Annotated in this window: 43 protein-coding genes and 2 pseudogenes (1 of these 45 running past the window's edge); 10 read left to right on the top strand and 35 right to left on the bottom strand. The window is 40.7% G+C overall.

Annotation, left to right across the window (positions count from 1 at the left end):
- Together V7K40_RS29190 and V7K40_RS29185 are read left to right on the top strand one after the other, a co-directional pair.
- On the top strand, window positions 1-312 hold the final stretch of the coding sequence (locus V7K40_RS29190) for an MFS transporter (RefSeq protein WP_334965977.1). Its footprint begins 873 nt before the window's first position; only the last 312 of its 1,185 coding nucleotides appear in the window; the start codon falls outside the window, past its left edge; it ends in the stop codon at window positions 310-312.
- A gap of 345 nt (window positions 313-657) precedes the next feature.
- Window positions 658-873, top strand: a pseudogene (locus V7K40_RS29185) (hypothetical protein); the annotation flags it as partial.
- On the opposite strand, the gene V7K40_RS29180 reads toward V7K40_RS29185, so the two are convergent.
- The 26 genes from V7K40_RS29180 to V7K40_RS29055 all read right to left on the bottom strand — a co-directional run bounded on the left by V7K40_RS29180 (window position 838) and on the right by V7K40_RS29055 (window position 37,209).
- Window positions 838-2,499 (bottom strand): HEAT repeat domain-containing protein, encoded by a 1,662-nt coding sequence (locus V7K40_RS29180; RefSeq protein WP_334965975.1) that lies wholly within the window; start codon window positions 2,497-2,499, stop codon window positions 838-840. The pseudogene V7K40_RS29185 and the gene V7K40_RS29180 sit on opposite strands and share 36 nt — an antisense overlap.
- Before the next feature lie 212 nt (window positions 2,500-2,711).
- Window positions 2,712-3,185, bottom strand: coding sequence for a helix-turn-helix domain-containing protein (locus V7K40_RS29175; protein WP_334965973.1), 474 nt, complete (start codon window positions 3,183-3,185; stop codon window positions 2,712-2,714).
- Between the two features lie 352 nt (window positions 3,186-3,537).
- Window positions 3,538-5,187, bottom strand: a complete 1,650-nt coding sequence (locus tag V7K40_RS29170; RefSeq protein ID WP_334965971.1) for a GMC family oxidoreductase — start codon at window positions 5,185-5,187, stop codon at window positions 3,538-3,540.
- A gap of 121 nt (window positions 5,188-5,308) precedes the next feature.
- Complete coding sequence (locus V7K40_RS29165; RefSeq protein ID WP_334965969.1) at window positions 5,309-6,430, bottom strand: glycosyltransferase; 1,122 nt, start codon at window positions 6,428-6,430, stop codon at window positions 5,309-5,311.
- A 181-nt stretch (window positions 6,431-6,611) separates the two neighbouring features.
- A complete protein-coding gene (locus tag V7K40_RS29160; RefSeq protein WP_334965967.1) occupies window positions 6,612-8,078 on the bottom strand; it encodes an O-antigen ligase domain-containing protein in 1,467 nt (488 codons plus the stop codon).
- Between the two features lie 173 nt (window positions 8,079-8,251).
- Entirely contained in the window at window positions 8,252-9,181 is a 930-nt protein-coding gene (locus tag V7K40_RS29155) for a glycosyltransferase family 2 protein (RefSeq protein WP_334965965.1), read from the bottom strand.
- Entirely contained in the window at window positions 9,099-10,322 is a 1,224-nt protein-coding gene (locus tag V7K40_RS29150) for a glycosyltransferase family 4 protein (protein WP_334965963.1), read from the bottom strand. Before V7K40_RS29150 ends, V7K40_RS29155 begins: the two co-directional genes overlap by 83 nt.
- A 140-nt stretch (window positions 10,323-10,462) precedes the next feature.
- The gene (locus tag V7K40_RS29145; RefSeq protein ID WP_334966002.1) at window positions 10,463-11,458 is read right to left on the bottom strand and encodes a glycosyltransferase family 2 protein; all 996 of its coding nucleotides are present in this window, start codon (window positions 11,456-11,458) and stop codon (window positions 10,463-10,465) included.
- A gap of 68 nt (window positions 11,459-11,526) precedes the next feature.
- Window positions 11,527-12,687 carry a glycosyltransferase family 4 protein gene (locus tag V7K40_RS29140; protein WP_334965962.1) on the bottom strand — a complete coding sequence of 387 codons (1,161 nt, stop codon included), beginning with the start codon at window positions 12,685-12,687 and terminating at the stop codon, window positions 11,527-11,529.
- A gap of 204 nt (window positions 12,688-12,891) precedes the next feature.
- The gene (hepA, locus tag V7K40_RS29135; RefSeq protein WP_334965960.1) at window positions 12,892-14,742 is read right to left on the bottom strand and encodes a heterocyst formation ABC transporter subunit HepA; all 1,851 of its coding nucleotides are present in this window, start codon (window positions 14,740-14,742) and stop codon (window positions 12,892-12,894) included.
- 153 nt (window positions 14,743-14,895) lie between these two features.
- Window positions 14,896-15,615 (bottom strand): heterocyst development glycosyltransferase HepC, encoded by a 720-nt coding sequence (hepC, locus tag V7K40_RS29130; protein WP_334965957.1) that lies wholly within the window; start codon window positions 15,613-15,615, stop codon window positions 14,896-14,898.
- A 643-nt stretch (window positions 15,616-16,258) separates the two neighbouring features.
- On the bottom strand, window positions 16,259-18,487 hold the full coding sequence (locus V7K40_RS29125) for a polysaccharide biosynthesis tyrosine autokinase (protein ID WP_334965955.1): 2,229 nt from the start codon (window positions 18,485-18,487) through the stop codon (window positions 16,259-16,261).
- 127 nt (window positions 18,488-18,614) lie between these two features.
- On the bottom strand, window positions 18,615-19,715 hold the full coding sequence (locus V7K40_RS29120) for a glycosyltransferase (protein ID WP_334965953.1): 1,101 nt from the start codon (window positions 19,713-19,715) through the stop codon (window positions 18,615-18,617).
- Window positions 19,716-20,156: 441 nt separating this feature from the next.
- Complete coding sequence (locus V7K40_RS29115; protein WP_334965951.1) at window positions 20,157-21,470, bottom strand: Gfo/Idh/MocA family oxidoreductase; 1,314 nt, start codon at window positions 21,468-21,470, stop codon at window positions 20,157-20,159.
- Between the two features lie 258 nt (window positions 21,471-21,728).
- Window positions 21,729-22,967 (bottom strand): glycosyltransferase, encoded by a 1,239-nt coding sequence (locus V7K40_RS29110; protein ID WP_334965949.1) that lies wholly within the window; start codon window positions 22,965-22,967, stop codon window positions 21,729-21,731.
- A 176-nt stretch (window positions 22,968-23,143) separates the two neighbouring features.
- A complete protein-coding gene (rfbC, locus tag V7K40_RS29105) occupies window positions 23,144-23,701 on the bottom strand; it encodes a dTDP-4-dehydrorhamnose 3,5-epimerase (RefSeq protein ID WP_334965947.1) in 558 nt (185 codons plus the stop codon).
- Between the two features lie 441 nt (window positions 23,702-24,142).
- Window positions 24,143-24,994, bottom strand: coding sequence for a phytanoyl-CoA dioxygenase (locus V7K40_RS29100; RefSeq protein ID WP_334965945.1), 852 nt, complete (start codon window positions 24,992-24,994; stop codon window positions 24,143-24,145).
- A 50-nt stretch (window positions 24,995-25,044) separates the two neighbouring features.
- Window positions 25,045-26,052 carry a glycosyltransferase family 2 protein gene (locus V7K40_RS29095; RefSeq protein WP_334965943.1) on the bottom strand — a complete coding sequence of 336 codons (1,008 nt, stop codon included), beginning with the start codon at window positions 26,050-26,052 and terminating at the stop codon, window positions 25,045-25,047.
- Window positions 26,053-26,232: 180 nt separating this feature from the next.
- On the bottom strand, window positions 26,233-27,204 hold the full coding sequence (locus tag V7K40_RS29090) for a glycosyltransferase family 2 protein (protein ID WP_334965941.1): 972 nt from the start codon (window positions 27,202-27,204) through the stop codon (window positions 26,233-26,235).
- A gap of 406 nt (window positions 27,205-27,610) precedes the next feature.
- Complete coding sequence (locus tag V7K40_RS29085) at window positions 27,611-28,879, bottom strand: class I SAM-dependent methyltransferase (protein WP_334965939.1); 1,269 nt, start codon at window positions 28,877-28,879, stop codon at window positions 27,611-27,613.
- 110 nt (window positions 28,880-28,989) lie between these two features.
- Window positions 28,990-30,018 carry an SDR family oxidoreductase gene (locus V7K40_RS29080; RefSeq protein WP_334965937.1) on the bottom strand — a complete coding sequence of 343 codons (1,029 nt, stop codon included), beginning with the start codon at window positions 30,016-30,018 and terminating at the stop codon, window positions 28,990-28,992.
- A gap of 366 nt (window positions 30,019-30,384) precedes the next feature.
- Window positions 30,385-31,599: an L-2-hydroxyglutarate oxidase gene (gene lhgO, locus V7K40_RS29075; protein WP_334965935.1), complete on the bottom strand. Its 1,215-nt coding sequence runs from the start codon at window positions 31,597-31,599 to the stop codon at window positions 30,385-30,387.
- Between the two features lie 169 nt (window positions 31,600-31,768).
- Window positions 31,769-32,542, bottom strand: coding sequence for a glucose-1-phosphate cytidylyltransferase (gene rfbF / locus V7K40_RS29070; RefSeq protein WP_334965933.1), 774 nt, complete (start codon window positions 32,540-32,542; stop codon window positions 31,769-31,771).
- A gap of 933 nt (window positions 32,543-33,475) precedes the next feature.
- On the bottom strand, window positions 33,476-35,644 hold the full coding sequence (locus tag V7K40_RS29065; RefSeq protein WP_334965931.1) for a tetratricopeptide repeat protein: 2,169 nt from the start codon (window positions 35,642-35,644) through the stop codon (window positions 33,476-33,478).
- A 57-nt stretch (window positions 35,645-35,701) separates the two neighbouring features.
- On the bottom strand, window positions 35,702-36,484 hold the full coding sequence (locus V7K40_RS29060; protein WP_334965929.1) for a PP2C family serine/threonine-protein phosphatase: 783 nt from the start codon (window positions 36,482-36,484) through the stop codon (window positions 35,702-35,704).
- 50 nt (window positions 36,485-36,534) lie between these two features.
- Window positions 36,535-37,209: a VWA domain-containing protein gene (locus tag V7K40_RS29055; protein ID WP_273765413.1), complete on the bottom strand. Its 675-nt coding sequence runs from the start codon at window positions 37,207-37,209 to the stop codon at window positions 36,535-36,537.
- A gap of 750 nt (window positions 37,210-37,959) precedes the next feature.
- Here V7K40_RS29055 and V7K40_RS29050 point away from each other — a divergent pair.
- Window positions 37,960-39,339: a response regulator gene (locus V7K40_RS29050; protein WP_334965927.1), complete on the top strand. Its 1,380-nt coding sequence runs from the start codon at window positions 37,960-37,962 to the stop codon at window positions 39,337-39,339.
- A 47-nt stretch (window positions 39,340-39,386) separates the two neighbouring features.
- Window positions 39,387-39,749, top strand: a complete 363-nt coding sequence (locus V7K40_RS29045) for a response regulator (protein ID WP_334965925.1) — start codon at window positions 39,387-39,389, stop codon at window positions 39,747-39,749.
- Between the two features lie 268 nt (window positions 39,750-40,017).
- On the opposite strand, the gene V7K40_RS29040 is transcribed toward V7K40_RS29045, so the two are convergent.
- Window positions 40,018-41,316, bottom strand: coding sequence for a hypothetical protein (locus V7K40_RS29040; RefSeq protein ID WP_334965923.1), 1,299 nt, complete (start codon window positions 41,314-41,316; stop codon window positions 40,018-40,020).
- Window positions 41,317-42,018: 702 nt separating this feature from the next.
- On the opposite strand from V7K40_RS29040, the gene pheT reads away from it, so the two are divergent.
- The 6 genes and pseudogenes from pheT (at window position 42,019) to V7K40_RS29010 (ending at window position 47,489) form a co-directional block, all read left to right on the top strand.
- On the top strand, window positions 42,019-44,481 hold the full coding sequence (pheT, locus tag V7K40_RS29035; protein WP_334965921.1) for a phenylalanine--tRNA ligase subunit beta: 2,463 nt from the start codon (window positions 42,019-42,021) through the stop codon (window positions 44,479-44,481).
- A 355-nt stretch (window positions 44,482-44,836) separates the two neighbouring features.
- Entirely contained in the window at window positions 44,837-45,106 is a 270-nt protein-coding gene (locus tag V7K40_RS29030) for a YciI family protein (protein ID WP_334965919.1), read from the top strand.
- A gap of 401 nt (window positions 45,107-45,507) precedes the next feature.
- Window positions 45,508-46,302, top strand: coding sequence for a Tab2/Atab2 family RNA-binding protein (locus V7K40_RS29025; protein ID WP_334966000.1), 795 nt, complete (start codon window positions 45,508-45,510; stop codon window positions 46,300-46,302).
- 190 nt (window positions 46,303-46,492) lie between these two features.
- Entirely contained in the window at window positions 46,493-46,723 is a 231-nt protein-coding gene (locus V7K40_RS29020) for a CopG family transcriptional regulator (RefSeq protein ID WP_334965917.1), read from the top strand.
- A pseudogene (locus tag V7K40_RS29015) lies at window positions 46,710-47,069 on the top strand (type II toxin-antitoxin system PemK/MazF family toxin). The gene V7K40_RS29020 and the pseudogene V7K40_RS29015 overlap by 14 nt, the downstream one beginning before the upstream one ends.
- A 171-nt stretch (window positions 47,070-47,240) precedes the next feature.
- A complete protein-coding gene (locus V7K40_RS29010; RefSeq protein WP_334965915.1) occupies window positions 47,241-47,489 on the top strand; it encodes a hypothetical protein in 249 nt (82 codons plus the stop codon).
- Here the strand turns inward: V7K40_RS29010 and V7K40_RS29005 are convergent.
- The 8 genes from V7K40_RS29005 to V7K40_RS28970 form a co-directional block, all read right to left on the bottom strand.
- Window positions 47,475-48,674, bottom strand: a complete 1,200-nt coding sequence (locus tag V7K40_RS29005) for a DUF4159 domain-containing protein (RefSeq protein ID WP_334965913.1) — start codon at window positions 48,672-48,674, stop codon at window positions 47,475-47,477. The genes V7K40_RS29010 and V7K40_RS29005 overlap by 15 nt on opposite strands.
- A gap of 276 nt (window positions 48,675-48,950) precedes the next feature.
- The gene (locus tag V7K40_RS29000) at window positions 48,951-49,982 is read right to left on the bottom strand and encodes a phage tail protein (RefSeq protein WP_334965911.1); all 1,032 of its coding nucleotides are present in this window, start codon (window positions 49,980-49,982) and stop codon (window positions 48,951-48,953) included.
- A 168-nt stretch (window positions 49,983-50,150) separates the two neighbouring features.
- Window positions 50,151-52,355 carry a putative baseplate assembly protein gene (locus tag V7K40_RS28995; RefSeq protein ID WP_334965909.1) on the bottom strand — a complete coding sequence of 735 codons (2,205 nt, stop codon included), beginning with the start codon at window positions 52,353-52,355 and terminating at the stop codon, window positions 50,151-50,153.
- The gene (locus V7K40_RS28990; RefSeq protein WP_334965907.1) at window positions 52,352-52,768 is read right to left on the bottom strand and encodes a GPW/gp25 family protein; all 417 of its coding nucleotides are present in this window, start codon (window positions 52,766-52,768) and stop codon (window positions 52,352-52,354) included. Before V7K40_RS28990 ends, V7K40_RS28995 begins: the two co-directional genes overlap by 4 nt.
- Before the next feature lie 533 nt (window positions 52,769-53,301).
- Window positions 53,302-53,580: a PAAR domain-containing protein gene (locus V7K40_RS28985; RefSeq protein WP_334965905.1), complete on the bottom strand. Its 279-nt coding sequence runs from the start codon at window positions 53,578-53,580 to the stop codon at window positions 53,302-53,304.
- A 389-nt stretch (window positions 53,581-53,969) separates the two neighbouring features.
- Entirely contained in the window at window positions 53,970-55,886 is a 1,917-nt protein-coding gene (locus V7K40_RS28980; RefSeq protein WP_334965903.1) for a VgrG-related protein, read from the bottom strand.
- 92 nt (window positions 55,887-55,978) lie between these two features.
- The gene (locus tag V7K40_RS28975) at window positions 55,979-56,536 is read right to left on the bottom strand and encodes a hypothetical protein (RefSeq protein ID WP_334965901.1); all 558 of its coding nucleotides are present in this window, start codon (window positions 56,534-56,536) and stop codon (window positions 55,979-55,981) included.
- A 38-nt stretch (window positions 56,537-56,574) separates the two neighbouring features.
- Window positions 56,575-57,671 (bottom strand): hypothetical protein (locus V7K40_RS28970; protein ID WP_334965899.1); only part of this gene is annotated, 1,097 nt, incomplete at its 5' end.

Genomic DNA, 57,671 nt, shown 5'->3' with positions numbered 1-57,671 from the left:
ATCATTGGATTGCTTGCTTGGTGGCAACTGCCAGATCAATGGATTAGCTTACCGTTGATTGGCTTTGGGTTGGCAGCCATCTTTCCTGCGACCATTTGGTTAATCCCTCAACGATTGCCTGACCCCCATGTTCCTGCGGCTGTTAGCATCGCCACTAGTGCCGCCAGTTTGGGTGCAGCGATCATACCCACTGGAGCAGGCTGGGTTGCAAGTTGGACAAATTTAGAAATCATCCCAATGTTGATGATGCCATTGGCACTGTTAATGGTGGGCTTACATTGCTTGCTGGTGCAACATTCGGTAAGAGTCTAGTACCGTAAGGCGGAGGGGTAAGCTTTTGGGCGGCGTTTTTGAACTCCTGCTTAACTTCTGCCAGGGCGATCGGTAGGGCGGCAGATCAAGCATTCAAAAAGGAATGATAAATAGACTTGTCCGAAAATTGGCAATCAAGTTTTTACAAGAATTTGAGAAAAATCCTTGTAGGCTTTTTGGCAACATGGTGATGAGGTTTTGAGATGGTTACTAATAGTTTAGGGCAGAAAAATACATAACTATTGATTCAGGCGATGCCCGCCGAAGAAGGCTTCGCCTACGCTATTTTTTCTCAAATTGAATCAAGCAATACTTCGGACAGTTTTTAATTGAGCCAATCGACAGATAAAGATACATTTTGCATCTCCTGAAAATCAATATTTGGTAATTGTTAAACAGCAGCCAAAACCGAACGTTAAGTTAATCGTTGCTGCCTTTCCTGATCAGAGCCTCGCTGCTGATCAGTTTTTCTTTCAAGCGTCTTCTAAAAGTCGCTTGACACTGCCTTACAGCCTTAACTTATTACTAATGCTTACGGACTGGTTCTCGACGGTAAAATGAATGCCAAGTTTCTCCTTGCGGAGGTGTATCCGAACTCAGAGTCCGCCTAAACACAAGGCGAATGCCGGGTTTCTTTTTCTCTTGATTTAGTAATTTTAGTTGGTCTTCTCTATGATTAATAACTACTTGTTTTCCAGAAAATTCTTCGTTTGGTGTCTTTTCTGAAGTAAAGTTTATCCTAATACTTTCTATATCAAATCCTATAGATTCTAATGCTTCCAATGAAGCTATAAAAACATTATTACTTTCATCTGTTATTCTATCCATTAGAGCAGGAATCGCACTTTCTGCATCTTTGCCCATACTTCCTAGAGCAAAGGCAGCATAAGCACGAATACCTGAATAAGGATCTTTTAGTCTTTCAATTAGAGCAGGAATAGCGTCTTTGGCTAGTATTCCCATTCTTCCTATTACAATAACAGCATACCAACGAACATTTCCTTCGGGGTCACTATCTTCTAGGGCACGAATAAGATTAGGAATTACTGCTTTTGCTTGTAAACCGATGTTTCCAAGTACACTAGCAGCTCGTCTTCTAATTTCGACTTTCTCTTCTTGAAGTAACTCGGCAACAGAAAGAACTGATTCTTGTCCAATTTTGTTTAATTGAGACTCTGCTAATGAATTAAGTTCTTGATTATCACTCTTAAGCATATCAATCAAATAAGGAACTATTACACTTGTCCCATCCCCTAACTCAATTAAATCGTCGATTGCTAAGTATTTATACTTATTTACTGTAGTACTACTGATTATAGATAGAAGAAATTCTACATGTTCCCTCCGTCTTACTTCATCTATATTTTTAATATCATTCAATACTTGTTCAGCAGTTTGGTAACGATTAGTTACATCCAGATTAAGAAGTTTTTTCAAGATAGACGCTGTTGATTTTTTAACTTTAATCTCTAGGTTACTCCAATACATTTCGCACCAATCATCTCCAAAGTTCCACTGTAAGTCTTCAGGTGAATCTCTGGTTAAAAGGTGAAAGCAAGTAGCACCAAGAGAATATAAATCACTTGCAGCAGATATAATACCATCAGGTGATTTATAGCCAGGTGTACCTAGTGTTGTGCTGTTATACTTCCTAGAGATTAAACTTCCGTCTGGTGGAGTACTAAGTTCTGAAATTTTCTTTGCAATCCCAAAATCAATCAACACTATTTTATGGTTGTTATCACTGCGAATGATATTATCAGGTTTAATATCACGATGAAAAATACCCTCTTTGTGTACTACTTGAAGTACTGGTAATATATCAGAAAGAAATTCTAGGACTTGCTGATCATCAAAGATTTGTTGTTCTAGCTCTTGTTTCAGAGTATTTCCGTGAATAATTTCTTGTACTATGCAGTCTTCATTCTCAAGGTAAGCTAATAAATTTGGAACTTGTTGATAGTTTTTTAAATCTAAAAGAATTCTTGCTTCCGTTTGAAACAATTCTTTTGCTTTTTGTCCTAATTCTGACTCCTCATCATAAGGTTGTATAAACTTTTTAACAAGACACTTTGTATTAAATTTCATAGAATCTTCAGCAACAAAGGTTTTGCCAAAGCCTCCTTCTTGTAATTCTTCAACAATTTTGTAGCGTCCACCAACGATATTTCCAACTTCTAGATCCATTTGATTTGGAATCAACTATAGAAATTTTATACTAAGTAAAATTTTGAGCTTTATTTATAGTTTTAATCGCATTAAAGTCAAAACTAAGTCAGTTGGTTACTAGAGGGCTTCCTGACTTAGTTTAACTTGATTATTAGATGTACTTTTATTTCTAGAGTTTCCTTTAGCAGAGCATCTGGCTAATCATGCGAAACTGTTATGTATCACAATTCTTATTCGTACCCCATATCTAGTTCTTGAGCTTGAGCAGTAAGCTCATCAAGAGCTTGCATTCGTAAAGTATCAATTTGATTTTTGTAATTGAGTAGATCCTGATAACGCACGCGTCGTCGTGTTCCTACTTTACGGTATGGCATCTCTCCAGATTCCAATAACCCTACCAAATAAGGACGAGAAACATTTAAAATATCAGCTGCTTCTTGTGTCGTGAGTTCTGCGTGTACGGGTATAAGAGTAACAGCATTACCTTTAGCCATTTGTCTCAGTATGTCAACAAGCAGATGAAAAGCCGCTGCTGGTATAGTAACCGTTTCACTTATAGCGTTATCTTCCACAACTTTGATAGTACGGTATGCATCATTATCCCGTACATAGGATGCCAAAGTTTGACTACTTTTTTTAGCTACCGTAGCATCTTCTTCTGTAGGTACACCAGTCCTACTAAATTGGTATGTACTGAGTGTCATAGATATCAGCCTCTCTTTGTCTAATATCGAATTGCACTCCACTTATCCATACGAAAATATGGATTGCAATTATCATTCATCTCATAATAGCTCTTATTCAAAATGAACGCAATGTACGAAATGAACGAAAAAAACTTTTACAGTAAATATCTCACCAAAAGTCCTTCAACCCCAGTTGAAGGACTTTTGGTGAAAGAAAAATCAATTTTTATCTTCTAATCCAGCAATAGACCAGTAAAAAGTCACTTTTCGCTGGCTGGAGGCAGTAGCAACAGGCTTGGCATCGGTGCAGGTAGGTGATGTGCCCTCAGGCGATCGCTACGTTTAAAAGTGATTTTACGCAAAGTTGTACTTAGTGACACAATTGTGCTTTCACATGGTCTGCCAATCGAATTGCCAAGGCAACAATGGTGAGCGTAGGATTAGCATAGCCTCCTGTAGGGAAAACAGAGCTACCTGCCAAGAATAAATTAGAGATGCCGTGAACTTGACAATTTGCATCTACTACTCCTTGTGTTGGGTCATGATGCATACGCGTTGTTCCCATATTGTGATGGGTACTCAGCGAAGCAACCGGACGATCTCCATCTAATTCAATCTGCAACTCACCCAGACCTGCACTAGCAAACTCTTCTGCAAATACTAGCTGCGATCGCTTCACACTGCAAATATCTATTTCGCTCCAATGATTAGTTAATTTTGCTTGAGGACAACCAAGCTTATCTAGTTGAGTACTAAGTGTCACCCGATTATCTGGATTTGGGGTTTGTTCAGTTTGGCTGAGAACTTCAAACTTTGTATATTTCTGTTCATTACCTTCATGGTCAGACCATCCACCGTGACTCAAATCAGGGAACAAATATTCTTTTTTGACATTATACTTATACCAATCAGCGACAAGATCATCAAGGTTTGTAATCACATTTTGCAAATGTTGAAGAACATTCTTAGGTAACTGCTTGTGCCGAACTGAAGAGAACAAAATTCTCGCAGAAGCCTTTGCGGCCGATCTAAACCTTTCATCTCTGGGATATAACAACGCGGTCATATTTAGTAATTTTTCGCGGCGCATAACTTCTTGCGTCAGGGCAAATTTTCCCATCACCGTGACATTATTCACCCGGCGTAAGTCATACAAAGCCATCGAATTGAAGATTTTGCGATTTTGCGGAACAAGCATACCACAACGGATGAAAGGATGATCCATAAAGAATCTACCGACTAAATCATGCTGATTGCCTAATCCATTTTTTTTAACTCGGTTTGATAGCAACAATAAACGTGCGTTTTCAATACCACCAGTGGCTAAAATAAATACTTTTGCAGCCACCCAAAATTTATTACCAGATAAACAAGCTACTTGCACACGTTTCACTGTTTGGGCTGTTTCATCTGCCTCAATTTCTACCACGTTGGCGTTGAGGAATGTGCTGATATTAGGAGATTGATTGATTTGGTGGCGATATTCATTGGTAAAAATATCACGGGGGCCAAACTGAAACATACTGGTAGTAACTCGGTCACTTGTGAAATGTGTCCGAGGAGATTGAGCATTTTCCCAAGCCTCAGCTTCATAAGCAAAAGAACCGAGTTTACAGACTGCTTGAGCACGCTCATAAAATGGATTCAGGTGAGATTTACTAAAAGGCCAGCCACTGTATGGCACCCAATCTCGTTTTTCAAAATCTATTTCGTCTAACGGCACATGTCTCAGACCAAGTTGATTTTTATTAATTTCAATATTCCAGACATTAGCTAGTCCACCAAATTGACGATGACGCATATCTTGCAGTGGTGGAAAAGGATCTCCAACAGTTTCACCCTGACCAAGAAATGCAGTCTCTTGATTAAATTCCAGATCACCGCTTTCTAGTAAGCAAACGCGAAAGTCTTGCCCAATTAATTCTCGTGCGAGTGTAATTCCGGCTGGGCCAGCACCAACGATACAAACTTCAGTATCAATAACTTCATCTATTGGCAATTTTTGGCTATCAATCAACATTAATTTAATTCCTTTTAATCTGATTTATTATTCTTAACCACAGATGCACATATATGATGTAAATCTGTGGTTTCATTTTCATAAAATTGACTTTTGCAATAAGTTGACCGTTTCATTCAGCCTATGAAACACTCGGTATCGCAGAACGAATTGCACTAATAAAGTTTTGGGCATAATTCTGCGTTGAGAAATCGAGGGCGCGTTGCCTGGCAGCTACTCCGGCACTCTGGGCAAATTCTTGCTCGTCAAGATAGCGGAGAATTGCGATCGCTAATTTATCCGCATCGCCGTAAGGTGTTAATAGTCCATTCATCCCATCGGTAATAATCTCTGTTGGCCCGCCTGCATTGCCAGCAATCACAGGTTTACCCAGCGCCATCGCCTCAATAATCACAATCCCAAATGGCTCCTTATCCGATGCATGAACGAATACATCCATTGCCTGCACCCACTCCGGGATATTACGCTGTAGCCCAGCCATAATTACTTGCTCTTTCAAGCCCAAGGCGGCAATTTCCGCTTTTAAGAAGTCCTCATAATCTGGTTCTAAATCGTGCTTACCGCCAATTACTACACAATGGGCATCAGGATACTTCTGTAAAATTCTTGGCATTGCTTGCACCAATACGTGCATTCCTTTCCATCGTTGCAATCGGCCAACAATTCCAATCAACGGCCCGTTTAAAGGTAAGCCCAGCTTCCGCCGTGCTTCTTCAGGAGAAGGCAAAGCATCAGGCTCGAATCGGTCTAGTGCGACACCAGGATAAACCAAGGGTGTTGGTCTGTGGGGCCAAATTTCTGCCTGTGCTTGCTTGCCATCTTGGGAGAGGGTGATAATTGCCTGGGCTGGGATTAAAGTAGCGATTCGCACCAACCAAGTCTTGTCACTAGGCACTTCTAGTTGATACCACACAGCAGGCAACCCCGCCAGTATTGCTGCCAAACCTCCAGATATATGCGTAATCCACATCCAATTGACAATTATATCAGCACGTTCGCGGCGGGCGATCGTAGCTATCCGCAAAACAGCGCCAATAAAACGGTGGATTTGGCGTAAACGTCCACTTTCTACAACTCGCGTATCAATACCGAGGGACTTTACTTCTTCTACCATTGGGCCATCTTGTAAAAATATTACTAGCCACTCGACACCGGCATTACGTCCCTGTTGCACTAAATCCCAAAGCATCATTTCACCACCGCCTCTTTGCTCGGCTAGTGGCATTACAATAATTGCTTTCATAATCTATAGCAGTCCTAAATCATTTGTAAAAATAAATTAACCGCAGAGGCAAGGCAGTGCGTTGGGCGGGTTCCCCGACTTGAAGCAACTGCCGCGCAGAGAACGCAGAGAGAGGAATCGGAGATTTTCACGACTCATTTAGGATTGCTATATATCAGTCCTATTTAAGTTGTAAAATTTATCAAATCCTCGACTTATTAGAGAAGTTGGGGATATTCGAGAGCATCTGAGGATTGCTATAGTACTTATGTCCTGCCATAGCCATAGCTAAAAATCCCCAAAGAATCATCCCTGCCACACTCAACATGCCGCTACCGATAACTAGCTGTGTAGCAGAACTAATACCAATGGCGCGGGCAGCACTGATAAAACTATCGAAACGACCTTCACCATAGCTGCTGACACTAATAATTAACAAGATTAATCCACCCATATAAAAGATGGCTCCAAACCAACCAAGGGTGAAAAACATATCTAAAATGCCACTATCAATCACCACTACTTCAATTTGACCGGTTTTTTCGTTAACCTTCCAGATATTTCCTAATCCGTTACCTAGACCATTAGAAAGAGCTAGACCAAGGTTTTTGTCATAAGTTCCCGATCTATCTTTAAAGCTGCCATCTTCTTGAAGATTAGAAAAAGTTTCCAAACGGGCTGCGACAACCCCAGAAATTGGCTCGATAGTTGTCAATGGCACAACACAAATTGCCATCACTAAAATTATGGTGACTAAGCGCATTTGAATCCGCGCCTTGACTGAACCCATAATCATAATTACTCCAAATAACCAGCCTCCCCAATTAGTACGAGCTTGTGTCAATAAAAAGGATAAATAACCAACAGCTGAAGCCGGAAAAATTAAATTTCCCGAACTTGTAAATAACAACAGTAAACCAGCTTGCATGACTGAACCAAAGGGACCGACTGAGTGCAATGTACTCCAGACACGCATCCCAAAAGGTACAGGATTTCCAGCACTCATGAATAGTTTTGATTCGATCAGCCAGTACCTGTCCCACTCCGGAGCTACCACAAACTGATATACGCCATAAGTTCCTAAAATCAACACACACCAGAGGAATGTTCGCTGAATGTTCTGGCGATAGCTGGGATAATCTCGCCAGTTAATAAATAAGTGAAAAGCAAAGATGATCGGACTGAGCCAATCCATCAATCCGCGTGCTACAGGGATAGGTGGATTGTAAATCAGACCGACTAGAAAGCCATAGAACACTCCGATAAAAGCTAAAACAAACGGCAAGCCCCCTTGACCAGAGGCGCGGGGAAAATGACGGAAGAATGTTGCTATAGTTATAAAAACCACTAAGTAGGGTGCTATGAGCATTTGCCGAGTAGAGTCCCAGCCCACCCGATAGTCAACTAAGCGGGTAGCTAAGGGCGTGAGAAACCAGATCCACCAGGTAAAGCTGATGTAGAGAATGGGATGCCGCAAGTATAAAAACACAGCTACTACTAAAGCTGTCACCGGATAAATTAGGCGCAATGCAGCAGTAGCACCAGCAAAATAGCAAACTACAGTCAGTAATACAAAACCTGCGATCGCCATCCAACCCTGTAGTGATCGTTCTTCGGGAGAATAGTTTTCTTGTAAAAAACTATTGAAAAGTATCTGCTTAGAATTCATTCAATTTTAGATGTAAACATAAATAAATTTGGCAGATCAACTCGTTCCCTGGCTCCAGCCTGGGAATGCAGTCACTGGAGGCTTTGCCTCTTGTACTGGCTCTCTGGAAGCAGCACTAATTACCAGGTAGAAGCTGGCAACTAGAGCTAAGAAGAAATAGAATTCATTTTGAATTACGAATTATGAATTACAAATTGTTTATATCCTTGCCAACGCCCACGCCAGGATGCAAGCAATTTTTTACCCGCCAACTGCCCTTGGCTGGGTAAAAATCTCAGCCATTGGACGAAACCTAAACTATCGCACGTACCCACGAATACTGCCCAAAACAAAAATACAATCCGGCGGATAAATGGCAGATGCTCTAGTAAAACTAAGGTTTCATTATGGACTAAATTAATAAAGGCAATTTCATTAAAGTTGTTTCGCTGATCTTCATCAAAACGTTGTGCTGGATAGTGATCTACAGCAACGTTAGGATCATAAATTATCTTCCAACCAGCCCGCTTTAATGCCAGAGTGAATGCCATTTCAAAGTGTACTTGCGCTCCTGTACCGCGCATCCGCTCGTCAAAGCGCAATTGTCCGATTGCCTCTTTACGAAAACTCATGTTTACGCCCTTGAGAACATCGACTTCACGGGGTTCTCCCACTCCCAGATGATGGTTGCCAATCACTCGCCCAAACCACTGCAACTGTCCTACTACTAAGCGGGATTCGTTTTCTAGTTTGCTGCCGTGGTGTATCCAATCACGCCCTCCTAGACCGCCGAGGCGACTATCACAGGTAAAGTAAGTGGCGATGCGCTCTAACCAATCTGGATGGGGTGCAGCATCATCATCAGTAATGGAAACAATATCGCCCTCCACTACTGCTAGTCCGGCGTTGAGGGCTGCTACTACCCCCGATTGTGTCACTTTCACAGTATGCAGTGGCAAGTTGTCCGCTTTGTATTGGGCAAGGAATTGCCAAGTTTCTACATCCGTATCGCGGACAACCACTATCACCTGATCAACGGGTTTAATTTGCTCCTGTAGCGCCAAAAGGCAGCGTGAGAGGTCTTGTGGACGGCGATAAGTCGGTATGAGAACGGTGTTCCGCATTCTTGCTTAACTCCTCGAATAGATCCACATAAGTTTGTGCCATAGTAGTCCAGCTATGTTGTTCTGCCACAGAGCGAGCAGCTTTGCCCATCTGCTGTATAAGGGCGCGATTGCTCACCAAGGACATCAACGCCACAGCCAAAGCATCAATATCATCTGAATCGGATAAGACGATGCCGCATTCTGGTGTTACTAACTCTCCGCCCCCGGTGGCTGTGGCAGTAATTACTGGCAGTCCTGAAGAAAGTGCTTCTAACAATACGAGGCTGCAAGCTTCATATCGGGAAGGAAAAACAAATAAATCTACTGCTCGCATAATTTCAGGGATATCACGGCGATATCCCGCAAAATGCACGCGTTCATTTAACCCCAAAGAGGCTGCTAACTGTGGGAAAGGGCTACCTTCGGTGTGTCCCACCACCGCCAGATGTAAATCGGGAACTTTTACCAAGGCGTGCAGTATTGTATCTAAGTTCTTTCTGGGTGTGCGGATATCTCCAGCGAACAGTGCTAGGACGACATTCTCCGGTAAACCTAACTTTTGGCGATGCCTACAACGGGCTACGCCTACGCTTTGGCCTGGGGCAAATTCTTCTAAGTCAACGCCATTGACAATTACGCGAATCCGAGAACGGGGCACACCAATGTTGACTAATTCCTGAGCTACCTTTTGTGATACAGCTACAACAACCTGCGCTTTTTGGAAAGCCTGTTTTTCCCAACGAGCATTAAAAGCCGTAAACAGCCATTGGTAAAAACCATATAAATCTCGGCGATTGCGGGAAATATGAACAGGCGATCGCAACCATGAACTGTGGACAAAATGTACAGCATTTACATCAGCCGCAGCCATATTAATTGCTCCATTGACTTTAACTAAATCAATGCTAGAGCGATTTTTACGTAACCAATCTGTACTTTTTTGGGCAAATATGAAATTACGCACAAATTCGGTGGGATAACCTTTGACTGGAATTTTAATCCAATTAACTTGGCTATTATCTTCTAATTCTGGTGCAACTTCACTAGCCAATAATGTCAGGTGATATCCACGACGAATTGCTTCATTAGCAACCTCATAGTTTACCCGCCCCTGACCATCACCTTTTTTTATTTTATGAGTAACAATACAAAGTTTCATACACTACCTTCCTGAGTAAGATAAACTCACGCAAAAGTGTAAATAAAGAGTTTAAAATAATCTTATTTTGATTCTCTCCGTGTCCTCTGCGTCTCTGTGGTTCGTTAAAAAATAAACTCCAAAATTTAGATACGATTGCTCTAGTATTTCGAGATTTTCATTAACTTACTTGCTAAAAATGGTGGAGTAAAACTAAGAGTAAGTGCTGCGATAGTTCGAGCATTAAATTTTTGTTTTTTCAATACCTGCCAAAAATAGGGACGTGCTGCTGCTATCTGTTCACTTCGTAGCAGACCAATTCCCAAAGTTGTATTAGCTTCTAACCATTTCTGGTGAAAGTACGTCCTAAATTGCTGTAGACGAGTATCTTCCATAAAGACTTGATAACAAAATATTTCGCTTTTAGCTTTGCGGATTTTTGCCTGTACATCTCGACTACCACTGAGCATGGTATCAGTTTGCTCATGGGCACGATATCGCGTCAGCCTTTCTGGATAGTAGTAAGCCCCACAACCAGATACACAACAGAGGTAAGTTAAATATAAATCCCACATGCCGCCAACTTCTGGGGGAATACTATCCCAATCCACAAAATTATTGCGAATCACACAAGCTGCCGCAGTAGGTATACTTTTATCTATTAACCCAATTTTATAGAAAGGTTGATGAATCCCTTGTGTTAACTTATCTCGCTTGTAACCACGTGTGTTTTCTTCAGTTCCAACATGATTAATTTTGCCATTAGCATCTATAATATATTGGTCGCAAAAAGCGATAATTAACTCGGAATTTGCTTCTAGTATTGGTACAAGCTTTGCTAAAAAGTCTTCATTCCAGATGTCATCATCATGGAGACTAGCAATATATTTACCTCGCGCCATCTTGAAACCATGCTGCTGATTAGCTAGCATACCGACATTTTGCTGATGTCGCCAAAATCTGATGCGTGAGTCACCAAAAGATGCGGCAATAGCTTGAGGATTTTCTGGACTACAATTATCAGAAACAATAATTTCGATATTTTGATAAGTCTGTTTAATAGCACTAGCGATCGCTTGCTTTAGATATTCTGGTCGATTATAGGTGGGGATAATAATGCTGACTAAAGGTTGTTGGTCTTCTTGATGCAATAACATATTTTTTAGCTTCATATTTATCTTTCATAAATGAAAGATGCACACTTGAATTTTTGAATAAGCTAAGGTTATTTAGCTTGAGAGATGCTATATATTTTTTCCTCTTGAGAATCAAATTCAGCTATTGTTTTTGCATAAACTTTTCGCAGATTATTTACATGAGCATCTATTGTAAATTTCTTCATCAATAAAGCATGGCCTTGTTCGCCCATGTGTCGGCTTTTTTGATAATCTGTATATAACTTATGAATGGCATCAGCTAACTTTTTTATATTATTCCCTGGAACAAGAATACCAGTTTCTCCATCTCGTAAATGTTCTGGAATACCTCCAACTGCACTACCAATTACAGGTCGATAATTAGCATAGGCTTCCAGAGTTACAAGACCGGCAGGTTCAGGCCAGACACTAGGAAAGATGACTGCAAAACACTGTTGATAAAGTTTATTTATTTTGTCAGGATCGCACCAGCCATGCCAAGTAATCCGGTTACTTAATCTGAGTGTATTTGCTAACTTTTCTAACTGTGGTCGTTCCCATCCTTCACCTGCAATATCAAGTTTAATTTGTGGATCTGTATGTATTAAAGTTTTGAGCAACCATTCCAGACCTTTATCAGAAACAATCCGTCCCACAAACAAAATTCTATGATTTTGGTGGACTTCTAAACTTAGAGGTGCAGTTGCTGTTTTTGGTACGGATATACCACAGTGTAGCGTTACAGTCTGTTCAGGGGGTACACCGTTTTGAATCAACTCTTGTCGCACATATTCGCTATTAGCAATAAAAGTAATTTTTACCTTTTTTAATACATCTAAAAAATTCTGAGTATTTTGAAGTTCTTTAACAGTTCTTAAAGGTCTACGGCTACCACATTTATCTATTAGTTTACCCCAGGTACATCCTAAGTAAGAGAAATTACGATCGCAGACTGTGTGCTGTCCTGCTAAATACTTTGTGCCACTAGGACAGTAAAATGAGTGATTATGAACGCTGAAGATGGTAGGACATTCGCCTGTAAGCTGCAAGAGTAAATCTGGACTATGGATGTGCAACAATTTAAACTGGCTTTGGTCAACATTCTTCAGCGATTTTATCACGTGTTCGCTGATATTAGGTGGTCGATGTTCAAACAGAGAAGCTAAATAAGTTTCGACACCTCCGCCCCCACCTACCTCAAAATTTGAGCATTGATAAATCAGGTCTTTGTCAAATATTTTCTGGTACATATTTTCTGTTATTGTTCAGTATATAAAACTATTTATAATAGTTTTAAAAAATTATTTTTAGAGATAATGAGCATGATAATACTATTTTGTTTGCAATGTAATCTCACTAAATTACTGATATAGATACATAGGTAGGGGCTTACGGCTGTAGGGATATACAGCCGATTTATATGTTGCAGGTATTTTGGTAATTGGATATTATTTCTAATCTGATTGCCTTACTTCATACTGCATTTGATGATACTTCCAAAGCTTGCCTTTGAGTTCCAGCAATTCTTGATACTTACCTTGTTCTACTATCCGTCCCTGTTCTAAAACTACAACTTTATCTGCTTTAGAAATAGTAGAAAGACGGTGAGCGATCGCAATTACTGTTTTCCCAACAGATAGCTTTTCTAATGAATCTTGAATTAAGCGCTCAGATACAGAATCTAAGGCGCTAGTTGCTTCATCCAAAATCAAAATTTCTGGGTTTCGCAGTAAAGCACGCGCAATAGCAACTCGCTGCCTTTGTCCTCCAGATAATCTAACACCTCTATCTCCAAGCTGGGTATTAAAACCTTCGGGCATTTCCAAAATAAATTCTAGTGCATTCGCTAGTTTGGCAGCTTCTTGAATTTCATCATTAGTGGCTTCTGGAGTACCGTAAGAAATATTCTGCCAAACATTAGTATTGAAGATAAAAGTATCCTGACTTACAACAGCTATTTTCCGACGTAGAGAGTTAATTTCAAACTGCCGGACATCAATTTCATCAATGTAAAGATATCCATCTGTAGCATTATAAAATCGGGGAATTAAATCAGCAAGGGTTGTTTTACCAGCACCAGATGCTCCGACTAATGCTGTCATTTTTCCCTTTTCAAGAGTAAGGGTAATATTATGTAGCACTAAATTCTCATCATCGTAGCCAAAATCTACAGATACTAAATCTATTGACCTCTTTAACCCTTTAAACTCAATTTTGCCATTTTGAAAGTAATATTTATCATCACTTTTCAACATATTTTTAATGTTGTCTGCCGAGCCATGTAAAGTACTAAGATATGCTCTCGTACCATTAATATCTTGAACAAACGGGATAAAGCGAAATAGCACAAAGAAAAAGGTTAGCAAAGAAGCAACTTGTAAGGTTCCATTGGTAACAAGGCTAGTAAACGCCAAAATAATCATTCCGATCAATACGGTAGTCGCTACGCCTTCAGCAATTGGCTTAACAAGTGTCCACGTGAATACAACTTTAGTTGTACTACTTATTACCTTGTCACTAGCTTTGTAGTAACGCTGACGTTCAAATTCTTGAGTACCACAGGAGTGAACAGTACGAATGCCATTAATAAATTCTATGGCTGTTGATGTAAAATTAGCGTTAGCAGTTGTCATGCCAAAACTTGATTCTCTAACTCTAGCGTTCAGATTGGACAACCCTACACCTAAAAGTGTAAATAGTAATGCTGAAATCAGCGTCAGTTGCCATGATATCAAAAACATTGATATTAAGTAAACAAAGGTTGTTAGTCCTCTAGTTACTAAAAAGGCTGTACCGCTGAAACCCTGTCTGATTTTTTCAATTTCTGTGGTAATTGTGTTAATTAGTTCACCAGAACGAGTTTTGGCAAAGTAACTTAGTGACAAGGATTGTAACTGTTCAAAAATTTGCTTCCGTAAGCGATCGGCAAGATGTAGTTGAGATAATTCAGTGTAAACTTGGGAAAAGTAATTAAAGGTTGCACGTAACCAAGTACTCAATAAAATTAACAAAGATACGCGGTACAGACGATTAATTGCCGATGTCTTCGCTCCCAAAATCCAAATATCAAACCAGTGTATTCCTGTCTGGACAGGTTGAGCGTTGGGACTAGTTAAGCTTTGCAAAAAGGAAAGTAAAAACCCAATACTCACACCTTCAAAAGTTGCTGCCAGAACTGAGAATATTAGAGCTAGAATTGCAATTTTGCGAAAGTGTTTAAATTCTCGCAATATCAAATAGTTGTCCTGCCAAAAACTGCTAGCTTTGAGCAGACTACGAAGTTGTTGAAGAAGTTGGAAATGCATGAATTTTTCTAACAATAATTTGGTATGTAATACCGATTATCTGTGAGGTTGCATAGAACAAAAGGATTTTGCCCCAAGTCTTACTAAGCCTGATTTTGTGCAGTTTCACAAAGAATTCAGGAGTTAGGAGTCAGAATTCTGACTTCTGAATTCTCAAAGTGTTTGGCTATCCAGATGTAACAAGTGGGGCTGTGCTTCTACTTCCCATGAAGCCGTAACTTCTGGTAGTTTATTTAGCTGTACTGCATCTTCTAAAGTCCAACAACGAGATCCGATCAAACTCATCTCACCCCGTAGCACGTTAAATAACTGGGGCAGATTGTCCAGACTATATTTACCCATCCAACGCCCTAGCGGTGTGATGTTGTGTGTGCAAAACCTGATTGCTTGAAAGAGTTTACCCCGTTCTCCAACACGCCACTCACGGCAAAAAAGTGATCCTGGCGAGTAAACCTGCATTAACACAATCAATCCCAACATGACTGGACTTACTAATAGCAACAACACCAAAGCAGCAATCCAATCAATTAGTCGCTGCAATTGTCTCAAGGGTTGGTTAGGCACTTTATTGCCAGCGGCTATGCTTAGGAATATTGGTTTTTTAGCTTCTTCACATGCATCTGCCCAAAACTTGAGCAAAGCCTCACCCAGCTTTGGATCTATGCTTACCAAACTTACAGGAGAATGTTGTAAGCATTCTACTAGCGATCGCTTATTATCTAATGAAGGCAGATATGGTTGTTTAATTCGTCCAGGCGGTTTCACCAACAGCTTACCCCGCCGCCACTGGAGTGTGCAGTACCCACGATTCTCTTGGTGTTCCTGGGTTACATCACATAAATTCTCTAAAGTTGGAATTATTGAAGTTGTCATATGTCTTTGGGTTTATACAGGAGTAAATTGCTGAGGCGTTATCAAAGGCTATCAATGCCAAAGACCCAAATCCGAATCTTGTTGTAAGTCCAAAAAGTTGGAGATAATTGAGGGCAAAAATATGTTATTGCTATTTGCCACTCAGCCAAGCACATATCGTGCAGAATTCTGCTGGTGTAGAGGTTTACTAATCAACGTTACTATCAATATTCATGGGCAATCGATATTTTCCGGTAACTACTGACAGTAGAGAAATGTAGAGGGAAATTACCCATGAATCTATATCTACGTTTAATTGCAATGAGGTGTTGATTGGATTGAGATATTTAACAAAACCAGTCCACTCTTGTCTTCTAGCCTTTATGAAGGTGCTTTAATCTCTAGAATATAAGACTATATAGAAATAGCGATCGCTCAAATAAATTCTTTATTTACTCTTTAAAGAGCCAGTGATTTCTCTAAAAACTCATAAAGATAGTATAAATATACTGGAATTTTCCTGATCGCATCAAAATTAAATTTTGTTCATCAAAAAGTAGGGTAGCACAGTTGTGCCACCCTACCGTGTGTTGCATTTCAACTAATTAGATCCCTGACTTCTCTAAGAAGTCGGGGATCTGGGGATCTATCGTAGCCGTACTAGCTATTTTTCCACAGCTTGTCGCAGGGCTAATTGCTGTTGTTTGATATAGGGTACGTAATTACTACTAGAGTTTGATACCCCGTTAGCTACAACCCCAATCAGATTTAACTTACTTAACATGGCTGTGGCTTGAGTAAGCTGACTTCGCGTCACAATACCAATGCTTGCCACCATGACCACGCTACGACAAGATGATGCGGTGAGCATGGCATCCACTAAACCGAGAACTGGGGGAGCATCTATGAGTACCAAATCATAGTTTTCCTCAAATGCTGCCATTAATTGCATCATCCGAGGGGAACTTAACAGATTAGCTGGGTCAGCAGGTTTGGGGCCAGCGGTCAAAATATCGATGAAGGCGGAACCTGAGTATTGAAGACTAATCTGGTTGGGTAAAGTTGCATCACTAGCCAATAGAGTTGAAAGCCCCTGTTCATTGGGAAGATTTAGTTGTTGATGCAGGCTGGGATCACGTAAGTTGGCATCAATCAGTAACACCCTTTTGTGTAAACGGGCAGCACTCATTGCCAGACCCAAGGCCAAAGCTGATTTACCCTCATCGGCTAAAGCCGAGGTAATCATCAAAGATTTCAAGTTAGTAACAGTATTTAAAAGTTCAATGTTTTTGTAAATCAGATCCAGCGATTCCCAACGCGGTGGAGATTGCAATACCTGAATTGTCCAGGGGGCGAGAACTTCTGGCTTACCAAAAGGTAACTTGATCATTGATTCTCTGGGTTTGGCTGGCGGTAACTTGGGAGTTGTTCCCAACAACGGCATGGCCATTTGCTTTTCTAACTCAGCAGTGGTGTGAACTGCATCATCAGCCGATTCCCGAATAAAGGCAGCAATACCTCCTAACATAAACCCAACGACAGCACCTAACAGCAAGTTCTGCTGGAGATTGGGGCCTAATTGTGCGCCTTTTTGAGGATCTTCTACCACTTCCCAATTAAATCCACCCTTGGAAAGTTCTTGGCGCAATTGCTGTTCTGCTCTTAAAAGCTGCTCTAACCTTTCACGACTAAATTGTAACTGGGGTAGCATCCGATTGTAATAAGCCAACAGAGGCGGGAAGCGTTTGATTTCCAAACGCAGCTCATTTTCTTTCTGGGCCAAAGTTTGATCGCGAGCAGTTAAAGCAACTAGATTTGTCTGCGTTTCCACTAATTGACCAGCAAGGCTGAGATCAATTTCACCGAGCTGTCCTTTTTCAAGGAGAGAGTCTCCAGAACTGATGGCACCAGCAGATTTTGGGCCTAAAGTCCTTCCTACCTCTTGTTGCAATAATTCCTTCTGACCCTGAAGCTGTTCTTTGAACTTTTGCACACTCGGAGTCTCATCTGTAAAGCGTAAGCGTTCTTGTGCTAGTGCCAGTTCTGTTTTTTGGATTTCGTTGAGTAAGCCTTGGTAGCGAGTAGACTGACTCAGACGAGAAGCAACTAGAGCATTTTGGGGAGAACGGTTAAGTTGTTCTTCCAAAGATTTTTGGCGTGCCAAAGCTTCCCCATACTGAGAACGAGTTGTCTGTCGCTCTTGGGCAATATTGTTCAAAGCCGTCTCAATAGCTTTGGCCTGTGACTCTGGATCAATTAAGTTCTGATTTCTCCGAAATCTTTGTAAATTTGTCTCAGCCGCGTTTACTTCTTCACTGGCTTTACTTAACTGTTCCCTGATAATTTGCAGACCTTTTTGTAAACGTGAATTCTGTTGTTCTTTGTTATATTCCACATAAACTTGTCGAATTGCACCTAGAACTTTTTGTGTTTTTTCTGGATCTCCAGCAGTGTATTCAACTTGAAAGATTTTAGTAGCGACATTATCTTCTTTACTCCTTATTTGAGTTAAGACCAAAGAAGCTTTAATTTCAGTTGAAGTTATATCTGGATAATTAGACTGAAGTTTATCAACTGCTTTTTGGATGAGTCCTGAACTCTGCATCAAGTTAAGCTGAGTTGCAGTATCTATCACAACATTAGAGTCGGTAAACTGGTTGTCTAACCCTGCTCCTTCTGTCTTACCTTGATAGTTAGGTTCAACTAGCAGTTGCATCGAACTTTTATAAGTTGGTTTTGTCTTAAAAGTTACCAGACCTGCAATAGCAATACAACTAATTAATACTGCTAAGAACCAAGGAAATCTTCGCACAAATACGGCAAACATTTGTCCGTAACTTGGTTCACTTTCAGGAGCTGAAGTTATATGAGGATTTAGACTAGTTTGAACCACTTTTATTATCCTTGTCTTCAAGACTTACGCTAAGAGATTCTCCGAAGAAGACCTATTTTTTTAACAACCTGCCAAGGAGGATAGAGAAAATAAATAGGTAATTTTATAGTAGGAATAGATTCAAAAATTAAATGAATAATTGATGCATACCACAAGCTTGGTTAATAATTTGCTCAACTTTATTAAAGAAGGCATTCTCTGAAAAGTTTGCTACTGCATGATTACGGATGCGATCGTAATCCCAAGAAATGCCATTGGCTTCTAGTAATGCAATTTGTAGAGATTCAGGTGTTTGTCTTTTGAAAAAGACTCCGGTTTCACCTGGTATTTGAGTATCTAATACTCCACCTGCTCCGTAGGCGATGACTGGTGTGCCACTAGCATTAGCCTCTACTGGAACTAATCCGTAGTCTTCTAGGGCAGCGACAATAATAGACTTGGCTTTGGAAAACAAGTCTTTGCGGGTTCTATCACTTACGTGTCCCAAGAACACAATATTTTGTAATGCTTTGGATTTTAACCGTGCTTGTTCTGGGCCGTCACCTGATATTAATAACCGCCACCCCAGCCAATTAAAAGCTTCGACTATTATATCAAGACGCTTATAGCTGATCATCCGGGCTGAGGCCAGATAATATTCATCTTTTATATCTGAAAAAAGAAATTTACTAGTATCAATTGGATAGTTAACCATTATTGCCTGTTTGCCATAAACATCTTTGATCCGGCGGGCAACAACACTAGAATTAGCAATGTAAAGGTCAGGTTCCTGTGCATATTTCAGGTCTACCTTTCTCATTACTTGAAATACTTGTTCGATTAAAGGAGCAAAATATCTATAGTCTCCGTATTCTCTTAAATAAGTTGCTGTATCCCATAAGAAACGGGTGACGTTATGGCAAAAGCAAATGTGGCGGGCATTGGGATTTTTTTGCACTGCTTTAGCGAAGCTAGTGCTACTGCTAATAATTAGATCGTAGTCTTGCAGATTCAAGGCACGAAAGGCAGGAAAATATAGAGGAGCCATTGACCTGAAATATTTTGCTGCATAGGGAATCTTTTGTAAGAAGGTTGTATTGACTATGCGATCGCCTAGATCAATAGTTTTTTGTGGATCGTATAGAGATGTGAAAATATCTGCTTCGGGATAGCGTTTACAAAGCAGTTCAAACACACGCTCTGCCCCACCTCGCTGGGTTAAATAATCATGGACTAGAGCAATTTTCATGAATTTGACCTAAAGTTTCGATCAGGTTTGTTTCTACGCTCCCCAGCAAGTTACTATCAACAACTTTAGTGTTCAGCTTACTTTTCACGGTATAGCGAAGACCTCACTTCCATTCCTCTCCCCTAAAAGGGGAGAGGCTTTGAATTTCCCCCAACCCTTGTAAGGTTGGGGGCTAGGGGGTTAGGTTCCACATGACGTGAAAAGTGACTAGTACAGTGCGGCGGAAATAAACAACCCATTCAAAATCAACGAAACGCTTATGCTGTATTCATTTTGACTTTTGACTTTTGAATGCATGACTTCCGCCTTGCGGTACTAGTGTTCAGCAGTATAATTTCCTATCCTCTTCACGAAATTCTTGCTACAAATATGTTGCTAGGGGCGTACAGCTGTACGCCCCTACAGCCAATTAATTTGTTACAAATATTTTTGGAACCGATATTACCCAACTGCTACTAAGATTTTTTCTGCGGCGAAATAAGTGTTTTGCTCAGTTCTTAATTGGTCGCAGAGTCTGCCTTCAGGCAATTCTACATCCTCGTATGTGAGGACTTGATCCTTAGTAATATCTCGTTTCAGGCGACATCCTTCGGCTAAACCAATTGGTAAGAGATTTTGCTGTTGGACGATGGGGGAATTTTCACATTGTCCGTAGGTCATGTAGTAACCGATGCCATCTAGGGTTTCTCCTGCTTTCAAGTCAATTTTGGCAGTGGTGACAACATCTACTAGCGGGCCTGCGAGTGGAGACATAACGGCATCACCGAATAGGACAGCACGCGCTACGGACAGGGGAACTTCAAAATGACAGAGGTGATAAGGAGTATAGAAGCTGTAAAGAGGGCCTTCGCCTAATTTGTATAAGTTGAGATAGTGGCGTTGCTTGGGGTCATCGTGAGTGGCAAATACATATACGCCTGGGCCAGGTTTTGCTCCAACTACATAATCGACAATACCGCCCAGTTCCTTGAGTTGTTCAACATCATATATCTGGGCCATTTCATCAACATAACCATTGAAGTCATATCCCAACATTCCCCGTTTGGCAACTTTCATGCCTGTGGCATTGGCAACGATCGCTTGCTCAAAGGAAATTTTGGTTCCGTCGGCGAAGCTAGCCACCATGTGAGGCTTTTGACCCCAACGTTTAGCAAATCCTTCCTGGGTGGTGGGATTGCGATAGGGGTCTTGGAGTCCTTTTATGTTACCGCATAATAAGGGAGTTAAACCAATGCTTTTCACAAAGCGGTAAAGGTTCATTTGTACCCCTGGCTGATCGCCATCACAAGCGCTGAGGATGACGCCTGCTTTGTCGGCATACACTTTCAGGATGGGGCCAATAGTGCCGTCGAGTTCGGCATTCATCATAATTACATGTTTGCAATAGGCGATCGCTTCCATAACGATGTGAGCGCCAAATTCCACTGCACCTGTGACTTCGATTATGGCCTCAATGCCCTCAGCCCGACACAGTAATTTAGCGTCTTCTGTGACTGCATACTTACCGTTAGCGATCGCATCTTCTAACTCGCTGACAGTTGCAACAACTTGAATATCCTCAATTCCTGCTTCCGAATAAGCTTGTTTAGCTGCATCAATCTGACGATTGGAGATAGCAACTAACTCCATTCCTGGCACTGAATTGACAATTTGGTTGGCAATTCCTCGACCCATAAAACCAGCACCAATCATTCCCACTTTGATGGGATTTCCTGCTGCTGCACGAGCTTGTAAGGCGCGATCGATAATAATCATGAACTAAACTCCTTTTTGGAACTGTTGGTTGTGATACAAATTCTCTATAAACTTGCACTTAATAATTTGTTACAGCTAAATATTAAGTACATTTTTATGGGAATTAGGATTAGCTTGCACCAAGCGTATAAGTCACGGCTATACAGGTAAAACCCGCCTGCGCGAGTTTTAACAAGGGGCAAAATCCCCTTGTTAATTTTCATCAGTCCACGCCGACAGACTCAGTTTGTATGGTTTTGCGATTTCTAATCACCAGAGCTAAGTACTAACTAGCTGTTTGCTAGATGCTATAGAATCAGTCTGTTTTTTCTGGCTGTGATTTTCGATAATTTGCTCCACAGCATTTTTGTAAGCTTGAGCAAACTTTTCTTTGGTATGATTTGTTCTTGCATATTCCCATGCCTGACGAGACATCACCTTTAGGTCTTCTACAGGTAAATCGGAAATACTTCTAACTTTCGCCTTAATTTCTTCAAGGGAAAGGTTATCAAAAATCACACCAAAATCGTGAACATCCACACCAGATTCGTAGCTTAAAATCGGAATTAACCCAGCTTGTAAGCTGGTTATGACTGCTCCTGCCTGTCCTTCAGAAACGGAAGGATAAACAAGTCCCAAACAATTATTTGTAATTTTTAAAAAGTCAGGACTGCTAACATCAATCCAACCATAAGTATGAATGTTAGGTGTTTCATACAGTTCTTTATAGAAAGCTTGCTCAAATTCTTTGTCATTACTTACCGGCCCACAAACTGTTAAATGGTATTCCGGCATTTGGGCAAAGGCATCTAAAACTAAGTCTAATCCTTTGAGAACTAAAGCATTACCACCAAACCACAGAAAACGCTTTCTTACCGCTTCAAAGTCTTTCTCGTCAGGAGAGGGATAAACGAGTGACGAAGAAATCGGAATACGATACATTGCTTTGTTGGCATATTTGAATGTATCAACTGTGAAATTGTTGCCCAATATGGTAGCGTAATCGGCATATTCAATTCCCAAGTTGGGCGTTTCAAATCGCTGTGGACGTAAGGTAATTCCTCGGCGCTGTTGGAGTTCTAAAAGTCTATTGCATTCAGCTGCATTGCGAAACACCATATTAGCAATGTCAACGTGGAAAATCTTAATACAATCTTTATTCAGTTTTGGTGCAAGTGCTTCTAGACGATGACGGATATCAATGAAAAATGCGTAGTGTTTTTGAGGAACGAATTTATCATTATGGAATTGGATAACATCAACGTTATAGCCCATGTCTAAAAAAGTTTGTGCGATTAGTAGACATTCCCAGTTCCAACTCTGGTCATTAGGAATAGGCTGACCTGGTTTTATCAGGAATGGCTCAATCCGATAAGAAAGAAGTACATTTCCTTTGGAAGGCTGTTTGGGCTTCAGGGAAATAACTTGTAAGGTCTTGGCATAGTTGATCCGAGCTTGAACTTTTTTGGAGACGAAAGAGATAGTATCACCAACACGAGATAGAATACTATTTGGCATTTATTTATACCTAATTTGATGAAGTTAACATCTCAGATATTAATTAGCAATTGACATCTGTATATACATCAATCAGAATTCACTCGTGAAATAGTTATTTTCTTTAAATTACACTATTTGTGTACTTTTAATTTGGTTAACAAAGTAATTTCACGAATTATTTAATATTGCTATATTTATCTGGAAGTTGTACCGCCAACAGCCATCATTCTCAACAAAGTCCAATTTAAATCTTTTTCAGATATTTCAGTCACATCTAGAGGCCAATCAATATTAAAGAATGGGTCGTCATAGCGTAAACCTCTCTCATACCCTGGCGTGTAAAATTCACTGACTTGATATACGACTTCAGTCTCATCTGTGAGTGCTTGATAGCCGTGAGCAAACATTTCTGGAACATACAAAGCACGGCGGTTTTCTGGAGTTAGTTCTACACCGATGTGTGATAAAAAGCTAGGAGATTCAGGACGCATATCAATAATTACGTCATAGATAGCGCCTTTAATACAGCGAATTAGTTTCGTTTCTGCTGCTGGTAGAACTTGATAGTGCATTCCCCGAATAGTGCCTTTTTTGTAGTTAAAAGACAGGTTACATTGTGCAACTGTTGGCTTTAAGCCATGTGCTTCAAATTCTTGAGCGCAGAAAGAGCGAGCAAAAAAACCACGGTGGTCTGGCTTTTGTTCTAAATCAATAATGAATGCATCTTTGAGTGCTGTTTCAGTGAAAATCATATGATTCCTTAATTTTGAGTACAGAAAATACTTGCTAACTGCTTAGTATTTGCACCAGAAGATAACAATAATGAATGTGGATTTAATCACATACAAATTTGTAGGCGTCGTTAGGAACGTAACGCACCTAAGAGGATATTTGGAAAATATTAAGATCCCCCTGAATCCGCCTTAAAAAGGCTACAGTGTACACACAAGTACAAAAATCCTTGCCTGGTAAGATACAAGCCGTATATTGGCAAGGTTTTGAGTTGAGCAAACTAATTATCAATAGTGTCAGTTTTCTGATAGAGTGTTAACAGAAAATCAAAGGTTTTCAAAATAATTTTCTGTTCTTTTTCGTCCATTTGATTACCAATTCGACTTGTGTGTACACGGTAGCCAGGGGGATCTAAAAGTACATCACTAACAACTTTTAAAACATCCTTTTATGAAAGGGTACTAAGTCGAAATTTTAACTGCATCTGATGAAGAATGTAACTCTACTCTGGGATAAGTATCATCCCAATATTGGGTGCAGAGGTCTGGTCGTTCGGGAGGGTTGGTGGTGTAACATAAGAATAATGTTTCTCGGTCTTCTGTGCGGACTGTGCCGTGATGCAAAGTATTCTTCGTATCTACAAGAATGACTGTACCTGCTAGACCTGGGCAGGATTTCCAAGCAGATTTGGGGATGACTGTTTTTACTTCTTCATCATCGATACCCATATAGCCTGACTTCCAAAGTTTGTAGTAAAGCTGAAAATAATTCCAACTAAATAAGGGAGTTAAAGAGCGGGGAATGTATTCAAAAGGGCCAGTTTTTTCGTCTACATCATTTAAGTAAATAATGATTTTGATAATCCGGCGGTCTTCTGCATCACTATGCCATAGCAGCGTCCCAAACTGATGTTTATTCTTTAAATCTTTGCGTAAATGTACACCATGAAAAGCAATGGGAAGACCGATATAATTTTCGATGATGTTTAGCAGCCTTTTCTCGATCCCCCAAGCATAAAATTCTGGTAAACCTGTAACTGTGTAAATTTGTGGCAACTTTTGCTCTAGATGGTCGTTGTTTAGATTTTCCATCTGAGACAATTGATGGTAAGCAGCTTTGAGCAGTTCTGAATTAGAGTGGAACCCTAAATCTACCAGTGTTGTGACGCAAACACCATCTTTGTTGAGAGCATTAAGGATATGGCGATCGCTTCTTTCCAATGCTGGCAGATTTCTGCTATGCTTCCAACGCGCTATGTGGTATTGAAAGTCAGAAGAGAGTGTAGCTATTTTGCGCTTAATGGCGATAAACATGTCGTAAATACCTTCTAATTTTGATGTTTATTTATCAGTAATTTAGTAGCTTACGGCTTATAGCTTTGCACTTCTTGAGTAGATATTTCACTTGATTCTGCTAACCTAAACTCTTTAGAAACCATCACGTCAAAAGCACACAAGCTGACTAAAGCCAAAAATGGAACTATTGTTTTGATAGCAGACATCGGCCATCTTCTTAAAGCACCCAAGAAAACTTTCAAGTTGACTTCTTTGCCGTTTTGCAAAAGCATCTGGCGACAAAACTGCTTAGAATATCCACTCTGTTCCAATTTCAAAATAACTTCGGGGATGTGTTTGTATTGCATTAACAGTGCCGATTTTGGTTCTTTCTGCCAATAACTTACACCAACAACACATTCTAAATAAATCTCTTTAGTGACAATTACAATGCCATTAGCAGCACAATATCCGGCTAAATATGCTAAAGATATCCAGTTATTCTCAGCGTCTGGCCAATTTTTGAGAGCGCGTTTTACTAGGTCAGTGCGGTAGATTGTAGCAGTTAGAAAAATTACTGCACCAACACTTTTTGAAAAACAATGTTCAAATATGGCTTTACCATCACCATCACCATCTTCACTATCAATATCAAACCAGCGATTACCAACAATTGTTGGTGGATGGACTGGTTCACCAGTAATTTGGTTACGACCAGAAAAATTGAGGAACAATAATGATAAATTTTCATGTTGTCTGAGTTTACTGATGACATAAGCAATAGCTTTATCTTGAATTGGGTCATCATCACCGATTGTCCAAACATATTTTGTTGTAGTATAATTTAGGCAATACATAATATTTTTAACTACGCCTAAATTTTTAGAGTTTTTATTTGATCTAAATGTAATATTGCTAAGTGTTGCTTGCCATTTTTGGATCACTTCCTGAGTATTATCTGTTGAACAATTATCAGAAACTAAAATTTCACATTCATCTTCAAAAGCTTTGATAGCTTGAGCCAACCATGCTAACTGTTTATCAAGTAACTCAGCACGATTATAAGTCGGTATAGCAATAGTCAGTAATTTTTGCATGGGAACAGCTTAGTAATTAGTTAAATTCGTATATGAGTGTGTCAAGAGTTAGGATTAACAATCAATTTATTGACAATTAACACACTAAATTACAGGCTAGTACACTGTGGTGGAAGTTTACCTACCTTTAACAAGGGGCAAAATCCCCTTGTTAAGCCCCAAGTCTTGTTAATTGAAATGCTAGGTAGATTTCAGCCGTGCTCTACTAGTTTCTAGCTGCTTGGGTGAAAAAAGAATTGCCCAAGCTGATATACTTAGCAAACGGAGGTAAGGAATAAATATCTTTATTGTCAAGAAAGGCCAACGTTTTAAAGCACCTAATAAAATTTTCCAGTAAGTTTTTTGTTGGAAATTCTGCCAAATCATTTCCTGACAAAATTTATGAGGATATCCTACCCTTAATAGTTTTATATAAACTTCAGGTATGTAAGCATATCGCATTCTGAAGTTCCATGTTGGATCAAGATCCAAAAGACTAGCGCCCATAGTACATTCTAAATAAATGTCTTTAGTGACAATCACACTTCCATGAGTAGCGCAAAACCCAGTCCAATATGCTTGAGATGCCCAATTACTAGTAGCAGATGGCCATTTTTGTACAGCGCGTTGCACTAAATCTGTTCGATAAATTGCTGCTGATATAAAAAGTACACCACCAAAATTTTCCTTCAGATAACCTTGAAATACTGCTTTCCCATCAACTCTTGGCTCGTCATTCTCACTATTTAACCAGCGTTCTACAACAAGTTGACCCGTTCCTTTTTGGCGACCGGAGAAGTTTAAAAACATTAGTGCTAAATCTGAATATTTTTTTAGTGTTGTTAACACATAATTTAGGGTTTTCTCCTGAATTGGATCATCATCACCAATTGTCCAAACATATTCGCTAGTTGCAGCTTTTAAACAACAAGCAATATTACCCATTACGCCTATATTTTCACTGTTTATGTTTGATGTAAATGTAACATTGCTGAGAATTATCTGCCACTTTTTAATTACTTCTTGGGTATTATCTGTAGAACAGTTATCAGAAATAAATATTTCGCAGTCAGACTCAAACCCTTTAATAGCTTTAGCTAACCAAGTAAGTTGTTTATCTAAAAGCTGGGCACGATTGAATGTAGGAATACCGATGGTAAGCAATTTATTCATATTAAGCTCAAATCTGTAAGAAGGTACTAGCAGCAGCTGATACCGATTATTTGTGATGTTGCTAACAAAGGGCTTAAGCACCTTGTCTCACCAAGCTTGATTTTGTGCAGTTTCACAAATAATTAGTATTAGTAATTAATCAGCTGCTTTCCAGTCTAATTTTTGTGGTTTAGCAGCAAAATGTTATAATAGATACACCTTTTAATTACTTTTTAGTAATTTCTGAGAAATAAATTATCCAATCTTGTGGGATGAGGATTTTGCCCACCTTTGGGTACGGTCTTTAATTCTCTACTTCAAAAGGAGGGTTAGGAGAATTAAGCCTTAACTGAACCATATTGCCGATTATCATAGTGACAATCTAAAAACAGTAGCAATAGGCAACTTTGTTGCTTATAATTAGTAATTACGATGCTATTAAAAGCCGATCCGGAATAGGACAAGGATAAATTTTTACTTCAGGAATCGGCACAACAAACTGTCCACCCCACTCGCCAATAAATGCCATTTGTTCCATAATTTCCTCCTTGAGGTTCCAAGGTAAAATTAGGACATAATCTGGTTTAGTTTCGCGGATTTTGTCTGGTTCAAAGATGGGAATATGAGTCCCAGGTAAAAATAAGCCTTGTTTGTAGGGACTGCAATCTACTGTGTAATCGATAAAATCTTTAGCAATTCCACAATAATTAAGCAAGGTGTTGCCTTTGGCTGGTGCGCCATAACCCACGATTGATTTACCTTCTGCTTTAGCCGTCAAGAGAAAATTTAATAGCTTGTGCTTTGTTTGTTTTACTTTTTCAGCAAATGTAATGTAAGTTTCTATGCGATGCAATCTGGCGGCAATTTCTTTCTCTTTGAGATGGCTTATTCGGTCGCTGATGCTGTGATTATCAGCGTGGTTATGTTTGGCATAAATTCTTAAAGAACCGCCGTGAGTTGGTAATTCCTCTACATCAAAAAGTTGCAAGTTGTGGGCTGCAAAAATTTTTTCGACAGTGAGGAGCGAGAAATAAGAAAAATGTTCGTGATAAATAGTATCAAACTGATTTTGTTGAATGAGTCGCAAAATATGAGGAAACTCCATCGTCAAGATGCCATTGGGTTTGAGGATGAGTTTCATTCCAGCTATGAAATCATTTAGATCCGGTACATGAGCTAAAACATTGTTGCCGATCAAAAGGTCTGCGAGTTTTCCTTGTATCACAAGTTCTTTAGCAGTTTCAACCCCAAAAAACTTGTTGATACTACGAATGCCTCTGTCTTCAGCAACCTTGGCTATATTTGCGGCTGGTTCTATTCCTAAAACTGGGATTCCCTTTTCTAAAAAATATTGCAGTAAGTAGCCGTCATTGCTGGCAATTTCAATAACTTGATTATGATGATTAAAACCAAACTTTTCTACCATCATCTCGGTGTAAGCTTTGGCATGTTTTAGCCAACTCGTTGAGTAAGAAGAAAAGTAAGCATAGTCACTGAAAATCTGATCTGGAGTTTCAAACTGTTCTAATTGAACTAAAAGAGTGTCTTCCGAGACATAAGCGTGCAGAGGATAAAATTTTTCTGCATGATTTAGCTGTTCTGCTGTCAGATAAGCATTGGCTAAGGGTGACATTCCTAGATCAATAAAAGTTTTATGTAGAGGTTGACCACTGAATCGACATTTTGCGATCGCCATAAACTTCAACTCACTAATTGCAAATAATTCGATAGGGTAAATAAGTCCGAATCAACAATATTTGATTCGGAGGCTTAGATTATTTTTTCGCTGCTACCAGGCTACTCTAGCTACTTTTTATTCCAGAAGAAATCTTTGTCAATTTGCTCAGTACGAATCAGATATTCTAGCTGTTTTAAGCGGGTAAATCCTCTAAATAAGAAAGTATCTTCAGCCATATGTATTTGACTGAACAAATCAAATAGCTGCTGGGCACCAAGTTGGGCATTCCAATCACACTTAAATCCGGGGAGAATTGTGTTGATTTTCTCGAAGGATACCCGATAGCTGCGGTTATCTGCACCGTTGTCACCAAAGGACAATTTACAATCTGGGAAAATATCAGCTATAATTTCAGCGATTTCTTTAACGCGATAGTTGTTCGCTGTATCTCCCACGTTGAAGATTTGGTTATGTACAATGTCCCGTGGTGCTTCTAAGGTGCAAACTATTGCTTTGCAAATATCCAATGCGTGGACTAATGGACGCCAAGGTGTACCATCACTAATCATTTTGATTTCTTTGCTAGTCCATGCCAACCCTGCTAAGTTGTTTAAAACAATATCAAAGCGCATTCTGGGAGAAGCACCAAAGGCAGTGGCATTCCGCATAAAGGTGGGAGAAAAGTCATCATCAGCGAGTGGTCTGACATCTCGTTCTACCAGAGTTTTGCATTCTGCATAGGCTGTTTGGGGATTAATTGGGGATTTTTCGGTGACATCACCTGCGGTAGCAACACCGTAGACACTGCACGAAGACATATATACAAAGCGACGCACACCCATAGCCTTAGCCAGACTAGCTAGACGAACTGAACCTACATGATTAATTTCGTAGGTAATATTGGGTGCTAATTGTCCGGCTGGGTCGTTGGAGAGTTCCGCCATGTGAACTATTGCTTCGATACCTTCCAAATCTTCAGGGGTAATGTTGCGGATATCTTTGTTGAGGGTTTTGGGTGTCACTCCATTAGCGTTGTATAGCCAACCAACTTTATAGAAACCTGTATCTAGACCGATAACTTCATGTCCCCGTTCAATTAACAGAGGTGGTAATAACGAACCTAGATAACCTTCTGTTCCAGTTACTAATATTTTCATTCTGGTTAATGCCTTTGTATTGATGAGTTAAATTCTTCCTTTAGTAGGGGCGCACATCTGTGCGCCACCATGTTGCATCCAAAAGGGAACCGCTATATGACTCGGCTAACAGCCATTGAAGATGACGATTCCAACTACTAAAATCTAAAATTACCAATTGGGCAGTAGCACTCTATGTGTAGCGGCTCTATACGTATGCTTAGACTAGCCCTGTCAAGGTGAGTAAATTTTTTGGAAAATAATTCTTCTTTCCTCTGTGTTCTCTGCGCCTCTGTGGTTCAAAAGTAATTTCTTTAACTACAGAGGCACAGAGAGTGTAAGTTACCTTGACAGAGGTAATCCTGAAAGTGCAACCAACTATGCTATCTATGCAGTTACTACACTGTCTAGATGCGAGAGTTGGGGAATTTGGGTGACAAGGGCTTTACCGATTTCTAGAGAAGATGTCGCCGCAGGAGAAGGAGCATTGCAAACATGGATGGAGTTTTGACCAGAAACGATCAAAAAGTCGTCTACAAGCTTGCCATTGTTCATTAAGGCTTGAGCGCGGACTCCTGCGTGGGTGGGAACTAAGTCTTCTGCTTGGACTTCGGGAATTAGTTTTTGCAAACTTCTGGTGAAGGCTGCTTTGCTAAACGAACGAATGATTTCTTGGATGCCTTCATCAGCGTGTTTGGCTGCTAACTTCCAGAAACCAGGATAGGTGATGACCTCAACAAAATCCCGCAGATCAAAGTCGGTTTTTTTGTAACCTTCGCGTTTGAGCGATAGAACCGCGTTTGGCCCTGCATGGACGCTACCATCAATCATCCGGGTAAAGTGAACACCCAGGAAGGGAAAATCTGGATTGGGAACTGGGTAAATTAGTGTCTTGACCAGATAGCGTTTTTCTGGTGTGAGTTCGTAGTATTCTCCCCGGAATGGGATGATTTTTGCTTGGGGTTCAACTTGACCTAATTTAGCAGTGCGATCGCTATGCAATCCAGTACAATTAATTACAAAGCGTGTTTCAAAGCTACCGTTGTTTGTTTCCAGTACCTGATTTTTACCACTTGGGGACATTTTCAGAACTTTTCTATTGAGGTGTAAATCCCCACCCTGCTGTTGAATTAGCTGGACGTATTTCAAACAAACTTGCTTATAATTAACAATACCAGTTGAGAATACCCGAAGTCCACCTACACATCTTACATGAGGTTCAATTTCCTTGACTTCTTCGGGGCTGATTTTCTGGACTTCTATACCATTTTCTAAGCCGCGTTTGTAGAGATTTTCTAGGCGTGGTAGCTCTTGTTCTTCAGTTGCAACAATTACCTTACCACAAACTTCATGCTCAATTCCATACTCTTGACAGAATTCTACCATTGAGCGAGAACCGTCACGACAAAATTTAGCTTTGAAACTCCCTGGCTGATAGTAAATACCAGAATGAATCACCCCGCTATTATTGCCTGTTTGGTGAAATGCCCATTGGCTCTCTTTTTCTAGTACTAAAATACGCGCATTAGAATAGCGTTTTCCTAAAGCCAACGCTGTCGAGAGTCCAACTATTCCCCCACCTATAATCGCAAAATCATACATTAGTATTATCGCACTTTAAATTACAAAAAAGTGAGAAGTCAGAAGTTATAAGTTAACACTCATAACTCTGCCAATTTTAGATTTTTAATTTTGGATTTTGGATTAAAAAAAATTTAAAATCTAAAATCTAAAATCTAAAATCCAAAATTGAATGACTCATAACTCTCCCTTACCATACCTTCCAAGGAGCTTGATTGTTCTTCCATAGCCCCTCTAAGTAGTTTTTATCACGTAAAGTATCCATCGGTTGCCAAAAACCATTATGTTTGAAAGCTGATAGCTGTTCCATATCAGCTAGCTTTTCTAATGGCTCTTGCTCCCATACCGTAGAGTCATCGGTGATTAAGTTAATTACTTCTGGTTCTAGCACAAAAAAACCGCCATTAATCCAAGCTCCATCACCTTCAGGTTTTTCCCGAAAACTGGTAATTTTAGTTTGCTCATATCCTAAAGAAATGGCACCAAAACGTCCTGCTGGTTGAACCGCTGTGAGTGTTCCTAAGGTCTTTTGTTCTTTATGAAACTTAACTAGCTCGGTGATATTAATATTACTTACACCATCACCATAAGTAAAGCAAAAAGTCTCATTACCAAGATGTTCGCTAATCCGTTTTAAGCGTCCGCCTGTCATGGTATTATCACCCGTATTTACTAAGGTAACACGCCAGGGTTCAGCATAACCAGAATGCACGTTCATCTGATTAAATCGCATGTCAAAGGTAACATCTGACATGTGTAAGAAGTAGTTAGCAAAATACTCCTTAATTATGTAACCTTTGTAACCGCAACAAATGATGAAGTCATTAATGCCGTGGGCAGAGTAAGTCTTCATTATGTGCCAGAGAATTGGCTTACCACCAATCTCAACCATCGGCTTGGGTCTGATACTAGTTTCTTCACTGAGGCGTGTACCAAGCCCTCCAGCCAAAATCACCGCTTTCATGCAATTACCTCGGAGATTTGTAGGGATATTATTATTTGACCGTGCCGTGCCCATTTTAGATTTTAGATTTGGGATTTTTGATTAAAAGAGTTTTTTGATACATGCACCACTCTGAAAGTGGGCAAAACAAATCTACTCATCCGCTTATGAGATTTGATGACTAATCCCAAAGACCTCGTTCGCAAGTAGCGTGTTGCAGACAAGACTCACTAACGCCAATCTAAAATCCAAAATTTTTTGACTTTCTCGACATGAAGAGGATGCACTTAGATAGAGAAAAATTTGTTTTTGATTTCTTTTTCTCCGTCAATAATCTAACTATAATTTTCGGCAAAATTATGAAGGTGATATGAAATAAAATCTTTTCTATATAAAAGCTCTATGAATATCTATAAAGATGAAAATAACTTACTGAATCAAATAAATAATGTTACCCAATAAATAACTAGGGTTAGCTTACGCTAACCCTAGTCAGGCTTGATTTCATGTCCGTTGAATTACCTATAATAAAAGAATCTTAAAGAGCCTATAGCTAAAGCTACAAGCTCCCTGCCCCTAATCTCCACTTCTTGGGGGCTACGAGTTCCCCTAGTAGGGGAGGGGCTGCTCTTGAGAGGGGGAGCATCCCAATGCAAGCAAATTTACCAAAATCATTACAAGTCAATTGTGAATGAAGCATACTTCAACTCTACCAGAGGCTTTGCGAACCCAGAAGCTGTACAGTAGCCCAAATGTTGCAATTCGCTTCATTTGTACAAAGCGATTGCTTTGGTTGAGTGTGTTCTGTACCCTACGCAATGACAAATTATGTTTTTACACATTTGGGATGCTCCTCTGTTGAGAGGTCACGCAGAAATCACAAGTAATTTACCGGACATGATATGATTTATTCAATCAAAACCAATAATATGCCAGTAAAAAACTTACTTGTTTTTAGTTAGTTTTTTGGAGATTACTTGAGCCTTGGAATAAAGGGTCACATTGATTTTCTACAACTACGCATACATTATTGAGTGCTTGCTGATAATTTTCCATATCATCTTGTTCAAGAAAGATTTTGGCAGCTATCTGTACATCTTGGATAGCTTTGGTCTGGTTTTTGGTAGATTCATTACCGCCATATTGTGCCAGTTCATAACGAACCATACCTCGTTTGAGGTATGCTTTTGCTAATCTGGGGCTAATAGTTAGTGCTTGGTTAAAGTCAGCGATCGCTAGATTATATTCTTGCTCATAATTGCTGCTATATTGAGCAATTTGATAATAGACAAAACCCCGCTGAAAGTAAGCTTCTGCTTTGGATACATTAAGTTTTATCGCTTGAGTAAAATCTGCGATCGCACTTTTGTAAGCTTGTTGAGATTCACCGCTGTATTTAGCCATTTGGGTGCGGACAATCCCCCGTCTGATATAAGCTTCAACTTCATTATTATCCAAGCCGATGGCCCGATTATAGTCGGCGATCGCTAGATTATATTCTTGATCAGGATCGTTGCTATATTCGGAAAGCATAAAGCGGGCATTACCCCGATTCACAAGAGCTTTGATTTGATTGGGATTGATTTTGAGAGCTTGGCTATAATCTACAATTGCTGCTTCGTAGTCTTTCAGGTTATAGCGGGCATTGCCCCGATTTACAATAGTTCTGGCATGTGTGGGTTGTTGTTTAATTGCTTCGCTAAAGTTGACAATTGCTTTTTCATAGTCTCGGTCTTTGTAAGCAGCGTCACCCTGCTGATAGTAATCAGCGAAGCTAAGTTTAGTATTTGTCTGGCGAGAATTCAATGTTTGTTGGGTGTAAGCATTTTGGGAAACCAATGGCTGAGTAAATTTAATCATTACGTCTGCATATCCCAATAAACCAAAACCCATCAAGCAAAAAATAATCGGGTACAATTTTGATTTCTTGGAACGTTTATAATATGAACCGCTTGGGGTAATTACTGGCTGCCAAGAATTAGCTAAGTGCGGTGCCGTCGCTCGCTGTGGCAAATACGGTGTCTGAGTGTAGCGCTTTTTCGGTTTGATTCGCGGTTGTAAATGTTCTCTTGCTTCTATAGCCCGATGTGATGGGAAGGGGTCGCGTCCGCCTAATCGCACAGTCCGTTCACACCACGGACAGCTACGCATATGGTTGTTGTAGCGATGCTGGGGATTTGTAGTGCAGGTAATCAGAGAATCTTCGGCTTCAGCTATTACTGAGAGCCAAGTCTGGGCACTGGGGCGCAGCTGTGGGTTGTTGTGACCCTCTTCAAAACAACGGACAAATAGTTCCTGTAAGCTGGGATGGAGAATTTCCCAAGGGGGTGCAATGGGTGTAGGAAGGTAGGGTACGTACCGCTTTTGGCTGTAAGTAAAATGACCCGATGCAATTCGGGCTTCATAGGATGGTGGCTCAATAGCGCCTTGAAAAATCCCAGAAAATGGGTGGGTGCCTTCCATTAAAAGTTGAAATACCAGCACCGATAGCCCAAACAAGTCGTGAGAAATTTCGCGATCATGCTGGGCAAAAGTTTTATTCTGTAGTTCTGGTGGGGTAAACTCTGGTTTACCTACTGGGCAGCGATAAACAACATTGTTGTTTGGGTCGATTACTTGGAAAGAGTCTGTGTCTATCAAAGTCACCAGTGCTGTGTCACTGACGAGGATATTTGACTCATTCACATCGCCAATGCAATATCCACTAGCGTGCAAAGCTGCAAAAGCCGCCGCCAAGTTGCGAGCCGTGCGGAGCAGGTACTGATAGTTGAATAGGGGGCAGTGTTGGCGACGGGTTCTGGGGTTGTAAAAGTCGATGATTGGACGCATCCCTTGAATCCGTGGCATCAAAAATCCCACGATGCTATTTTTGCCATCTGCTGCCCGTAATAAATCCTCTGGCCAAGCGATAGAGATATGCCCCAAACTAGCCGTAGGGTTTTCTGGCGGGTTGGCAAGCATCGCCTGAAGTTTTGCAGCATGGGCAGTCGTTGGCTTGTGGTAAATCTTCGCCACCAAGTTGTTATCGGATGGCACTGCATAAACACAAGCTTCACCGCCACGCCCCAAACTGACATTGAGGCTGAGGATTTCTTTTCTAGGGGAACAACGTAGTACCTGCATAATGAAATTACCGCTAACGGGAGTTATTGTAAGATGTTAAACCTGTAGATTTGTTGCTCATGAGTCGTTAAATGCAGCTATAATGAGTGTCAAATCATCATCAGTGCGTTGGGTAATCCGCTCTGAGCGTAAAAATTTTATCAACTGCTCCTTGGCTACTGTCTTATCTTCAGTATTGGCTACAAATTCAAACAACGGAAAAAAGAAGGGTTTGTGAGGTTCGCCAACAACCATATTCAAGGCCAGCATTTGTAGTCCGTCGGTGATGATGCCAACATTTACTATGTCTGTGCGCCAGACTCGCATCTGCGCTGCATCTAAGGCAGTTAGTGAAGTTAAAAAAGTGGTTTCGTTAATGTATTCGCCACTGTCAGGCATGGTAAGTGCCAGGAGGTTGCCCATCCGATCTTTTGCCACTGCCAAACCATCACCTATCTGTGCCACAGCTACAACTTCTGGTGTGGCAACCATCATAATTAAGGTAGTTGCTAAATCTTGAGGCTGTTTGTCACAAGTAGCCGCCTCATCCTCCACGGCTTTTTTGGCGGCTAGTATGGCATCATTTAAGAGCGATCGCACATAGGCATCATCAGTGAGAATTTTCCGGGTGAGTCCTTTAGTGGAAATGTTTTCGATTGCTGTTTCTACAGCAACCATCGCTCCCACTTTCCCAAGGCTAGCAGAACCTGCGCCATCTGCTGCGGCCGCCACTAAAACATTATCTGACAATATCTGCCAGTGATGAGCATCCTGACATAACTGATTGTTTTTTAAGTGACTTGTACCACATACAGACGCAGCCACAATTCGCCATTGAGCAATCTGTTTTGATATATTCATAGATTTTTTTCCAACAGCTAGCTGTATAAACATCAAGCTGCAATCTTTAATTAAACAGTCCCCCAACCAATCGGCGGTAATGCTACCTGTTCGTCCACCTGCGAATGAGAAACAGATGACATACTAGTTGAGAGCCAGACAAACATCTCGATAAAATTTAATCCTTTGAGTTTCAGCGGGGTACGCACAGCTATTTGATTTAAACGCGTCATATTCGCATTTTCTACACCTACTGTAAAAAATGCTACACGCTTATTTTCTTCATCTCGCTGTAGACGTTGGGCTGCTTGCTCTACCACATGCTCTAACTCGCCTTGGGGTTCTCCATCGGTAATCATGAATACCCAAGGACGATAGTAAGCAATCCCATTTGCACGATACTGAGATTTACGCTCTTGAATTATGTCTAAAGCTTTATGAATTCCTGCACCCATCGTAGTCAAGCCTTGGGCTGTCAAAATCGGCGGATTGAATTGATCGGCAGTCACAAAGTCTTGTACTACATTGATATTACTATCAAAAGTTACGATCGCCACTTCCACCCGTCTTGCGGCTAAGGAATTTTTAACTAATTCATCCTTTAAACTTAGTAAACCCTGATTTAAAGCCTCAATCGGATCTCCTTGCATCGAGCCAGATGTGTCTAGCAAGAGCACACAAGGACAACGTGGTTCTGGATTCTCAGCAAATTCTACTACTTCATCAAGTCTTAATGTATCATGCATAACTTTTTGTGTTATGTTAAAGTCCAATGCTTTATTTCCCTTTTCTCAGAGTATATAATTCTAGTCGCCAAGACGACTACAGAATATAATATTTAGTGGTAGATGCTCTAATCTTTATTAAACAAATTATTTTCATGAAGTTCACTATATATTTAAGAAGAACTTGAGTACAGCTTAGTTTAGCAAAAAATAGTTTATCAAAACCCAGAATTACCTGTTGTAATGTATCTACCAAAAATTTATATCCCTTAAACATACATTACAATAAATACCTAAACTTTCCCAGATATATTTTTAAAGATTCTATATAGGAGAATTCTTCCTTTATAGGAAAGTGATTAACCACAATCAAGATCATTAACTCTAGAAGTATACCAGTGTAACTGCGTGAATTTGGATTCAAAGCCTCTTTCAGTAAGTGGGTATAAATAAACGTCGTTATTCAGGTCTTCAGGCAACAGTTGTCGCTAGTGAGTAAAATCTAAAAGTAACTAGCATTTACTGATAGTCTAGCTATGATATGTGTTTACCTTTATTCATACTCACCTACTGGTTTTTTGAGATAAATTAAGTAAAACGTGCCAAAGACAACAAAAAAGTTATAAAAATTATAACTTTTAATATATATACATATTTTAAGAGAAATAATTTTTGCATAGAGAAAAATTACAAAGAAGAAAATACTTCATAGCTGATATTTTCCATTTACAAATGTTCGGTTGTTGATTCCGCAAAAAAAACTGAAAAAATATGAATTATTCCGGTGCATTCACTAAACTACGTCCTCTAAGTTTGCTAAGACAGTTATCCAATTGCTCCGATACTACTTGTTTACAAGCATTGAGTAATTCAGTTAGTTGGTCGATTTACCTAGAACAAGGCAAAATAACCTACGCTACCCATTCAGTGGAACCGTTTGATCGACTAGAACGTCATTTGCGTCGCCTCAGCCACCAAATTCCACTACTGACTACTGAGGTTCGTGTTCAATTACGTTTGATGTTTGAACCTGACTCACACAGTCAGTTAATCGAACATGACAGCAATTCGAGAAACTACCCTCCTGAGTATCAGGCTATATCCTGGCTTGTTAGTCAACAACATCTACATTCTACACAAGCAGGAGTGCTGATTCAAGAATTAGTTAAAGAGGTGATTGAATCATTTTTGCTAATCAAAAAAGGTACTTATGAATTAACACCACTGAATAAAATGCCAAAAATTTGCAGGCTAGATGTAGAAAAAATTCTTGAACGTTGCCAAGTAAGATTACAGAATTGGCAAACTTTTGTTCCCCAAATTTCTTCTCCATATCAACGTCCATATCTGTTGATTAACAGCAAAATTGAGGAAAAAGATTTACCAAAACTCCAGCCAGATTTAACTAATTGGATGAAAGGTTTTAGCCTGTGTCATTTGGCAGTAATTTTGAATCAAGATGAAATCCAACTGGCTCGTAATTTATACCCTTACATACTTCAAGGCAGGATTATCTTGCATGAACCTGATCCACCATTTGATAAATTACCAAAGATATTTGAAGAGCGATCGCTTTTCTCAAAATTAATTACATTAGTTGATACCAAAGAAAAACTAAATACCACCGTCAAGTCTTACCCAGATATTTATGAAGAGAATGTAGCTCCTGTTCACCAATTACCACAGATTTCTGCTCCTCCAAAAGAAAACTTTCAGGAATCAACAATATCAAATAACATAAATCCTGCTTACCAAAGAGTAACAGCTGCTACTGTAACGGCACAAAAAGTCCATAAAATCGTTTCTGTAGATGATAGCCCCATAATTCTCAAAGAAATTAGCCATTTCTTAGAAAATGAAAATTTTTCTGTAGTGACTATCAACGATCCACTAAAAGCTGTTTTGTCAATTATAAGGCACAAACCGGACTTAATTTTGCTGGATTTAAACATGGTAGGAATCGATGGTTATGAGTTGTGCCGGATTATACGAAATAATGTAACTTTTCAAAATACTCCAATCATTTTTGTCACTGGGAATAAAGGAATTGTAGACAAAGTAAAAGCGAAACTGGTAGGAGCATCTGGATATCTCACCAAACCGTTTTCACGCGCCGAACTACTAAAAACAGTCTTCATGCATTTGACTTAAAATAACCACAAAATCTAACGAATTTGAGCTAGTGAGAATCAATTAATATGGCTACAGTTTTAGTTGTTGAAGATGCTCCTTCTCAGTTGGAGTTAATCAATAGTTTTTTAAGAGAGAATGGACACACGGTAATTAAAGCTTATGATGCCAAAGATGGGATGAGTAAGGCAATAACTCATCGTTTGGATGCAATTATTACTGATGTGGTAATGCCAGAAATTAGCGGTTTTGAATTCTGTCGTCAACTCAAAAAAAATCCAGCGACTCAAAAAGTACCAATTATTATTTGTAGTTCTAAAAATCAGCCAATTGACCGGATTTGGGGAATGCGACAAGGTGCAGATGTTTATTTAACTAAGCCTTTTACTAAACAGCAATTACTAGATGCGCTCAAATCTCTTGTAGAGTGAAAAGGGAATATAGGGATTCTCATTTTAATGAGGTACATGGGTTAGGTGTGCGAGTATCTGTGTTCATCTGCGGTTAATTATTTTTTCTGTACCTTACCCATGCGGTGACCGCTATACTGTCCGTGAGTATCATTGGAACAGGAATGTACCTTAGCTTAACCGAGAAGTATTGTATTCAAAATGTAATCAACTCAAGTTGGCAAAAGGCCCATTGCCACAATAAACAGGCTTGCCGATGCAAAAACTGGCTCCTGTCTGCTAGAAAGTTTTAGGATATGGCAGAGAAATTATAATTTGGGTTATTGTAGCCTGGATTTGACATGGCGGATGTTACAAGGTCAGGACTGCTGAGTAAACTGCTGACATCAGTGCCGATAGCTTGGTTGGGCGTAGTACTACCTAGCGATATCAGTTTGGCACTATCAGAAAAATTCCAACCTTCATTACCAACGAGTGTTTTGCCATCACCACTAGCTTCAATCCGATTTCCAAGGAGATTACTGTTACTTACACTAGCAGTGTTGCCATTACCAAGGATGTCATTGTTACTACTAGTCTGTGTATTAGCATTACCAAAGATGTCGTTGTTATTGCCTAAGTTCCAGTTACCATTACCGGAGGTTGTGTTATCGTTACCAAAGCTCCAGTTGCCATTACCTTTGGTTTTGCCGCCATCACTGTAGTTCCAGTTACCGTTACCGTTGGTTGTGTTACTACTACCAAAATTCCAGTTACCATTACCATCGGTTGTGTTGTTACTACCATATAACCAGTTGCCGTTACCTTGACCACTGTTATTAGTAGCATTTGCACCATCTAAGTTTTGAATATCAAATATCCAGTTGTCGCTGTTATAAGGTACAGGTAGACCGTTACCTGTTTCAGGTAGGTTGCTACCACTTTCCTTGGAGGGAGGAGTGCTGCCAAATGGTAAGTTACCAGCGAGGTTGCCGCTAGCGGCGGTATTGTTAGCACTAGAGGCACTACCACCAGATGCGTTACCACCAGCCAAGGGGTTGCTACCACCACTAGATGTGCTACCACCACTAGATGCGCTATCACCAGCAAAGGGGTTGCTAGCACCACCAGATGCGTTACCACCAGCCAAGGGGTTGCTAGCACCACCAGATGCGTTACCACCAGCAAAGGGGTTGCTAGCACCATCAGATGCGTTACCACCAGCCAAGGGGTTGCTAGCACCATCAGATGTGCTATCACCAGCAAAGGGGTTGTTACCACCTAATGCGCTGGTATCACCGCCAAGGACTCCAATGAGTTGATTGAACGGATTATTAGTATCAGTTAAAGCCCGCTTGTCAAGTGGTCGCTCGTAATTGTAGGCGTACTTTCCATCTTCACTGATTGTGGATGAGTTGCCACCACCAATGAAGGAAGCGAAGATATTACTACCACTAGCAGCGCTACCAAAGCTACCGCCACCATCTAAACTGCTGCCATCACTGGACTGCCATTTGCCATCAGTGAAAGAAAAATTGCCATTACCAGTTGAATTGTTGCTAGTACCTTGTGACCCAGCATTTTGATTGCTATTGTCAGAAGTTGCCATTAGAATTAAACTCCTATTACTCAAACTGGAATTCCTCCATAAAGAGGAAGATCAACGACAAGAATGAAAGCATTTTTTGACTTTCATCTTCAAAAAAGAAATACGAATAAAAACAGCAAGTACCACACTTAGTAAAACTATATAAAATCAGATTTACATTTAAAATGAACAAAATTTAGATTGGACTGGCCATTGTTTTGATATTGTTCAGGCAAATTTCAGAAAATTTGCCTAATAATCCTTCTGGTGAATACTTTAGAGGTAGTTTTGGCAGTAATTTTTCGGCTCAAACAGAGCAAATTTACCTCTTTTGAGTACTACAAAAGAATGCAATTACACTACAAAAAAGAGTGAAGCTTGATTTTTGTAGTTTTTGGAGTGACAAAATATTACTTATGAGGTTTTATCGAGTTTTAAAGATTCAAGTTCTGCGATCGCTGATGCTGTTAACTTCTTTCTTTCCAAAATTTAAAAACTCGTGGCGAATAAGCGGGCTAGTATATCTAGTTGGCTCAAATATATCTCCCACATTGATAGAAGCCAAGACACTAAGAAAAGATTAGTATCAGAGATTGTTCTGCTAGTCTAACGTAGTAGGATTGTTCAAGTGAAAGGGTAAGCCTTGCAAAACGAGTAGCCATCGATCGCTAGTAGGCACCCTAAAATGAGAACAAAAGACGATTCCAAAAACAATCACACTCCATGCGTATTTCTCTAAATTGGCTGCGCGAACTAGTAGAGATAAAACTTAGTCCAGAAGAATTAGCCGAAACCTTGACAATGGCGGGGTTTGAGGTTGAAGAGATTGAAGACCGCCGCACTTGGGCAAATGGTGTGGTTATAGGGAAAGTGCTTGAGCGTCAACCCCACCCCAACGCCGATAAATTGAGTGTTTGCCAAGTAGATATCGGTGCAGATGAGACTTTAAATATTGTCTGTGGTGCTGCCAATGTGAAGGCAGATATTTATGTGCCAGTGGCAACTACGGGTACTTACTTACCCAACATCGATTTAAAAATTAAACCTGCGAAACTGCGTGGTATCGCATCTCAGGGGATGATTTGTTCTTTAAAGGAACTCGGTTTGCCCACCGATGCAGACGGAATTCATATTTTCACTCAGGAAAATTTACCATTGGGTAGTGATGTGCGTCCGTTGTTGGGTTTAGATGATGTAATTTTAGACCTTACCGCAACTGCTAATCGTGCTGATGCCTTGAGTATGGTAGGCGTAGCACGGGAAGTAGCAGCTTTAACTCGTGGAAAGTTGAGCATTCCTGAACCTGGTGAAGTCTCTATTCCCAAAAATGCTGGAAATTTAGCTTTAAAAATTGCTGACACCCAAGCTTGTCCTGCATACATTGGTACGGTAATTGAACAAGTCAAAATTGCTCCATCTCCCGAATGGCTGCAACAGCGTTTGCGGGCTGCTGGAGTCCGTCCCATAAGTAATGTTGTGGATATTACTAACTACGTTTTGTTGGAATGGGGGCAACCACTGCACGCCTTTGACCGCGATCGCTTACAATCTGTTGCAAGTAGCGAAAATTTAACCATCGGCGTCCGCTTCGCCAATAATGGAGAATCCCTCAAAACCCTGGATGGACAAACTCGCACCTTAACATCCCAAAATTTGTTAATTACCGCCAACGACAAAGCCGTTGCACTGGCAGGAGTCATGGGTGGAGAAGAAACAGAAGTCCATCAAGGGACTCAAAGTCTAGTTTTAGAAGCAGCTTTATTTGATTCGGTAGCAATTCGCCGTTCTTCCCGGAGTGCAGGCTTAAGAAGTGAGGCTTCTGGCAGATATGAACGGGGAGTTAACCGGGCTGAGTTGGAAGTAGCTAATCGCCGCGCCTTGTCTTTAATTAGCGAATTAGCTAGTGGAATTCTTGTCCAGCAGGAAATTGCCGACACCCGCCCCGAACCCTCTACCTGGCGTCGTTCTATCGCACTGCGTTTAGATAGAGTTAATCAGATACTGGGGCCAATCGAGTTGGGAGAGGATACAGGTGAACTCCAAGAACAAGATATTGAGCGCATCCTGACTGCATTAGGATGTCAGTTGACTCCTTCAGACAATGTTCCAGGAGAAGATACCACCCATCAAGCCAGATGGTTAGTTTCTGTGCCACCCTATCGTTACCGCGACTTAGAGCGAGAAATTGATTTAATTGAAGAAATCGCCCGTCTCTATGGCTATAACAAATTCTGCGATACTTTACCAGAAAAAGCGGAAGCTGGTTATCTGCCTTTAGATGAGGAACTGATTCGCAAGTTACGAGCTTTCCTCCGGGCTGAAGGGTTGACAGAATTAATCCACTATTCTTTAGTCAAACCAGGAGAAGACAGACAAATAGTACTGTCAAACCCGTTATTTGTCGAATATTCAGCGCTGCGAAACGATTTGATATCTGGGTTGATTGACGCCTTTCAATACAATTTAGAGCAGGGTAATGGTGCGCTTAACGGCTTTGAAATCGGGCAAATTTTCTGGCGAGAAGAAGACGGTTTGCAAGAAACAGAAGCTCTTGCTGGGATTGTGGGAGGGGATATTTCCCTTGGCAAATGGTCAAAAAGTGGACGCGAAGAACCTATCACCTGGTTTGAAGCTAAAGGCATTTTAGAAAGTGTATTTCGGCAACTTGGCTTGCAGGTAGAATTTCAACCCGATCGCAGCGACGATCGCTTACATCCAGGACGTACTGCTTCTTTGTGGATTCAGGGTAACAGCCTGGGTATTTTTGGGCAACTCCATCCCCAATTGCGACGAGAAAAAGGTTTACCAAATTCCGTTTATGTTTTCCAGTTGGATCTAGATGTGCTTTTAAATTCTCTAGGAGAAGATGAAGTTCTCGTGCCAACATTCCAGCCCTATTCTACCTATCCAGCTAGCGATCGCGACATTGCCTTTTTCGCACCCGTGAAAATCTCAGTTGCCGAAATTCAAAAAGTAATTACCAAAGCAGGTAAAGATTTGCTCGAATCGGTGGAATTATTTGATGAATATCGCGGCGAAAATGTCCCTCAAGGACAGCGGAGTTTAGCATTCCGTTTAGTTTATCGGGCTAGCGATCGCACTCTCACTGAGGCTGAAGTTGAACCAGTACACAATAAAGTCCGCGAAGCCTTGGTGGAAAAATTCGGCGTCAACCTGAGAAGTTAGATATTTAATTAAATTTTTACCCCCCTTAATCCCCCCGATGTATTGGGGGGAAACCGGAAAATTTAGTTCCCTCCCCTTGGAAAGCTGTATCTATGCTAAGAGTAGGCGCAATGGATACGGAAACCGGAAAATTTAGTTCCCTCACGCCACATGCTACCCTGCGGGAACGCTAAGAGCGAACAAGTCGGGCAAAGAAAGCCGCCTAACGCAGTGGCTCCCCTTTGCAAGGGGAGGGTTAGGGTGGGGTAAAAATATTTGACAGATCAATCATGACTTTTCAAACATCCTTTTAGAAGGAGATCGACTCAAGCTTTTGGCACAATATCTTATTAACTAGTAGGAGTAACAAGGAATCATGCCCAAATATGTAGTCTGGGGAAGTTACTGCGAAGGCGTTCTGGAAAAACGCGTCCCCCACCGTCAAGCTCATTTAGACGGATTAGCAAAACAGAAAGAATCCGGTGTGCTGATTACTATTGGCCCCACCAAAGATGTTACGAAAGTTTTTGGAATTTACGAAGCTGAAGACGAAACCACCGTGCGCCAGTTGATTGAAAATGACCCCTACTGGAAAAATGGTATCTGGACTGAATATTCTGTCAAAGAGTGGATTCAGGCTTTTTGAATTGGGTATGGGGAATAGGGGATAAGTCTTTTATACTCGCTGACGAGTCTTTGATACTCGTGAATGAGTCTTTGATACTCACCGATGAGTCTTTGATACTCGCTGACGAGTCTTTGATACTCGCTGACGAGTCTTTGATACTCGCTGACGAGTCTTTGATACTCGTGAATGAGTCTTTGATACTCGCCGATGAGTCTTTGATACTCGCCGATGAGTCTTTGATACTCGTTGACGAGTCTTTGATACTCACCGATGAGTCTTTGATACTCGCTGACGAGTCTTTGATACTCGTGAATGAGTCTTTGATACTCGCTGACGAGTCTTTTATACTCGTGAATGAGTCTTTGAACTCCACTCCCCTCCTTCCTCTGCTCCCCCCACCTCTCCCCCACTCCCAGCGTATGAAAATTTGGCAGGCTGATTTTTATCGTCGTCCCTTACAAGATGCATCTGGACAAATTTTATGGGAGTTGTTGATTTGTGACGCAACTCGCAGCTTTGAGTATGAAGCCACCTGTCTCCAGTCAGCAGCAAATTCAAATTGGGTTGCGACTCAACTTGAATTGGCTGCTGGTGAAAAATTCCCAGATGTGATTCAGGTGTTTCGTCCTCAGTCTTTAAGTTTAATTGAGGCGGCGGGACGCAATTTAAGTATAAATATCGAACCTACCCGCCACACTTTGGCACTGAAGCAGTGGTTGCAGGAAAAGCAGTATCTCTCAGCGCTGGATAAACCACCCCCAGCACCATTACCAGAAAACCTTTGGGGAGAAAAATGGCGTTTTGCGACTCTGGCTGCTAGTGATGTGGAAACCAGATTTAGCGATCGCCCCATTCCCATTTTGCACATCCCAGAATTTTTGAAACCGATCAATTTGGGTTTGGCGTCAACAGTGCCCGTCCCTGGTGTGGTAATTTATGGTGGACGCCAATCGATGCGCCTAGCACGGTGGTTGCAGCAAGCCCGTCCTGTAGCTTTGAACTACATATCTGGCGCACCAGATGGCTTGGTACTAGAAGCTGGCTTGGTAGATAGGTGGATTGTTGCCACTTTTGAAGATTCAGAAGTTACAACAGCAGCCCAAGCATTTGAACAACGGAAACAGCAAAGCCGAGGATTGCATTTTTTGTTAGTGCAACCAGATGATTCCGGGATGACTTATAGCGGCTTATGGTTATTGCGGGCAGAAGATTGATATTAATTGCCAAAAATATTTGTCCGCTTAATTTCTATAGCTAAAAAAATAGACTAAAGTGATGTCTGACGGCAAGCCTCTACCCGTCTACGCTTTACTATCATTTGCCTTTCTTCGGTAAGGTGGATAGATTCGGCAAATTATATGATGGTAAAATCATACTAAAGAGTAATACTAAAAATTAATATAGATGCTAAAAATCACAATTGCCCTAGAAGAAGACATTCTGCGATTTGTAGATCAGTATGCACAGGGCAATCGTAGTGGATACATCAATACATTGCTGGCAGAACACCGCCGCCGAATTTTGGCAGCAGAAATGGTTGCAGCCCTCAAGCAGGATGCTGAAGATCCAGAATATCAAGCTGAAATTGCTGCTTGGGATAGTGTTGTTGGAGATGGTATGAATGCCAGGGAGTAATTTAACTTATCGGCGGGGAGAAATACGTTGGGTAAATCTTGAGCCAACAATGGGGGCTGAAGCAAAAAAAATCCGCGCTTGCTTAATTGTGCAAAATGACATCATGAATCAGTATGGGTTGCTGACAATTGTCATGCCATTTCGGCCCGGAAGTAAATAAGCCCCCTACGTTGTGAATGTGAAAACAACACCAAATAATGGACTAGACCAAGACCGTTTTATTGATGTTGGGCAAATTCGTGCTGTTGACCATAGTCGTATTTTGGGTTTGGTGGGTGTGCTGGAGTTAGAATACTGGGAACTTATTCGTACAGCTTTAAATGTAGTTCTGGGATTTGTGGTTTAAGGATGTTAGAGAATAAGAATAGAGATTAGAGTAAAGCGAAAGCGATCGCTTTTCTGTAATTAGCCTTGCAATCAGAATATTGCTTATATATTTGCGTGTATTAATTATCTGTAGTATATTTATTTACTAATTATCAATTTATTAGCAAGCAGCCTGAGGAAGCGATGTCTGATGATAAGCCCTTCGGGTTCGGGGGTGACGCTCGAAGACTCGCTAACGCTACGCTATCGCAATCGACGGGAACCGCCAAGACTGCGACCCCCTCACCGCTATGCGTCTACACACTCATCTAGCTGTATGGGCTGGGAAAAGGCGATCACTCGATATTATCGGGTAGGCATTGCCAAAAAATGTGGAATAGGTGCAATATTATTTAAAGCAATGCCCACTCTACTAACTTGGCTTTCACCATTGCCCTGAATTATCTTCCTGTTGCAAACCTATCAACTGTCGCCGCTTCCAAGCAAAATGAAGAATATTAATTCCGAGTTCCTGAGCTGTACGAATGGTCAATCTAGGTAAACTCAAATCTCTATCCAGTCCCCAAGCAGTTGCTAAATCACCAATTGCTAAAATAATTCCTCCACCAACTAACAGTTTAATCTGCTGTTGATTAACCATTGGTAAGGCAGCAAATAAGAAAGGTTTTGTCCTTAAAGGATGACTCCGTTGCAATTCTTCTAAAGGTCTTAAAGGACTCTCTAACTGTTGTGCTAATGCTTGAGTACTCTCAATTAGAGCAGTAGCATTTGTTGGTGCATCAATGAGAAGCACACCACCTAAATTTAAGTAATTTTTTAGAGATTCAAATTCGAGACTATTTAAAGATATGGCCTGTCCACCTGTCAGATAAAGTATGTCATAGTCTTGGATATTTTCTCCTAAAGAAACCTGACCTGGTTCATCACCCCCTCGCAAACTGGGATATAGGGGTTCTACTGCTTGTAACAAATAAGAAAGGCTGAAAAAATTACGCGCACATTCAGGATCACTATGATTCGCCTGCGCCATACACACAAGTGCTTGGGGACGCATTTGTGCCTGACGGCGATAACGCAAATCAATATTGTTATATCCAGGAAAGAAAGCATCCGCAGGTTGGTTAATATCAGTGTGTCCAGGTTGCAGAAGTATCCGGCATATTTCTATTTCTGAACTGTTTGGTGTAGAGTTTATTTGGTCAATTCGATAAGTCTCTTGAACAATATCTCTTTGCTGTCCACGCCGCAAATCATCAGGGTCTACATAGCTAAGTACTAAGTAGATCATGATTGGTTCAGAAGTTGCTACTTCTATATCAATTGGAAAATCATAAGAAGTCGGTACAACAATTAGATTACCTGCTAAATCAATTGCAATACCAGGTTGAATTTGCACCCAGCGCCCATCTCGATATTTAGCTTCGACTTGGCTTCGTGCAGTCACATCTCGGACGCCTAAACCGCAGACAATTCCTGGTTGGTTTAAACTTTGATATTGGGCATTTTGCCGATTACGGTGGTAATTATGGGCTGTGCGCCAGCGTTCAGCATTGATTAGTAATCCATCTGTGGCTTGCAGGCGTTCAAAGGATTTAATTGGTGGGGGCGGGAAAGGATGAGACATAGCAATTTTGGATTTTAGATTTTAGATTAAAAGTCTGTTCTAGGAATTTTAAACAATACTACCTATTTAAGATGATAGGGTGTATTATGCCAAAGGCTAACGCACCTTTAATTATTAATGATGCCGTACTCTCAGCGATAACACACCCTACAATTTAATTTTACTTAGTTAATTACGAATTACCTTAGCGTAGCGGTAGCGAGTCCGTGTACTCCTGCAAAGAAGCAAGCTAGCAAGAGCGTCTCGTAGAGAGCATTATTACAAATTATAAATTATTTAATTAGAAGGATTTTCGATAGATAGTTCATAGGTGCAAAAAGCAGGTTTTTCTTGTTCTATAATTCTTTGGATAAGTTCTTCGTTGATGATGCCACTAGAAATGTTTGAACGCAAACGCACTATAAAGTGATATGGTTGTCCGCCTGCTAAAACTGCATTTCCTAGTTGTGCGTCTCCGATAATGAAACTTGGGCCAAAAGGTTCTGTAATACTAATATGTTTATCAGCTTCATTAGGTAAATCTTCGTCTAGCGGTAAATTAGTATAAAGATGTAAATAGAGACGCAATCCTTTCCTAGTTCCCCGCCAGCGATAAAGTTCTACAGCTCGGCGAATTAAACGCCGCTGTTGCTGGAGATCCCAAACTGAATCTACTTGCCAAGCAACCCAATGAGCCATAAAGGGTAATAATGCTTGCGGTGCTGTCAAGGGATCGAGGTTTGCCCACATGACGTTATAACTATCAATTACTGGTTGAAAACCTTGCTCAAATATCTTCATGAAGCGACCAATAAAGTCCACTTCTCGATACAAAATTGGCAAGAATTCCATGTAGGCAGTGTAGGGACGGATATATAAATCAAAATACTCGCTTCTCTCGATTTGTTCGTTGTCAGTGCCTCGGTCTATATATAGAGTAATTAGGCTGCGAAAATTGAGAGTTAGTTTGTCTTTTTTTCCAGGAGCGATCGCTTCTTGGTCTTCAAAAAATGTGTCGGGAATTGAGAAGTAGAGGACAGCATCCATTTGTCCGCGAGGTGGTATCTCACTGCCTTCTGTGCCAATTTGACACCACTCGCTAGGAAAATTTCCGTCAACGCTTAAGCTTACCCGCAAAGGACGCTGTTCTAAGTTTTGCACTTGCACAATCATCTCGCTGGGATGCCCAGGATGCAAGAGTAAACTACGTCCAGCTACATCCATGTTTTCCGCATTTGCAAATGTTAAACCTGCTACAGGTAAAGCTTCGGGAATTTGCATTGGCGTTAATTGAATGCGTACAGATGGACTAGAGCGACTTTGAACCATAACTCCTCTACCAATTTTAGATTTTAGATTTTGGATTTTGGATTACTTTGTTCCCGGTACAAGATTACCCAATTCCGCTTTTTGTCTTCCTCTGTGTTCTCTGCGCCTCTGCGGTTAATTAAATCTTGTTCCAGAAATTTCAAACAATATTAACTTTCCAATTTGGCATCAGCGATTAATGATCTGGATATCGTGATTTGAACGTAGATTGCTATCAGCCCAAGAACATATCAAACCTTCTGATCCTGGGTCAATCAATTGTTCTGGCGATGGTTGTCGTCTCCAATTTTCTCCTTGCTTGCGGATGGGAAACAGCAGGACGGGCCCTAAATGACGCACGCCTGGGGTTTGTTGCAGTAACGCTACAATATCCGATGTATAAACGGGTCGCCCAAATGGCCAACCTTTGCCGTCCATTCCTCCAGTTAATGGATTTAAATATTTATACAGCGATACCCTTAAATTCCGGAGGATTTCTTCTCTGGCAAAAGGGTTGTCATAGGCAGGCTCTAAAGCAATTTCTGTCTGTACAGAAACACCTACGTAATTTGGTTCTTGTAATTCTATTTGTACCCCTAATAATCGTCTTTCATCTAAGTAACTCAAAATTTGCTCTTCGAGTGCATTACTGAGAGCAAACTCTTCTGGTGCCATCCCATTGCCTTGAGCGATCGCATCTGTATCTGCATAGGGAACTACCACTAAACTAACTATACCAGCTTGTCTTTGAGAATTCGCTGGCAAACAGCGAATGCGAGCGATCGCACCATTCCCTGCCTGTTGAGCTAAAACTTCAAAATCTTCAGCTGTGACAGCGCGATCACGCGTGCGGAGGATGCGGGGAGCCTTGATCACAGCTTGCTCCAGTGACTCGGCATCCGCACCATTGATTGCTGGTTTCAGATTTATCACCCTAGCAACATATGGATATGCAGATTTTGGAAACTGGATTGCCCCAGTTTGAACATTGCCTTTTCTACCACCACCTATGCGATAAACAACCATTTTAATCTCTGAGCCACGGGGTGGAATTGCGCCGTACTGGTGTTTAGATTGGTTGTTTTCCGGGGTATTAACTTGTACAAATGTGTCGTCTAGGAGTGGTTGTTGGATTCGCGATCGCACTTGAGTTTGCTGTTTAAGTTGGCTAGGTTCTCGAATCAGCGGCCCAAACTGGATTCTACCAGTTAGGGAATCGATAGTGTAGTGAAAGTCTTGAGGCCCAGAATCAGCAAAATCTCTCACCTCAGTCCATCTCTGAGGCAAACCACCAGCAGGTGTAACTAGGATATATTCATTTTCTTTGCGTTCTAAAATCGGTGTACTTAGTAATTCAAAACTCTGTCCAGGTTTACCATTACTAATTCCTACACGCTCATCTCGAATCAGCTTACTGTGACTAGCCCTGACTGTACCGCCAATTGACCGCACTACTAAACCAATAATCCTTGGTGGATTATTGTAACCGGATTGATTTGTTTCTGGGATAATAAAGGTACAGCGCAGCCAGCGACCTCGGTAAGCGGTAAAGTTGGTCACAGGCCAATTTTGCGGTAAATGGAGACGGACAGCTGCGTCTAGAGACGACGGGTTTCCACCCTGTTGGGCGATTTCGTAAAAACTGAACCCGCGAGTCTTATCATCTGACTCTTGCAATAAAACTGATTGCCAATTTTCCCCATCCCAGGCTTCCCACTTGCGAGGTGGTTGATTGGGGTTAATACCAGTAGGCGTAGCTGCGGCTCCTTGAAAAGTAACATCTAGAACATTACCATCTAGAGGATCATCAGAATGGATCGCTAAATAAAAGCAGTTACCAGGCTGGGGTTCTTCTTCAAATATCGATTCTTCACTACCTGTCCAGTTACCGTCAGGTTGACGAGTCCACGAAGTTGCAAATCTTTCTCGCAGAGATTGGGGAATGTCTTCGCTGGTTTGGGCAGTAAAGAAGTGTTGTATGCGGGGTTTGCCGATAATTAGAGGAGAATCTGTGCTGAAGGTAATAGCCTCTATTGTCTCAGTTCGGATAGTTGAGACTTCTAATCCTGCCGGAATAGTGTAGGCTTCAGGCAGTGCAGCGCTTAAATAAAAAGTTAATTCCGTGCGGGCTGGGGCGGGAGGCTGGAGACGAATACCCAGTAATTCTAGGAAAGCTACATAATTTTTGCGAGGTACTTGGTTAAATCTGAGCAACATCTGGTCAGTTAACCAAGCGAATAACTCAATGAGCGTAATCCCTGGGTCGCTGAGGTTGTGGTCTGTCCATTCTGGACAGTAGCGAGGAATACGTAGAATACATTCTTCCACCAAATCATCGAAGGCGCGATCATCTAACTTGGAAGAAGGTAATTTCGGTAGAAAGTCAAAGTTCATGACTCCTCCCCAACTGAAACTAAATAAAATGGATAAACAAAGTTATTAATAATATTAGGACTGTCTTTAAGTCGATAATTAATGATGATGTCTATTCTGCCACGCACAGGGTCTGGATCAGTTAGAACTTTATCGAGAATAATGCGTGGTTCCCAAACTTCTAAAGCTTGCGATACATAAAGACGGATTCGTAGTAAGGTATCGCTATTCATAGGTGCAAACGCTAGTTCTGATAAGCGCGAACCAAAGTTAGGTCGATAAACCCGCTCACCTACTCCCGTGCGGAGGATAATCCAAATAGATTCTTTAACTTTTTGATCTTCACGGCTAAGTTGTATCCCACCTTGCACACTCAAATGCAGTGGATAAGCCCAACCTGTCCCTAAATAGTCTTTTTGCTGACTATAAACCATATCTACTACTTAGACAGCTGTTACATGGATATTTTTAAAGATATCGGCACAGAAGGTTTAAGCCTATTCGCCAAAGGTCGAGGTTGAAGAGGCGTAGGGTAGAGGAGCAGGGGGAGGGTCAACATAATTCGTAATTGATAATGACGTTCGTTCGCATTACGAGAGTTTCTAACTTGTTATGTTAAGTCCGAAAATTAAATAATCAGTTGATTGTACCCGCCTGATTGCGATGGCACGTACCCCTACAAAGAAGCAAGCTACGCATAACGTCTCCAAAGGAGAAAAACTCAACGCCTGCAATCAGGCGATCGCCCACGAAGCTGATTCAGGAGTTTAAACCTAAAAACAGCCAAGCCAGCGTTGCTTACTTGTTTATCGCAGGTGATTCCCTTAGTGATAAACTAATAGCGTACCTGCCTGCTAAAAGTGTGATTGCTCGAATTGCGGACGCTCTCGCGCAATTGCTGGACTGGGTTGCACTTTGCACAATGGCTTTGTCTGTTGGTTTGAGCCATATCGACTCCTCTTAGATTTTAGTTGCCAATGATGACATTAATTGCACCAGTAATAATTTGTGCACCACAGCCAGCCTTATCGCCAACACGCAAAGCTTGTCGTCCGCCAATCAAAACTCTCAGGCTCCCCATTGGAAAAGGAGTAGGAGGATGAGGAGGAATGACAGGCATATCACAGACATGGATATCTCCTACCACAGCTGCTCGAAGTCCACCAATGAGTACATTAAGAACACCTGGGCCTTGAATAACTCCGGGATGGGCAGTTTTATCGGTAACACGGGCTGCAAACGGCATAGTTTTGTTCTCCTTAATTAACGCGATGTACGACTTATTGTTCCGTTGCACAAGGCTGATATATGAACGATTGAAAAGAGAATTCCCACAATCGGCATCTGGATATAGAAAATCGTCACCAGTGACTGGAATGAGGGAAAGATGTTTTCTATTGAATAGTTTATCAAAGTCGTGTTTTGTTGTGTTGACGACTTGTTGATTGAAACCACCTAAATCTACCCAATCAAGCTATCAATTGTTTCTCCTGAGATTGTCGGCTGTTTTTTGGGAGATTCAAATAATAAAATGCAAGCGCCGTTTCAATAATATCTTTTGCAAGACCTAAGTATTATGTGGCACTTTCATTTTATTTCTTGTAAATGCCTAAGTTTAGAGAAGAAGTTATGGATTTAATTTAACTTTATTACCCCAGCCGTTGTTGACATCTCTATGTTTCCAACCGTTGTTACTGAAATATCTATGTTTCCAGCGAGTGTTGTCATTTCTATACCTGCATTAGCCTCTAATTTTAGCTTACCCAATGAACTAATTTCAAGAGTTGCCAACGTGTCGTTCAATGTGATTTTATGACCGGCTTTAGTTTTAATCGCTATTGAGTCATGTATTAGGTCACTGTCATTATTGATATATATTCGATTACGTGATTTAGTTCGTAGCTGAATACTACCATCTTCACCGTCATCATTCATATATATTCGATGACCGTCTTTAGTTAGTAGTCTAATTCCTGGCTTTTTACTTTTGCCTTTCCCCGCGCTAAACTCGCCTTCCTCTTCGCTAGACTCGTCTTCGTCTTCCTCTCCGCTAAACTCACCTTCCCCATCAATAAATTGTAGAATATGACCTACACGAGTTTTAAAAGTGCGTAATCTTACACCGTACTCTGTAACTGAATCGTCCACATCTTCCGGTGGTGCATCCTTACCGTTCCATAACCCGCCAATGACGAAGGGACGGTGAATATCGCCATGCTCAAAACCTACCAAAACTTCATCGTTTATCTCTGGTAAACAGTCGAAACCTCTATTTCTGCCTGCTCCCACAGCGACAACTCTCGCCCAGTTACTTTTATGTTCTTGTGTAAGCGTTGGAAACTTGACCGTCACTCTGCCCAAATTCTCTGGGTCTCTGTTATCATCCACAATTCCTATTAATAAAGTCTGACCTGGCCGTAGATGTTTATCTGTAGATAATGTTGTGAATAAGTTACCAGAACGTAGTCCCCGCACGCTGAAGTCAGTTTTATAAACCCGTTCCTCCAAGAAATGGCGTGTGTCTGTAACATAATACTTCCCACTATAGCGATCGCCCATATTCTCAAGATTAATAACCTGTCCTGGTCGAATATCAGGATTTCCTTCTACTTGGGCATCTGCATAAACAAATTCTCCTCCCAGTTCATCACACAGAGCCTGAGCCATAATCTCTGCTTGTTTGGCGCTGGCAACGGGTTTATTTACAACAGTCATTTCGTAAGACTTAAGATTAGAAAATGCACTACTGGTACTACTTCCTAGCTTATTACCTGTTTCAGTTAGTTGCGTTTCTTTAGTGGCTGTTTCAATAATCGGTTCTTTCTGAGTATAGTCCCAGGCACGTACTTTCACAGTATTCACCTGTTCAGCACTGGTAACGCGAACTCTAAATTGCTTAATCTGATCTCCCCATTTGAGTGCTAAATCTCCCTCAGATTTTTGTTTGCAAAAATTCATTTTGCCATCGCTCATAAAGAGTTCAAAACCAATGCGGGCAGCCCTTTCCTGCAAAAACTCCATATTAGTTTGGTTTTCTTGAAAGACATACTTCTGGGCTTCGCCACTTGGGTCTATATTGCCAAGTTTTATCCCTACTTCTTCAACTATTTTTGTAACTATATCGCTATCAGTTTGACCCGTAAAAGAACGATTATAACGACCTCTATGAAGACGATGGGAGAAATCATAGCCACGAACAATGATATCAGCTCTATTGTTGTTCTCGAAGTTAACTTCCATCCCGGTAATTTCGCCTTCAATTAGTGTTTCTTCTATCTCCTCTTTAAAATCAGGATCTAGAGTAGTACTCGAATAAAAACCCAATTTCACTTTTTTCCCAATCTCAAACAACGGATCATATTGCCACGGTTTGATTTCTGGTTCGTTATGTGTAGGAGCGTATGTATTACGGATTACTAGCGTAAACATTGCTGGCAAATGAAGGCTTTCTTCTATTGTCATTTGTAACACATCTTCATCTAATTCATCACCGATTTCTTCTCCGTCTATCTCAATTTTAAATCGGCTTAAGTAAAGGCTTTTTGTAGACATAACTATTATTTTGTAACTATGAGATTTTCAAAGCAAACTTTAAGGACAAAGTAGTGATGAATTAGTATTTTGAAAATTGGTTAATCACTTTCTCAAATTCTTGGATCTATGCCTCCAGAAGCTGAACTTATTCCTCCAGGAAGGTTTACTTTATCTACTTCTTGCAAGGATATATCTACCAGCGCCCTTACTGGTGTACCATCACTGAGAAACATATTTAAAGTGTAAGTTAAACTTGTGATTACGCAATAAAAATACTCATCTTTCCATGTGAATATGTAAACAGGTGGACGACTGTCAGGTGTTTGCTCAATAGCTTCTACACCTTTCTTAATGTTGTCTATATACTTTTCCATCACCGACTCTTTGGTTTCATAAGTATCATAGACCAACTGGTTGAGCGTGAATTGGTAAGGCTCAACTCCAGAAAAATTTACTTTAGGAAGTAGAGTAGTTCCTCTATTACCTACCTGACTTTGCCAGTTCACAGTCCGAGTAAAACTAATTTCTGTAGGATTAAACATTAATTCAATATCTTTCGCCCCACTGTCATAAGCTATAAGTTTAGCTTTCTCAAGGCTCGATTTAATCTTTTCAACCTCAATAATATCTGGCTTCTTAATATCTGAAAATGGATTTGATATTCCCATTTGAGTATTTCTCCGAAAATTTATTGTTGAATAAGAATTTACCAAGGTAATCGACCTGAGTAACGGCCATGACGCTCTCGCTCAATTTCTATTCGTTGCCGTAATCTGTGATAAATTTCACGGGCTAGAGCTTCCAAATCACCAGGATCATCTTTATTATCTCCTTTAGAAGACGAAGACGTATCATCCGATTTATTATCCCTAGAAGACAAATAAGTATTCTCTATTGTCTTAGTTACTGGTTTTATATCTCTTCTAGATATGTCGGGTGGAGTCACCTTTCGACCAGCAGCAAAGCCTTTTGCTGAAGGAAGGTGTTTAGCAAAAACTTGTGGCGATCCTGATGACTTTTGTTTATTAGATTCTACACCATTAAAGTTGAAGCTAGTGAATTCATCATTATTTCCATTTAGTAATTCTTCCACACTTGACCATTGAGAAGGTGTATTTGACGATTGGGGAGGTGTGTGATTGGTGAGATTTTTTTTTCGGAAAATTAGGGAAGGTGATGAGTATTGAGGTGAAGGCTTACTTGCGTCAGTTGTTTTATTTTGAAGAGTATTAAGTTGTGGAGAATCGAGGATGGAAAGCTTTTGTTTTCCAATATCCAACCCTAAGGAAGAAGGAATTAAAGAATTAGATATCTGAGGTGAGTGAGTCTCAGCGCTTTTTAGCTGTAATGAAGTGTTTGCAAAAGAATCGACTTTAGTCGAAGTCTCTGGAGAAGTTTTTTCTTCTGGTTGCTTAAAATTGGGTGTCTGTAAACTATTTTGCTCAACTTCAGGTGGTGTGCTTACCTCATCTTGTGGGGAGGTTGGATTATCTGAGGTATCAACAAAGGTTGATATTTCAGGATTTGTTACCGCAAAGGGAAATTCTGATTCTACTGTTTGTTCATTGTCAATAGTTTTCCTGAAAATACTCGCTGTTTCACCAATCTCAGGTGATCTAGCGCTAACTTTTGGTGCAATTACAGTTTCACCAATTTCAGGTGATGTGGCGCTAACTACTGGTACTTCACCAGTCTCAGGTGATGCGGTGCTAACTTTTGGTGCAATTACAGTTTCACCAATTTCAGGTGATGTGGCGCTAACTACTGGTACTTCACCAGTCTCAGGTGATGCGGTGCTAACTT

It is taken from the genome of Nostoc sp. (assembly GCF_036917195.1).
Classification (GTDB): Bacteria; Cyanobacteriota; Cyanobacteriia; order Cyanobacteriales; family Nostocaceae; genus Nostoc.
This window is presented reverse-complemented; position numbering and strand designations above follow the sequence as displayed.

Coding starts and splice junctions, on each gene's coding strand:
- V7K40_RS29180 (WP_334965975.1), bottom strand. CDS start 2,499: ATGGATCTAGAAGTTGGAAATATCGTTGGTGGACGCTACAAAATTGTT.
- V7K40_RS29175 (WP_334965973.1), bottom strand. CDS start 3,185: ATGACACTCAGTACATACCAATTTAGTAGGACTGGTGTACCTACAGAA.
- V7K40_RS29170 (WP_334965971.1), bottom strand. CDS start 5,187: ATGTTGATTGATAGCCAAAAATTGCCAATAGATGAAGTTATTGATACT.
- V7K40_RS29165 (WP_334965969.1), bottom strand. CDS start 6,430: ATGAAAGCAATTATTGTAATGCCACTAGCCGAGCAAAGAGGCGGTGGT.
- V7K40_RS29160 (WP_334965967.1), bottom strand. CDS start 8,078: ATGAATTCTAAGCAGATACTTTTCAATAGTTTTTTACAAGAAAACTAT.
- V7K40_RS29155 (WP_334965965.1), bottom strand. CDS start 9,181: ATGCGGAACACCGTTCTCATACCGACTTATCGCCGTCCACAAGACCTC.
- V7K40_RS29150 (WP_334965963.1), bottom strand. CDS start 10,322: ATGAAACTTTGTATTGTTACTCATAAAATAAAAAAAGGTGATGGTCAG.
- V7K40_RS29145 (WP_334966002.1), bottom strand. CDS start 11,458: ATGTTATTGCATCAAGAAGACCAACAACCTTTAGTCAGCATTATTATC.
- V7K40_RS29140 (WP_334965962.1), bottom strand. CDS start 12,687: ATGTACCAGAAAATATTTGACAAAGACCTGATTTATCAATGCTCAAAT.
- hepA (WP_334965960.1), bottom strand. CDS start 14,742: ATGCATTTCCAACTTCTTCAACAACTTCGTAGTCTGCTCAAAGCTAGC.
- hepC (WP_334965957.1), bottom strand. CDS start 15,615: ATGACAACTTCAATAATTCCAACTTTAGAGAATTTATGTGATGTAACC.
- V7K40_RS29120 (WP_334965953.1), bottom strand. CDS start 19,715: ATGAAAATTGCTCTAGTCCATGATTATTTAACCCAGCGAGGTGGGGCA.
- V7K40_RS29115 (WP_334965951.1), bottom strand. CDS start 21,470: ATGATTATTATCGATCGCGCCTTACAAGCTCGTGCAGCAGCAGGAAAT.
- V7K40_RS29110 (WP_334965949.1), bottom strand. CDS start 22,967: ATGCCAAATAGTATTCTATCTCGTGTTGGTGATACTATCTCTTTCGTC.
- rfbC (WP_334965947.1), bottom strand. CDS start 23,701: ATGATTTTCACTGAAACAGCACTCAAAGATGCATTCATTATTGATTTA.
- V7K40_RS29100 (WP_334965945.1), bottom strand. CDS start 24,994: ATGTTTATCGCCATTAAGCGCAAAATAGCTACACTCTCTTCTGACTTT.
- V7K40_RS29095 (WP_334965943.1), bottom strand. CDS start 26,052: ATGCAAAAATTACTGACTATTGCTATACCGACTTATAATCGTGCTGAG.
- V7K40_RS29090 (WP_334965941.1), bottom strand. CDS start 27,204: ATGAATAAATTGCTTACCATCGGTATTCCTACATTCAATCGTGCCCAG.
- V7K40_RS29085 (WP_334965939.1), bottom strand. CDS start 28,879: ATGGCGATCGCAAAATGTCGATTCAGTGGTCAACCTCTACATAAAACT.
- V7K40_RS29080 (WP_334965937.1), bottom strand. CDS start 30,018: ATGAAAATATTAGTAACTGGAACAGAAGGTTATCTAGGTTCGTTATTA.
- lhgO (WP_334965935.1), bottom strand. CDS start 31,599: ATGTATGATTTTGCGATTATAGGTGGGGGAATAGTTGGACTCTCGACA.
- rfbF (WP_334965933.1), bottom strand. CDS start 32,542: ATGAAAGCGGTGATTTTGGCTGGAGGGCTTGGTACACGCCTCAGTGAA.
- V7K40_RS29065 (WP_334965931.1), bottom strand. CDS start 35,644: ATGCAGGTACTACGTTGTTCCCCTAGAAAAGAAATCCTCAGCCTCAAT.
- V7K40_RS29060 (WP_334965929.1), bottom strand. CDS start 36,484: ATGAATATATCAAAACAGATTGCTCAATGGCGAATTGTGGCTGCGTCT.
- V7K40_RS29055 (WP_273765413.1), bottom strand. CDS start 37,209: ATGCATGATACATTAAGACTTGATGAAGTAGTAGAATTTGCTGAGAAT.
- V7K40_RS29050 (WP_334965927.1), top strand. CDS start 37,960: ATGAATTATTCCGGTGCATTCACTAAACTACGTCCTCTAAGTTTGCTA.
- V7K40_RS29045 (WP_334965925.1), top strand. CDS start 39,387: ATGGCTACAGTTTTAGTTGTTGAAGATGCTCCTTCTCAGTTGGAGTTA.
- V7K40_RS29040 (WP_334965923.1), bottom strand. CDS start 41,316: ATGGCAACTTCTGACAATAGCAATCAAAATGCTGGGTCACAAGGTACT.
- pheT (WP_334965921.1), top strand. CDS start 42,019: ATGCGTATTTCTCTAAATTGGCTGCGCGAACTAGTAGAGATAAAACTT.
- V7K40_RS29030 (WP_334965919.1), top strand. CDS start 44,837: ATGCCCAAATATGTAGTCTGGGGAAGTTACTGCGAAGGCGTTCTGGAA.
- V7K40_RS29025 (WP_334966000.1), top strand. CDS start 45,508: ATGAAAATTTGGCAGGCTGATTTTTATCGTCGTCCCTTACAAGATGCA.
- V7K40_RS29020 (WP_334965917.1), top strand. CDS start 46,493: ATGCTAAAAATCACAATTGCCCTAGAAGAAGACATTCTGCGATTTGTA.
- V7K40_RS29010 (WP_334965915.1), top strand. CDS start 47,241: ATGATAAGCCCTTCGGGTTCGGGGGTGACGCTCGAAGACTCGCTAACG.
- V7K40_RS29005 (WP_334965913.1), bottom strand. CDS start 48,674: ATGTCTCATCCTTTCCCGCCCCCACCAATTAAATCCTTTGAACGCCTG.
- V7K40_RS29000 (WP_334965911.1), bottom strand. CDS start 49,982: ATGGTTCAAAGTCGCTCTAGTCCATCTGTACGCATTCAATTAACGCCA.
- V7K40_RS28995 (WP_334965909.1), bottom strand. CDS start 52,355: ATGAACTTTGACTTTCTACCGAAATTACCTTCTTCCAAGTTAGATGAT.
- V7K40_RS28990 (WP_334965907.1), bottom strand. CDS start 52,768: ATGGTTTATAGTCAGCAAAAAGACTATTTAGGGACAGGTTGGGCTTAT.
- V7K40_RS28985 (WP_334965905.1), bottom strand. CDS start 53,580: ATGCCGTTTGCAGCCCGTGTTACCGATAAAACTGCCCATCCCGGAGTT.
- V7K40_RS28980 (WP_334965903.1), bottom strand. CDS start 55,886: ATGTCTACAAAAAGCCTTTACTTAAGCCGATTTAAAATTGAGATAGAC.
- V7K40_RS28975 (WP_334965901.1), bottom strand. CDS start 56,536: ATGGGAATATCAAATCCATTTTCAGATATTAAGAAGCCAGATATTATT.